Genomic DNA, 56,133 nt, shown 5'->3' on the forward strand with positions numbered 1-56,133 from the left:
TCACCTGAGCTGCCCCATGCGGCCAGTCTATGCACATCCGGCGGACCGGCCAGTCGAGGCGGTCCGCCGCGCCCCGCGGCCGGAAATCGGTGGCCCACGATCGGCCCGCGCGGCATCGTGGCCCGCGTGACGAGCGTACGGGCGCTGACCGCCGCGGACTGGCCGGCCCTCTGGCCGATGCTGCGCGACATGGGGGTCGGCGACGAGCCGGCCGAGGCCCACCGGGAGCGCTTCGCGCGCCTGCTCGCCGACCCCCGCTGGGCGCTGCTCGGGGCAATGCACGCCGACCGGCTCGCCGGGTACGCCGCCGCCCAGGACCTCGGCCCGCACCTGCGCTCCGGCGACACCCATCGCACCGCCCGCCTGCACGACCTCTACGTCGACCCGGAGCGGCGCCGGCACGGGGTGGGTCGGGCCCTGTTCGGGGCCGTGTCCCGCTGGGCGACCGCCCGGTGCCGCCACCTGGAATGGCAGGCCCACCGGGAGCGGGCGGCGCCCTTCTACGAGCGCCTGGGCCACCGTGGCGACCCCTGCCCGCAACCGGACTACCCGACCTTTGTCGTCGATCTCGGGCCGCGCTGACCCGCGCCGGTCGCCGTCCGTGCCGCGGCTCAGGGCAGCGGGCGGGAGATGCCCCGGGCGTGGTCGGTGATCGCCGCGCCGACCACCGTGGCGGTCAGCGGAAGCATCTCCAGGCAGCGCCGCACCGCGGCGGCCATCAGCGCGTTCGGCACCCGCATCGACAGCGTGCAGTGCGGCACCCAGCGCCCGGGCTGGTAGTGCTCCGCCAGCTCGATGCCGGCCCGGGCCAGCCGGTGGTGCACCCGGGCGTGGTGCGCGAGCAGGTCGGTGGTGACCGCCGGACCGAGCCAGAGCACCCGGCCGACGAACTGGCCGGCGTGCTGGAACTCCAGCCGCAGCGGCGCCGCCACCACCGTCCCGGCGAGCGCCTCGGCGACCCGGTCCGGATCGAAGCGGGGCGCCACCGCCAGCGACACGTGCGGGCGGTGCCGCTGCTCCAGCAGCGACCGCATGCTCTGCACGCCCTCGGCCTCCAACGCGTCCCAGAGCACCCGGATCCGCCGGGTGGCGTCGGTGTCCAGATACAGCTCCAGTGCCGCGACCACATGATCAGCCTAGGGTGAGGTTTGGTCAGTTCGGTTGGCGGTACAGCGCCGGGTGACCCCGAGGGTGGAGGAGCGTGGAGCTGTGGACGCGAGCGACCTGCTGACCGAGGCGTACGGCCGGCTGCCCGACCTGGTGGCGGCGGCGGTGGAGGGGCTGAGCCCGGAGCAGCTGCGCCAGGCGCCGGGGGCCGGGTCCAACCCGGTGGGCTGGCTGGTCTGGCACCTGACCCGGATCCAGGACAACCACCTGTCCGACCTGCACGGCGACGAGCAGGTCTGGCTCGGCGGCGACCGGGCGAGCCGGTTCGGCCTGAGCGCCGACCCGGACGACACCGGGTTCGGGCACGGCCCTGCGCAGATCGCCGCGGTCCGGCCGGAGAACGGGCAGGTGCTGATCGACTACCACCGGGCGGTGGTGGACCGCACCCTGGCGTACCTGCGCGGGCTGTCGGCGGCCGACCTCGACCGGGTGGTGGACGAGACCTGGGACCCCCCGGTCACCCTCGGCGTGCGGCTGGTCAGCGTGCTCGACGACGACCTGCAACACGTCGGCCAGGCCGCGTACGTGCGCGGGCTCATCCTGCGGGGCTGACCGCCGCCGCCCGGGCCAGCGCGGCGCGGGCGAGCAGATGGCACGCCTGCGCCTCCGGGGAGGTGCCCGGCCGGGCGAAATCGGGCGCACCGCTCACCCCGGTCACCCGCCCGTACCGGTCGACCCGCCGGGCCGCCGCCGCCAGCAGCCGCGCGCCGGTGTCCCGCCACGACGCCGGCAGCCAGCCGTCGGCCACCCCGGTCAGCGCCGCGTACGCCAGCAACTGCGCGGTGTTCGCCTCGCGGAACGTGCCCGGATCGTCCAGCACGTCGGAGAAGAGCCCGTCCGCGCCCCGGTGTGCCAGGCAGGCCGTGAGCACCGCCGCCGCGTGCCCGGCCAGCTCGTCGCGGAGCCCCGCCGGCCACCCCGGCGCCAGCCGCAGCGCCCGGGCGATCCCGGCGACCACCCAGCCGTTGCCGGTGCCCCAGTGCTCCGGCCGGTCCAGCGCGCCCCGGTCCTCGTCCCAGCGGGCCGCGTACAGGCCGCTGCGCGCGTCGTACAGCCGGCGGCGGTGCCCGGCCACCTGTGCGGCGGCCAGGTCGGTCCGGCCGCACAGGGCCAGCAGCGGCACCACCATGTACACCGTGTCGGCCCAGACCTGACGGCTGTCGAGCAGGTGGAACAGGGTCCCGTCGGCGGCCCGGGGAGCCCGGGCCACCAGCCAGTCGAGCTGCGCGTCGAGGGCGGCGGCGAAGCGCGGGTCCCCGTCGGCCCCGGCCGCGTACCGGACCACCTCGCCGCAGGCGGCGCCGTTGACCGCGCCCGCCTCGCCGGAGACGTCGCCGAGCCGCCCGTCCGGGTGCTGCCGGGTCACCGCGGCGTCGGCGACCAGCACGGCCAGCTCACCGCGGCCGAGGTCCAGCAGGGCCTGCCCGGTCACCCCCTGCTCCCAGGACTGGCGCTGCATGGCGAGCAGGGCGCCGAGCACCCGCTCGGTGGTGGCGTCGGTCGGGATCCGCATGGCTCCGGCATACCCCACCCGGGCACGCTCCGCTCACCCGGAGCGGGTGAGTTGGACTCACCCCGCGCCCGGGGACCCTGCGGGGACGACCGGACGGGGGAGGCACCGATGGGCGACGCGGCGGCGGACTACCTGAACCACCGGGTGGCCGGCCGGCACCCGGACCTGGCGGACTACATCTGCGGCACGCTCCGCCTCGACCTGCGCGACGGCGGCAGCACCGAGCACTGGCACCTCACCATCGACCGGCAGGAGGTGCGGGTGAGCCGCAGCTTCGACGTGGCCGACCTGGTCATCCGGGCCGACCGGGAGGTCTTCGACCGGATCGCGCAGGGCCGCGAGCACGTGGCCGCGGCGCTGCTGCGCAACGACCTCACCGTGGAGGGCGACATGGAGCTGCTGATGACCCTGCGCCGGATCTTTCCCGGGCCGCCCGAGGCCCGGCACCCCCGCGACGTCGCCCGGGGCGGGTCGCGATGAGGCAGCGACTGGTGCACGTCCTGTCCGGCAACTCGTTCGCGCTCAGCGACTCGCAGGGCGACATGGAGGTCGACCCGTACGCCCCGATCGGCCTCTTCTCCTTCGACACCCGGTTCCTGTCCCACTGGGTGCTCAGCGTCGACGGGGAGCGGCTGCACGCCCTGTCCCGCGACGAGCTGGCCTACTTCGAGACCCGGTTCGTGCTGGTCCCCGGCACCGCCAGCCACTACGTCGACTCGGACGTCTCGGTGATCCGGCACCGGTCCCTCGACGAGAGCTTCCACGAGCGGATCACCGTGCTCAACCACTCCGTCCAACCGGCCGAGTACACCGTCCGGCTGGAGATCGGCAGCGACTTCGCCGACACCTCCGAGATCCTGCGCCCGGCCCCGCGCCGGCCGGTGGTCGTCGCCGACTCGAACCGCCGGCAGCTGCGCCTGCGCCACCAGCGGGACGAGTTCATCCGGGAAACCCTGGTCACCAGCACCGAGCCGGTGGCCGTCGACGAGCAGGGGATGACCTTCCGGATCCGGCTCGCGCCGAACGGGGAGTGGCACACCGATCTGGTGGTCGCCACGATCATCCACGGGGCCGGCGGGCGGGACCTGCGGGCCAGCCTCCAGTCCCACCGGGAGCACGTCCACCACACCATGAACAGCGAGCTGAAGCGCTGGCTGGACGCCGCGCCGCGACTGGTCGCCGACCGCCAGTCCCTGGAGTTGGCGTACCGGCAGGCGCTGACCGACCTGGCCGCGCTGCGGTACGTGCCGCTGACCTACCGCGAGCCGGTGCCGGTGGGTGGCATGCCCTGGGCGATGGCCCTCTACGGCCGCGACGCCATGCTCACCTGCCTGCAGACCCTGCCGTTCACCCCCGAGCTGACCCCGGCCACCCTGCACCTGCTCGCCTCGGTGCAGGGCGGGCAGCTCGACGACTACCACGACGAGGAACCCGGCAAGATCCTCGCCGAGCTGCGCTACGGCGAGGCGGCCGCGTTCGGCGAGCAGCCCACCGCGATCTCCTACGCCGCGGCCGACACCACCCCGCTCTTCGTGGTGCTGCTCGACGAGTACGAGCGGTGGACCGGCGACGGCGACCTGGTCCGGCAGCTGCGCCACCCGGCCCGGATGGCGCTGGACTGGCTGGACGAGTACGGCGACCTGTGCGGCGACGGCTACCTGCGCTACCAGACGCGCAACGACCGCAACGGGGTGGTCAACCAGACCTGGCGGAACTCACCCGACGCCGTCAGTGACCGGCACGGCCGCCAGCCGCCCTTTCCCCGGGCCACCTGTGAGCTGCAGGGGTACGCGTACGACGCGAAGATGCGCGGCGCCCGGATGGCCCGCGAGTTCTGGGACGACCCGGCGTACGCCGACCGCCTGGAGGCGGACGCGGCGCGGCTGCGGGACCGGTTCAACCGCGACTTCTGGCTGCCCGGGCGGGAGTACTACGCGCTGGCGCTGACCCCGGACGGCGAGCCGGTCGACGCGCTCACCTCGAACCTGGGCCACCTGCTCTACAGCGGGATCGTCGACCCGGAGCGCTCGGTCGCCCTCGCCACGCACCTGTCCGGCCCGGAACTCTTCACCGGCTGGGGGGTCCGCACGTACGCCACCGGGCAGCGGCCGTACAACCCGGTCGGCCCGCACCTGGGCGCGGTCTGGCCGTCGGACAACGCGCTGATCGCGGCCGGCCTGCGCCGCTACGGTCACGACGCGGAGGCGGCCCGGATCGCCGCCGGCATGTTCGCCGTGGTGGAGACCCTGGGCGGCTCGGTGCCGGAGGTGATCGCCGGCTACCCGCGCGAGGTCACCAAGTACCCGGTCCAGCTCCCGGCCGCCGGCCGACCGCAGTCGTGGGCCTCGGGGGCGCTGCTGATGCTGCTCGCCACCATGCTCGGGCTGCGCCCCTGCGGGGACAACCTGCTGGTGAAGCCGGAGATCCCGGTCGGGTACGGGCGGATCGAACTGACCGACGTGCCGGGGCGCTGGGGTCGCGCGGACTCGTTCGGCCGGGAGCGGCCCCCGGGCCGGGCCGGGCCGCGCCTACGGGGCGGGCGGTCCGGGCCGGGACAGCCGCACCGGGTCACCGCCTGGTAGGCGTTCGACCCGCACCGTCACCCACCGGCTCGCCGGCGCCGTCCGACCCGGCCGGGCCGCCGCCGGCCGGACCGGGCTCGGCCGTTCCGACCGGGGTGGGTCGGGGGCGCCGCGCCAGGACGTGGTCCGCCCCGACGAAGAGGAGCCCGAGCAGCCAGAACGCGAACGCGAAGAAGAGCGCGCTGAACCCCACGCCGGCGTAGCCGAGTTGCCCTGCGTCGAGGAACGGGTACGGGTAGCGGTGCACGAGCAGGCCGCGCACCAGGGCGAACCCGAGGTACGCCACCGGGAACGCCAGCCACCAGGCCGCGTACCGGGGGCGGAGCCGGCCCCGGCGGTCGACCAGGGCCCAGTCGGCGACCGCCAGCAGCGGCACGATCGTGTGCAGGAACTGGTTGCCCCACCACTCGCCCGGGGTCCGGTCCGGCTGGACCATCGCGAACGGGCTGGCCGGATTGGCCAGCACCAGGTGGTACACCGTGCCGGTGATGGTGATGTAGAGGGTGACCGCGCCCTTGAGCGCGGGCGGCGGCTCCGGCCGGTCCCGCCCGGCCCGAACGGCGGCGTAGCCGGCGAAGACGCCGACGGCCAGGTTGCTCTGGATGGTGAAGTAGGGCAGCAGGCCGGTCAGCGTGGCCGGGCCGAGCGCGGTCAGCACGATGCCGGCCAGCACGCCGAGCACGACGGCCAGGCGGAGGAGGATCGCCATCCGGCGACGCCGCACAGTCATCGGGGCAAGCTATCAACCGCCACCCGCCCGGCCGCCGGCCGAGCGGCGGAGCACGGCCGGGTCAGCGTTGGGGCGGACCGACCGTGGCGGGGCGCTTCGCCGTCGGCTCGTCGGGTCGGACGGCGGATCGCGGCCGGGACGGCCGGGTCACCGTTGGGGCGGACCGACCGTGGCGGGGCGCTTCGCCGTCGGCTCGTCCGGCCGGACGGGTGGGGTGGCGGGAACGGCCGGCACGGTCCGGGTGTGCTGCGGGCGGGCGGTCGGCGGCCGCTTCGACGGGTCGCCGGTCGGCGTCGGCGGCCGGTCGACCAGCCGGTCGCAGTAGTCGTCGACCCGGTCCGGCCCACCGGCGGCGGCGACCAGGTCGGCGAAGGGCGGGGTGCCCAGCACCCGCCGCCGGTCCGCGGCCGGCGCGGCAAGGTACGCCGTGCATTGACCGGTCAGCGCGGCGGCCGGGCGGTCGGGGCTGCCGGTCGGGCGGCCGGCCGGGGTGGGGGAGGGGTCCCGGCTCGGCGCCGGCGAGTCAGGGCCGCCGGCTCCGCTGACGCGGGGCGCCACGCTGGGCTCGACGCGGCCGGGCAGGCCCGGCAGGGTGCCCGTGGCGGCAGCCAGCGCCACCCCGCCGCTGCCGGCGGCGAGCAGGCCGGCCAGGGCGAGCCGCGCCCCGAGCAGGCGGGGACGGCGGCGCCCCGGGCGGGCGGTCGGCAGCGCCGCGGTGCCGGCCCGGGCCGCCCGGAACGCCTGGAGAGCGGCCGCCTCGCCGCCGAACTCGTGCGGGTGCGGAGCGGCGCGGACGGCGGCCAGGAGCCGGACCAGCACCTCGGTGCCGTCCTGCGGATCACTGACCGGACCGACGAGCAGTCGCTCGACGGTCTCCTGGTCCATGCGGTGGGCGTTCATCTCGTGTCCCTCAGCGCCGCCGCCGCTGCTGGCGTCACACCGGACCCGTCCCGCGCCCACCGTCAGCCGGTGTGATCGATCACCGGCGACCGGCTCAGCCCATCGTCTTCGCCCCGTCGATCGACTCCCGGATGATGTCGGCGTGCCCGGCGTGCTGCGCCGTCTCGGCGATGAGGTGCAGCAACACCCGGCGCACCGTCCAGCTCGCCCCCGGCTCGAACCAGGGCGCCTGCGGCAGCGGGTGGGCGGCGTCGAGGTCGAGGGTGGCGATCAGCGCGTCGGTCGCCTCGGCCACCCGGTCGAACTCGGCGAGCAGCCCGGCGAGCGTCTCGCCGTCGACCATCCGGAACTGGGCCGCCCAGTCGATCGGCTCGCGCTGCATCGCCTCGGCGCCACCCTCGGCGAAGCGCATCCACCGGTGCTCGGTGCTCGCCACGTGCTTGATCAGGCCGCCGAGGCACAGCTCGCTGGCCGTGCTCCGGGCCGCCGCCTGGTTGTCGGTCAGCCCGCGCACGGTGTGCCGCAGGAAACCGCGGTGCCGCCGCAGGGTGGCCAGCAGATCCGCCCGCTCGCCGGTGAGGACCTGGTCGGAGACGCTCATGCCGCCCGCCTTTCGCTCGAGAACCACGGCCACCGTACGGCCGCCCCCCGACAATCCCGCGCTCCACACCGGACGGCTCCGGTTGCCGATCCCGCCGGATGGCGGTGCACTGAATTACATGGGTGTCATCAAGGTGGGCACGTCCTCCTGGGCCGACCAGACGCTGGTCCGCTCCGGCTGGTATCCGCGCGGCGTCAACAGCCCGGCCGGTCGCCTCGGCTTCTACGCCGAGCGGTTCGGACTGGTGGAGGTGGACACCAGCTACTACGCGATCCCGACGCCGGAGACCGCCGAGGGCTGGGCCGCGGCCACCCCGGACGGCTTCACCTTCGACGTCAAGGCGTTCCGCCTCTTCACCGGCCACCACACCCCGGTCGCGGCGCTGCCCCGCGAGCTGCGACCGGCCGGCGGCCCGAGCCGGATCCGCTGGCGCGACCTGCCCGCCGGGGCGTACGACGAGTTGTGGGACCGGTTCCACGCGGCGCTGGCGCCGCTCGCGGCGGCCGACCGGCTCGGCGCCGTGCTGCTCCAGTTCCCGCCCTGGCTGACCCGCGGGGAGGCCGCCAAGCAGCGGATCCTGGCGGCCGCCCGGCGGTGCCGGCCCTGGCGGGTCGGCGTCGAGCTGCGCCACTCCTCCTGGTTCAGCGACGAGGCGGTGGTCGACACGGTGACCTTCCTGCGCGAGCACGGCCTCGGCTACGTCTGCGTGGACATGCCGCAGGGGCACCCGTCGTCGGTGCCGCCGATCCTCACCGCCACCGCCGACCTCGCGGTGGTCCGGTTCCACGGCCACAGCGCCGCCTGGGAGAGCGGCGACAAGCAGGAGAAGTTCCGCTACGCCTACGGCGCGCGGGAACTGGCCCGCTGGGCGGTGCTGCTGCGCGAACTGGCCGAGCAGTGCGCCGAGCTGCACGTGCTGATGAACAACTGCTGCGACGGCCAGGCCCAGCGCGACGCCGCCCGGCTGGCCGGCCTGCTCGGGGTCGGCACGGCCGCCGCGCCGGCCTGAGGTTTCCGGGGACCGGCGCCGGGTACCGGCGGTGCCGAGGACCGACAGCGAGGGGGACACGTGGACGAGCGGCGGGACGACGGCAGCGCCACGGCGCGGGACGACCGGGACCCCCGGGCGACCCGGGAGGCCGAGGAGGCGCACGGCGGCAGCATGGCCCCCGGCCTGGTGGACGACACCGGACATCCGGTGGCCGAGCCGCCCGTGCCGGAGAACGAGCCGTCGGTGTTGGGCCGGCCGGGAGAGGACGGCACCGGCTCCTGACCGCCGCGGCGGCGCCGGCCGGGCGGGTGGACTGATCACCGGCCCGCCGGGCGGCCGGGCCGGGCTGATCGACGCGGCGGCGCCCGCCGGGGGCGGGCGCTCAGCCGCGTCGGGTGATCCCCTCCGGGTGCATCCCGGTGGTCTCCTCCAGCGAGTTGTCGGCCAGGTCCCCGTCGGCGCTGTCGTCCGGGAAGGACCGTGCCGACGGCGCCGGATCCGGCGGCGCGCCCGGTCCGGCCTCGGTCGTCCGGGTCGGCTCGACCGGGCCGAACCCGTGCCGGCCGGCCTTCGGACCGCCGGGCCCGGCACCGGCCGCCCGGCGTTCACCCCGCCGGCCCTCCGGGACCGCGCTCTCCTCGCTGCCCTCGTCCATCGGGGCGTCCTCGTCGGCGCCCCACGGCGGGTCGGCGTCGAACCCGTTCGTGGTGCCCCACGGCGCGGCCGCCTCGGGCCCGCGCCCCTCACCCCTACCCGATCGGTTCGTGCTGCTCATGGCCACCTCACCTGGCTGGGTTCCGTGCCGCGCTGATTGCCCGCCCCGGCTCCGGTCATGCCCGTCGAGCGCCCGGCCGGGGGACGTGGCGCGGCCGGCACCCAGGCACGCGGGGTGCCCGGCCGCGGGCACGCGGGCGCGGCCGGCACCCACCCGTGGGGTGGCTGCCGGCCGCACGACGGGTCACTTGCCGGCCATGGCCATCGGTCGCTTGGTCGCGGCCATCCCGGCCATCTTGCCCAGCGCCGCCGGCGCGGTCGCCAGATTGCCGGCCCGGCCGAGCAGGCCGCGGAACACCTGTCCCGGCTTCTGCTGCTCGCCCATGTACGACGACACCACCACCAGCGCGCCGGTCAGCGCCGGGACCGCCCACTGGAGCAGCTTCATCTGCCGCTGGCAGGAGGCGACGTTGGACGGTGTCTGGTAGTTGGGCTCGGTGGTCCCCTCGACCGACGGGCTGCCCGCCTTCTCCAGCCGCATGCCGAGCAACCGGCTGTAGCCGGTCACCGCCAGCGCGCCCAGGGTCAGCGCCGTCTTGATCGTGCTCATCTTCGCCACCCCGGCCTGGCTGGCCACCCGTGGGCTCTCGGTCACCAGCTCGCCGACCGCGCCGGCCAGGTGCGCGCCGATCGCCGCCGCGTTGACCGGAGTCCAGCGCGCCCAGCCGGCCGAGGCGACCGGCAGCCGCTGGGTTGAGTCGTTGATTCGTGCCGCTGCGCCGTTGACGCCGAGCGCGCCCATCAGTGAGCCGCCGAACCAGGCCGCCAGACCCAGATCGTGCATCGAGCGCAACGCGGTGTGCCGTTCGGACATCTGATCCCCCTCTGCCGTGTTCGGGCGGTGCCGCATACCCACCTTCCGGCGGAGTACGCGTCCCGCCGGGCCGGCGAGACGGGCCTCAGCGCGGCGGCAGGGCGGCGGCGAACGCGGCGACCCGGGCGGCCAGCGGGGTGCCGGCGCGGACCCAGGTGAAGTGGTCCAGCGGCGCGCCGGCCTCGGCCACCGTGTAGCGGTGCCGGGTCACCGGGGCGGCGGCCAGCTTGCCGCAGAGGTGGTCCAGCGTCTCGTGCGGGGTGTACTGGTCGTCGTCCACGCTGACCGCGAGCACCGGGGTACGGATCGTGCCCACCGCCGCCTCGGCGTCCACGCCGTCCAGCACCGGGAACCGCCCGGTGCGCGCCGTGTGCGCCCAGTCCCGGATCACGCCGCGCGCCTGCCGGCCACCGAACCCCCAGCCGGGCCAGACCCCGAGCAGCCGGGCCACCGCCGCGATCCCCTGGGTGTACGGCAGCACCCCCCAGCCGCGTACCCCCGGGTACCCGCGCCACCAGGGGATGCCGACCGCCACCAGGGCCAGCCCGTCCACCCGGTCGGCGTCGTGCAGGGCCTGGTGCAGCACCGCGACCTGGCCGCCGAGGGAGTGCCCGAGCAGCAGCCGGGTCCGCCCGTCCAGCCGCGGCTTGAGCGCGTCGAGCACCGCGCCCACGTCGGCGGCCAGCTCGGCGTAGCCGTACCGGCAGCTGCGGGCCGGCGCCGGGGTGCTCTCGCCGGTGCCGCGCAGGTCCACCACGACCACGGCGAGGCCGGCGTCGCGCAGCGCCGCGGCGAACGGCCGGTAGTAGCGGGCCCGTACCCCCATGGCCGGCCAGATCACCACCACCGGCGCCCCGGGCGGCCCGGCCGGCTCCGGGTAGACCTGGACGCCGAGCCGCGCCCCGTCGACGTCGACGAACTCCTGCGTGTAGTCCCCGCTCACCGGCTCAGCCTACGACGGCAAGCTACCGGCGGGTAGCAACGGGTCGGTCGCGGCGGGTTGCCGGGTCGGCCGGTCAGCGCAGAGCGGTCGCGGCCGGTTGCCGGGTCGGGCCATCGGCCGCCGGCCGGGAGCGGGGGAGCCGGGCCGGTGCGGGGGCGGCGGCCTCGACCCGGTCCACCGCGGCCAGCACGGCCGGCACGTCCAGCTCGGCCAGCGCCGGGTGCACCGCCGTCGCCCCGGCCGCGGCCGGTCGGGGCCCCACCCAGAGCGCCTGGTGCCACGGGCGGTCCGGCGGCGGCCCCCAGTGCGCCGGCGGCACCGGGCCGAAGAGCAGCACCGACGGCGTCGCGTACGCGGTGGCCAGGTGCCCGATCCCGGTGTCGCCGCTGAGCACCAGGCGGGCGTGGGCCACCAGGGCGGCCAGCTCGCCGAGGTCGGTCTGCCCGGCCAGCACCGCCTCGGCCGGCAGCCCGGCGCGGCGGGCCACCTCCTCGGCGAGCGGCCGCTCGCCCGGGTTGCCGGTCAGCACCACCCGGTGGCCCCGCGCGGTCAGCTCCCGGGCCACCGCGGCGAACCGCTCCGGAGGCCAGCGCCGCTGGGCCGCCTTCGCCCCCGGGTGCACGATGCTCACCCCGGCCGGCAGCCCGCCCGGGTCAGGACGGCGCAGCGCCAGGTCGGTGCGGTCCGCCGGGATGCCGTACCAGGCCAGCAGCCGGCACCAGCGGTCCACCTCGTGCTCGTCGGCCCGCCACGGCGGACCGTCGCGGTGCCCGGCCTCGGCGTTGGCGAACCCGAACAGCCGGCGCGGCCGGACCCCGGCCAGCATCCGGTGCGACTGCGGGCCCCGGCCGTGCAGGTTGACCGCCAGCGCGGGCGGCGGGCCGGGCCAGGCCAGCGGGCCCAGCCCGTCCGCCTCGACCAGCCGGTCCACCCCGCCGACCAGGGCCACCAGCGGGGCCAGCCAGCGCGGCGCGGCCAGCGCCAGCTCCCCACCGGGGTACGCGGCGCGCAGCGCCCGCAGCGCCGGCACCCCGGTGGCGAGGTCGCCGACGCCGAGCGCCCGGAGCACGAGGATCACGGGTACGACGACTCCTGCTCGGCGCAGACCACCAGCTCCCGCACGGCGCAGCCGGGCGGCTGGGTGAGGGCGAACAGGACCGCCTCGGCGGTGTCGGCCGGGTCGTTCAGGACCGCGTCCGGGCCCGGCTTGTACCGGTCGTCCCGGTCGTCGAAGAACGCGGTACGCATCCCGCCGGGGATCAGCAGCGTCACGCCGACCGTGCCGGCCAGCTCGGCGGCGAGCGCCCGGGTGAAGCCGACCACCCCGAACTTCGCCGCGCAGTAGGCGGTGGCGTCGCTGACCGCCTTGACGCCGAGGGTGGAGGCCACGGTCACCACGGTGCCGTGCGAGCGTTCCAGGTGCGGCACGGCCGCCCGGACCACCGCGGCGGTGCCGAGCAGGTTGATCGCCACGATCCGGTCCCAGGTCGCGCCGTCGACGTCGGCGAGTCGGCCCGGCACGTCCATCCCGGCGGCGGTCACCACGCCGTCCAGCCCGCCGGCCTGCTCGGCGAGCTGCCGGGTGGCCGCCTCGGCGGCCCGGGTGTCGGCCAGGTCGCACTCGACCCAGGGCACCCCGTCGGCCGGCGCCCGGCGGTCCAGCACGTACGGCCGGCCACCGGCCTTGGCCACCGCGGTCACCACCGCCGCGCCGAGGCCGCTCGCCCCGCCGGTCACCAGCACCGTGCGTCCGTTCAGGTCCCTGCTCATGCCAGCACTCCGCTTCGCTTCGTGCCGTCCTGCGGCACCATCGCACTGCGTTGACAATTCGCTCGCTGACGCTTGCTCATACCGCTCCCTTGACGAGGTGGAGGCCGCGCGTGCGCGCGGCGGAGATGGTGCCGGTGGTGGACCGGCCGGCCAGGTAGGGCACGGTCACGACCCGCCCGCCCCAGCGGCGCACCAGGTCGGCCTCGGGCAGGTCGGCGCCGTCGCCGTAGTCGCCGCCCTTGACCCAGAGGTCGGGTCGCAGCCGGGCCAGCACCTGGTGCGGGGTGGCCTCGTCGAAGACCACCACCGCGTCGACGCAGTCCAGCGCGGCCAGCAGGCCGGCCCGGTCCTCCTCCGGGTTCACCGGGCGCTCCGGCCCCTTGAGCCCGCGTACGCTGCGGTCGGAGTTGAGGCAGACCACCAGGCAGTCGCCGAGGCGCCGGGCCGCCTGGAGGGTGGCGAGGTGCCCGGCGTGCAGGATGTCGAAGCAGCCGCCGGTGGCGACCACCGTGCCGCCGTCGGCGCGCACCCGGGCCACGAGGTCCTCGGCGGTGCGCGCGGCGGCCGGCGTGGCCGGCTGCTCCGCCTCGCGGCGCAGCCCGGCCGCCCCGCCCGCGGCCACGTACGCCGAGGCGGCGGCCACCGCCTCCTGGGTCGCCTCGGCGACCGACGCGCCGCCGGCCAGCGCGAGCGCGGCCGTGGCGGCGAACCGGTCCCCGGCGCCGCAGGTGTCCTCGACGTGGTCCGGGCCGGCCGGCGGCGGCACCACCAGCGGGGTGGCGCCCGCGTGGCAGAGCACCGCGCCGTCCGCGCCGACGGTCACCGCCACCGCGCCGGCCCGCCAGCGGCGGCGTAGCTCGTGCCCGGCCCGGGTGGCGGTGGAGAGCGCGTTGCCCGCCCCCGCGTCGCCGGTGAGCTGGCGCAGCTCGCCGAGGTTGGGGGTGGCCAGCCGGACCCCGGGCACCGCGGCCGGGCCTCGCGGGTGCGGATCCCAGACCACCGGCGCGGCCGCCCGGGCGAGCGCCGCCCGCAGCGCCGGCTGGCGGACCACGCCACGGCCGTAGTCGCTGACCAGGATGGCTCCGGCCCGGGACAGCAGCTCCAGCACGGCCTCCGGTGGCTCGCCCGGCTGCCGCGGTTCGCCGCCCCGGTCCAGCCGCAGCAGCGTCTGCCCGCCGGCCCGCAGCCGGATCTTCTCGGCTGTCGCGCCGGGCAGGCGCAGCGGGTAGACCTCCACCCCGGCCGCGGCGAGCAGCTCGGCCAGCCGGGCCCCGCCGGCGTCGTCGGCGAGCCCGGTCACCAGCGCGACCTCGCTGTCCGGGGCGGCGGCGAGCAGCGCGGCCAGCCCGGCGCCGCCCGGCCGGTCGGTGCTCGAGCGCTCGTCCAGCACGGGTACGGGCGCGTCCGGCGCGACCCGGCCGACCACGCCGGTGACGTCCCGGTCCAGCAGGGCGTCGCCGACCACCACGAGCGGCCCGTTCACGGCTGCACCCGCCCCGCACCGGCGATCCCGGATCCGCTGGCTCCGTGTCCGTTGGTCCCGTGTCCGTTGCTGCCGTGTCCGTTGGTCCCGTGCCCGTTGCTCCCGTGTCCGTTGTGGTCCGGGGACCGGTGGCCGGTGACGCCCAGGCCGTCGGCGGTTGGGGCGGCGGCCCAGCGGGCGAGCGCGGCCGACCGGGGCGCCGGCAGCGACGCGGTCGGCAGCTGCCGGATCAGCGGCAGCGCCTGGTCGACGTACTCGCAGAGCAGATGGGTGGAGACCAGGTGCAGCTCCTGCACCACCTGGCTGTCCGGCGACGGCACCGCGAGCACATCGTGGCAGGCCTCGGCGAGGGGGTTGGGGGCCGGACCGGTGAAGGCCCAGCAGCGCAGGCCGGTTTCCCGGCCGGCGTGGGCGGCGGTGAGCAGGTTGGCGCTGGTGCCGCTGGTGGACATCAGCAGCAGGATGTCGGCGGGTCGGCCGTGGGCGCGTACCTGGCGGGCGAAGACCTCGTGGTAGCCGTAGTCGTTGCCGATGGCGGTGAGGGCGGAGGTTTCGGCGTGCAGGGCGATGGCGGACAGTGGTTCGCGGTCGTCGCGGAGTTTGCCGACGAGTTCGGCGGTGAGGTGTTGGGCCTCGGCGGCGCTGCCGCCGTTGCCGGCCACCAGCAGCCGCCCGCCCCGCGCCAGCGTCCAGGCCAGCTCGGTGCCCCAGTCGGCCAGCCGGGCCGCCTCCCGCCGGTACGGCAGCAGCGCCGCGGCCAGCCCGGACAGGTGGGCGTCGAGGGTGTCGTGCGGGGTCATCAGGCCACCGCCGGGGCGGGGCGGGCCACCGTGGCCAGCGAGGCGTAGACCGCGCCGAGTTGCTCGGCGCAGCGCTTCCAGGAGTACCGGCTGCGGATCCGGTCCAGCGCCGCCGTGGCGTACGCGAAGCGGCGGACCTGGTCGGCGAGGAGCCGGCGGATCGCGGTGCCCAGCGCGCGCGGGTCGCGCGGCCGGACCAGGTCGCCGGTGAGGCCGTCGACCACCGTGTCGGCGATCCCGCCGACGTTCGTGCCGACCACCGGCACCCCGCAGGCCATGCCCTCCAGCGGGGTCAGGCCGAACGGCTCGTACCAGGGGGCGGCGACCAGCACGTCGGCCGAGCGGTACCAGGCGCCCATCTCCTCGCGGGCCACCCCGCCGACCAGCCGCACCCGGTCGGCGACCCCGCACGACTCGGCCAGCGCGGTGAGCCGCCGGGCGAACGAGTCGGCGGGCAGCAGGCCGGCGGGCGGACCGCCGACCACCACGCACTCGGCGTCCGGCACCGCCGGCAGCGCCCGGACCACGTCCAGGAAGCCCTTGCGCTCCACCATCCGGCCGACGGTGAGGATCCGCGGCCGGGCCGGGTCGCGCGGCGCCACCGGCCCGTCGGGGCGGAACACGGCCTGGTTCACGCCGGACGGGACCAGCGCCATCCGGGACCGGGGTACGCCCATCCGGACCAGCTCGCGGACCTCGTCCTCGCACTGCACGATGACCCGGTCCACGGCCCGGCCGAGCGCCCGCTCGTAGCCGATCCGCCCCGGCGGGCTGGTGTCCCGGCTGCCCTGGTGGCGCCGCTTCACCGTGCCGAGGGCGTGGTACGTCAGCACCGTCGGCACCCCGGTCCGGCGGCCGGCGTGCACGGTGGCCAGCCCGCTCATCCAGAAGTGCGCGTGCGCCACGTCCGGGGTCCAGTCGCCGCGCCGCCAGGTGTCGGCCAGCCAGCTGCCGAACTCGCCCATGTACGGCAGCAGCTCGTCCTTGGGCACCCGCTGCGCCGGCCCGGCGGGCACGTGACAGACCTGATACCCGTCCGGGGTGGACACCGACCCGGGCAGGGCGGTGGAGTCGCGGCGGGTGTAGACCCGTACGTCGTGCCCCGCGCCGACCAGCGCCGCCGCGAGCTCCGCCACGTGGGTGTTCTGGCCGCCGGCGTCCTCCTCGCCGAGGACGGCGAGTGGGCTGGCGTGCTCCGAGATCATCGCGATGCGCATGTTTCCCCCTCCATCAGTCGGTCCCAGTCGGCGAGGAACCGGTCGAGCCCGTACCGTTCCTTCGCCACCTCGCGCGCCCGCGCCCCCAGGCGGTACGCGGCGTCCCGGTCCGCGGCGAGCCAGTGGGCCGCCTCGACCAGCGTGTCCATTCGGGTGGAGAGCACCCCCGCGCCGGGCGGCACGGCCTCCACGGCCTCGGTGGTGGCCAGCGCGATCACCGGCATGCCCATGGTCATCGCCTCGATCAGGCTCAGCCCGAGCGAGGTCCACCGGCACAGGTGCAGGTAGGCGCGGCGCCGGGCCACCTCGGCGTGCATCCGGTCCTGCGGCAGGTCCTCGTGTCCGGTCACCGGTAGGCCGGGCGCGCCGGCCGCGGCGAGCGCCTCGGGCAGCCCGGCCACCCCCATGCCGAAGACGTCCAGCGGCGCCACCGCGGCGAAGCGCGGCATCAGGTCGGTGCCGGTGACCCGCCACCGGCGGACCGGCTCGTTGGTGACCACGGCGAGCCGGTCCAGCTCGCCGGTCCACTCGACGGCCGGGGCGACCACGCCGTGCTCGACGACGGTGGTGCGGGTGCCGCCGTTGTCCCAGAACAGTTCGTTGAACGCGGTGACGTGGGTGAGCAGCAGGTCGTCGCGGTCGGCCATCGGGTGCCGGGTGTTCGGCACGTCGCCCTTGGGGGTGTTGTGCTCGACGTAGATCGCCGGCAGGTCCCGGCCGGGGCGGCGGCCCAGCCACCGCTCCGCCAGCTCCAGCTCCTCCGGCCGTTGCAGGATCACCAGGTCCACCTGCGCCGTCCGCAGCTCCTCGGGCGTCACCTCGACAGCGCTGTCCGGCCAGGCGTACGTCCGCGCCCGGCCCAGCCCGTACGGGCCGCGGTCGGGCGTGACCGGCACCAGGTAGCGGTGTCTCCCGTGCACGAACGACGTCGTCCAGGAGCCGTGCACGTGCCACAGCAGAACGTTCATCTCTCTCCTCGTCGGCGGCGGGTGCGGGGGTGGGCGGGGTGCGGCGGTGTCAGCCGGGGGCGAGGAGCCGGACCGCCGCGACCACCGCGGCCGGGTCCACTCCGCTCAGGCAGGGGTGCCCGGCGACCGGGCAGACGGCCGCCCGGGTGTCCCGGCAGGCGGCCCCGGCGTCGCCGAGCCGGGCGACCGGCACCCGGTACGGCCCCCACTGTCCGAACGGGACGGTCGGCGCGAAGAGGCTCACCACCGGAGTGCCGACGGCGGCGGCGAGATGGGCGGGACCGGTGTTGCCGACCACCAGGCACCGGGCCCCGGCGACGAGCCCGGCCAGCCCGGCCAGGTCGGTCGTCCCGCCCAGGTCGGTGCCGCCGGCGGCGGCCACCCGGGCGGTCAGCGCCCGCTCGTCGGGACCGCCGGTGACCAGGACCCGGTGCCCGTCGGCGGCCAGCGCCGCGACGATCTCCGCGCAGCGGTGCGCGGGGCAGGCCCGGGCCGGCACCGAGGAACCGGGGTGCACCACCACGTACCCGCCCTCGGGCACCCCCGTGGTTGCGGGCGGACGGCGGTCGCCGGAGCGGTCGAGGTCGGCGCGCAGCCGCAGGCCCGGCTCGTCGCCGGCGGGCAGCGCGAAGCCGGCCGCGGCGGCGAGGGAGAGCGCGCGTTCCGGCTCCGGCACCCCGTTCGGCACGCGGTGCCGGACGTGCAGCAGCGAGCCGGGGTAGTCGTCGCTGATCGCGCTGATCCGGGGTACGCGGGCCATCCGCAGCAGCAGGGCCAGGGGTAGTGGGGACTGGTGGAAGGAGGTGAAGATGACGGCTTCGTCGGCGGCGACGGCGGTGAGCCGGTCGATGAGGGCGTGCATGTCGGTGGGGTCGACGGGTGGGGCGGGGGCGTCGATCCAGGGCAGCGGCCACTCGATGATCTCGTCGACGCCGGGGAGCAGGTCGGCGGCGGCCCGGCCGCGTGGCCCGCAGAGCAGCACGACCCGTCGGGCGCCGGCCGCGACGGCCCGGATGCCGGGGCCGGTGACCAGCACGTCCCCGGCGGAGTCGCTGCGTACCACGAGGACCGTGCCGGCCCGACCGGCGCGCGGCGTGACCGGCCGCACCGCCCGCATCCGGCGCAGGATCTCGTCCACCGCGGCCGGCAGGTCCCGGGCGACGGTCGGCGCCGCGGCGACCTCCTCGGGCCGGGTCACCGGGGTGGGCACCAGCACGCCGGTGGCCCCGGCGGCGAGCGCGGCCGTCATGTCCCGCCCGATGTCGCCGACCAGCACGCAGCGCCGGGGCGCGGTGCCGAGCGCCCGGGCGGCCTCGTGCACCAGGCCCGGCGCCGGCTTGCGGCAGGAGCAGCCGTCGGTGTCGTCGTGCGGGCAGATCGCCCAGTGGTCGAAGGGCCCGAGCAGCTCCTCGATCCGGGCGTGCACGGCCCGCATCTGCGCCTCGGTGAAGTAGCCCCGGGCCAGCCCGGACTGGTTGGTCACCACGGCCAGCCGCAACCCGGCCGCGCGGAGCCGGTCCAGCGCCTCCCGGGCGCCGGGCACCGGCCGGACCTTCTCCGGGTCGCCGTTGTAGGGCACGTCCTCGACCAGCGTGCCGTCCCGATCCAGCAGCACCGCGTCGTACAGGCCGGGAGTCGGTTCGGGGCGGGCGCTCCCGGCGGCGGAGGGGACCATCACCGTCCGGCCCCCGGCCGGTCCGCGCCGACCAGCGCCCCGGCGGGCACCGCCCGGGCCCGCCACCAGCCGCGTACCCAGTGGCCGACCGCCAGCGGCGGGATGAGCGCGCTGGTCACCAGCATGGTGGTGACCTCGTCGGTGGTGCGCGGGCCGGGCGCGATGCGGTCCCGGGCGAACTCGGCGGTGCCGGCCGCCCAGCCCAGCGCCGCCAGGCCGGACAGCACGCCGAGGACCCGTCGCCGGTCACCGGCCGGGCCGCGCAGCGCCAGGGCGGCCAGCGCCACCGCACCCGCGGCAGTGACGGCGACGTGCCGGGGCCGGCGGCCGGGCGGCAGCCCGAGGTCGGTACGCCAGCTGCGGCCGTACAGCCGGCGCAGCAGCGCGTCGTCGGCGTTGCCGCGCTGGGTGCGCAGGCTGACCCAGCGGCTTTCCAGGCGTACCGGATGGGTCACCCGCCGCCGGCCGGGGAGCAGCACCCAACCGGCCCGTCGGACCCGGTGGGCCAGCTCGGCGTCCTCCCGGTAGGCGCGCGGGAACCGCTCGTCGAAGCCGCCGACGGCGGCCAGCACCGACCGCCGGTACGCCATGTCGGCGGTGATCCACTTTCCCTCGGCCAGCCCGGCGGTGCCGCGTTCCCAGTCGGTGGGGCGGCGGCCGGCGGGCAGCGGCACCTCGACCACGCCCTGCACGCCGCCGACCCGGCCGGTGGTCGCCAGGTCGGCGCGGAGCCGCCGGGCCCAGTCGGGTGCCGGCACCACGTCGTCGTCGAGGAAGACCACCCACGCGCCGTGCGCGGCCCGCCAGCCGAGGTTGCGGGCCGCCGCCGGGCCCGCGCCGCGCCCGGTCAGCACCTTCGTGTACGCGGCCAGCACCCCCGGCACCGCCAGCTCCCCGGTGTCGTCGCGCCGGTCGTCGACCAGCAGCACCTCCACCTCGGGCAGCTCGCCGAGCTGGTCGGCGAGCGCGCCCAGCAGCACCGCCAGGCTGGACCGGCCGAGCGTCGGCACGACCAGGCTGATCACCGGCCACCGCCCAGCGCGCGGCGGTGCACCGCGAACGGGCCGAGCGCCAGCAGGTCCACCGGGGCCGAGCCGAACAGCTCCATCGCCTCCCGGGGCGTGTCCACCATGGGCCGTCCGGCGGTGTTCAGCGAGGTGTTCACCACCACCGGCAGCCCGGTACGCCGCTCGAACTCGGCCAGCAGCTCGGCCAGCACCGGCTCGGTCTCCGGGTGCACGGTCTGCACCCGGGCGGTGCCGTCGACGTGGGTGACGGCCGGGACGCGGTCCCGCCACGCCGGCTTCACCCGGTGCACGAAGAGCATGTACGGGCTGGGGTAGACGCCCTCGAAGATCTCCGCGAAGCGTTCCGCGCGGACCATCGGGGCGATCGGCCGGAACTGCTCGCGGCCCTTGACGTCGTTCATCCGCCGGGTGGTGTCCGGGTCGCCCGGGTGGGCCAGCAGCGACCGGTGGCCGAGCGCCCGCGGGCCGTACTCGCTGCGCCCCTGGTACCACGCGACGATGCCGTTGTCGGCGAGCACCCGGGCCGCCTCGGCGGCGATCGACGCCGGCCGGGTGTACGGCAGCGCCGCCCGGCGCAGCTCCGCCTCCAGCTCCTCGTCGGACCAGCCCCGACCGAGGTCCACCCCGCTCATCGGCGCGGACCGGTCGCCCAGCTCGCCGGCCACGTGCAGGGCGGCGCCCAGCGCGGTACCCGCGTCGCCGGCCGCCGGCTGCACCCAGACGTCCCGGTAGGGCCCTTCGGCCGCGATCCGGGCGTTGGCCACGCAGTTCAACGCCACCCCGCCGGCCATGGCGAGGGTGGTGGCGCCGCCGGAGGCGTCGTACAGCCAGCGGGACAGGTCGAGGATGACCTCCTCCAGCCGGGTCTGCACGCTGGCGGCCAGGTCGGCGTGGTCGTCGGTCATCTCGCCGTCGGCGGTGCGCGCCTTGGCCATGCTGGCCCAGTCGATCCGCTCGACCTGGAAGCCGCCGTCGTCGGTGACCCGGACCAGCTCGCGGAGCATGCCGAGGTGCCGCGGCCTGCCGTAGGAGGCCAACGCCATCACCTTGTACTCGTCGCTGGAGTGCAGGAAGCCGAGGTGCCGGGTCAGGTCCTCGTAGAGCAGGCCGAGGGAGTGCGGCAGCTGCTGGGACCGCAGCGTCGACAACCGCCCGTCCCGGTATACGCCGGCCAGGTGGCTGGCCACCTCGCCGCGCCCGTCCAGCACCAGCACCGCGGTGTCGTCGCCGGCCGGCGGCGCGGCCAGCCCGGCGGAGGCGGCGTGCGCCACGTGGTGCGGCACGAAGCGCACCTTGTCCGGGTCGAGGCCGGGCAGCGCGGCGGCGAGGAACTGCGGGGCCCGCCGGGCGTAGTCGACGCGCAGCCAGTCCCACGGATCGCTGAGTCCCAGCTCAGCCGTGTCCCGGCACAGGCCGGGGTCGAAGGAGTAGGCGACGGCGTCGAGACTGTCGACGTCGATGCCCGCGCTGGCCAGGCACCAGGCGGCGGACAACTCGGGCAGCTCCCAGGCGGAGAAGGGCACCGGGCGCTTGCCGTGCTTACGGCGGCTGAACCGCTCCTCTTCGGCGGCGGCCACCACCCGGCCGTCGACCACCAGGGCGGCGGCCGGATCGTGGAAGATCGCGTTGATGCCAAGGACGTGCATGAGCAGTCCCTACCCTCGCGTCCGCTTCCTAACCTGTAGATCATCGACTTCCGCGAGACGGCAAACGTCTCGTGTGGAGATTCGAATGAGGGACCAAAGTCCCTGGTTGTCGGGGCGGAAGCTGACCAAGCTAGGCAAAGAGGCAACGTAAACTCCTGTTTATGGTCGCCGGCCCGCGCAGACCTGGAGGTGTTCCGTGTCCCCGTCGTCGCTCTCCGTGCTCGCCGACGAGCAACTCGCCCTGGCCCGCGCCACCGACAGCGGGCGCAGCGCGCGGACCGTCTACGGCGGTCCCGCCACGGCGCTGCGACAGACGCTGATCGCTCTCGTCGCCGGGCGCGCGTTGCAGGAGCACGCCAGCCCGGGCGAGGCGACGCTGCAGGTGCTGCGTGGCCGGGTCCGGCTGGTCGCCCAGGACGAGTCCTGGCCCGGCGCGGCGGGGGACCTGCTGGTGATCCCGGACGCCCGGCACGCGCTGCACGCCGACGAGGACGCGGTGGCGCTGCTCACGGTCGTCCGCCGATGACCGCCGCCACCCCGGCCCGCCCGGCCGCCCCGGCTGCCCGCCCGGCCGCCCCGGCTGCCCGCCCGGCCGCCCCGGCTGCCGGGTCGCGGGCCGGCCGCCCCGCCCGTCCTGCCCGGGCCGGGCGCCCCGCCCGCGGGCGCCGCCACCGCTGGCTGCCGCCCCAGCACGGCGCCTGGGCCATGCTGCTGCTCCCGTATGCCGCGGCGGTCGGCGTGACCGGCCCGCGCTGGCCGCACCTGCCGCTGCTCGGCGCCTGGCTGGCCGGCTACCTCTTCTCCTACTACGCCCTGCTGGCCGTGAAGACGGCGCGCCCCGCCCGCGTCCGCCCCCAACTGCTCCTCTACGGCGCGGCCACCGCGCTGCTGGGCCTGCCGGTGCTGCTCGCCCGGCCGACGGTGCTCGGTTACGCCCCGCTCTTCGCCGCGCTGGTCGCCGTCAACGCCGCGTACGCCCGACGCCGCCACGAACGGGCGCTGCTCAACGACCTCGCCTCGGTGGCGCAGAGCGTGCTGGTGGTCTTCGTGGTGGCGACGGTCGCCGGGGTTTCCGTGGCCGCGGTCGCCGGGGTGGCGGCGGCGGTCGGCGCATACCTGGTCGGCACGGTGCTCTACGTGAAGACGATGATCCGGGAGCGGGAGAGCGTCGAATACCGGTGGGCCTCCGGGGCGTACCACCTGGCGGCGCTGCTGGTGGCGGTGGCCGCCGGCTGGGGGCCGGTGGTGGCGGCGGTCTTCGCGGCGCTGTTCCTCCGCGCGGCGCTGCTGCCCGGCCGGCGGCTGGCCCCGGTCCAGGTCGGGATGATCGAGCTGGTCGGCGCGGTGCTGGTGCTCGCCGCCGTGATCGCCCGCTGGGCCTGACCTTGATCGCCTGCCGCCGCTGACCAACCCCGCCTTCCGGCAGCCCGCCGTTCGACCGGGCCGGCCGTCCCCTGCGCTGCGGGCAACTGGACGTGCCGGCCAGGGGCCCGGTCCAGCGACGGGCGCGGCGGGAGGGCGGGATCGCGGTAGGTAGGTGGGGCGAGGACTGCGGGCCGGTGTAGCGGGCGGGCGTGGCGGGCCCCGCGGGACCGGGGAGAGGTGACGGGGGTCGGATTCTCGAGGAGGGTGACCGGGCCGGCGCCGGGGTCTGTGCCCGGCGCCGGCCCGGTTGCCGGGGTGGTGGCGCGCTCAGTGCAGCATGCCCGGGCCGAACACCTCGTAGGCGATCCGCTCGGTCGGCACGCCGCGGCGCAGCAGTCCGCTGCGGACCAGGGACATGAACGGCACCGGGCCGCACAGGTGCACGTACGCCTCCGGGGTGAGCGGGATCAGCGCCGGGTCCACCAGGCCGTCGGCGACCTCCGCCTTCAGGCCGGCCACCTCGGCGTCGGCGGCGTCCTCGTACCAGAGGCGGACCGACAGGTTGGGCAGCCGCTCCTGGAGCCCGACCAGTTCGCGCCGCCGGGCGTGTGCGGTGCCGGCCCGGTCGGCGTGCACCAGGGCCACCGGGCGTTCGGGCTCGGCGTCGGCCAGGTGCGCCAGCGCCGCCATGGCCGGGGTGAGGCCGATGCCGGCGCTGATCAGCAGCAGCGGTTCGCCGTCGCCGATGGCGCTGACCTCGCCGAACGGCGGGCTGAGCCGGAGGGTGTCCCCGGCGGCCACCCGCTCGTGCAGGTAGGTGGAGACCATGCCGTCGGGCTCGCCGGCCAGGCCGCGTACCCGCTTGACGGTGATCTGCCAGTGGTCGGCGCCGGGGCGGCCGGAGAGGCTGTACTGCCGGATCTGCTGGCCCCGGCCGCCGTCCAGGTCGACCGCGACCGAGACGTACTGGCCCGGAGTGAAGACGGGCAGCGGGCCGCCGTCGGCCGGAACGAGGGTGAACGACGCCACGTCGGGCGTCTCACCGATCTTTTCCCGTACCCGCCACTCCCGCCACACCCTGCCGTCCTCCGGCACCCCGGCGCCGGCGTAGAGGCGCGCCTCCCGCGCGATCAGCTCGCACGCCAGCAGCCAGTAGACCTCGTCCCAGGCGGCCGCGACGGCGGGCGTGACGGCGTCGCCGAGCACCTCGCCGACCGCGGCGAGCAGGTGCCGGCCCACGATCGGGTACTGGGTGGCGGTGATGCCGAGCGAGGCGTGCTTGTGCGCGATCCGGTCCAGGATCGGCCCCCAGGACACGGTGCTGCCGCCGGTCAGGTGCTCGGCGTACGCGACCACGGCGGCGGCGAGCGCGGCCTTCTGCTGCCCGGTCGCCTGGTTGCCTCGGTTGAAGATGTTCAGCAGGTCGGGATGCGCGTCGAACATCCGCTGGTAGAAACGGCCGGTGATCGCCTCACCGTGCGCCTGCACGGCGGGCAGCGTCGCCACCACCACTGCTGCTGAGGATTGCGAGAGCACGACCACTCCTTCGGGTGTCGATCAGTTCGATCACCACGAAATCGGAATCCCAGACTCCTCTTTAGGGTCGAAAGTCCCGGGGCGCGGGTCGCGAGAATCACAGCCCGGATCGGGCCGGCCGGCCCGTTTCGCGGGTTGGCGCCGCTCGTTAGGGTCGGTGGTGTGAAGCTCAACCGCTCGACGGACATGGCATTGCGGATCGCCATGTTCACCGCGGCGTCCCCGAGCCGGGCCACCGTGGACGAGCTTGCCGCGCAGCTCTCCCTGCCGCGCAGCCACGTGGCCAAGGTGGTCCAGCGGTTGCAGCGGCTCGGGGTGCTGGTCACCATCCGCGGCCGCTCCGGCGGAGTGGCCTTCGCCGAGCACGCCGCCGAGCTGACCGTCGGGCACGTTGTCCGCGCCTTCGAGGGCGACGGCGAGGTGGTCTCCTGCGAGGAGCCGGCCTGCCCGCTGGTCGGCGGCTGCCGGCTCCGCGGTCAGCTACGCCGGGCCCAGGCCGCGTTCCTGGCCGTGCTCGACGAGGTACGCCTCGGCGACCTGGTCGCCGGCCCGGCCGGCCCGCTGCTGCTCACCCTCGGCGTGGCCCGGTCCTGATGGGCGTCTCGCACCCGCTCTTCGCCCGGCTCTTCACCCGCGCCAGCGTGGCGATGGACCAGGCCGGCGTGGCGGAGCACCGCCGTCGCCTGGTCGCCGGGCTGCGCGGGCGGGTGGTCGAGGTCGGCGCCGGCAACGGCCGGATGTTCCCGCACTATCCCGCCACCGTGACCGGAGTGCTGGCGGTCGAGCCCGAACCGCGGCTGCGCGCCGCCGCGGTGGCCGGAGCAGCCGCCGCCCGGGTTCCGCTGACCGTGGCCGCCGGCCTCGCCGAGGCGCTCCCGGTCGCCGACGCCGCCGCCGACGCGGTGGTGTTCTCCCTGGTGCTCTGCTCGGTGCCGGACCAGGCGGTGGCCCTGCGCGAGGCGCGCCGGGTGCTGCGCCCGGGCGGGCAACTCCGCTTCTACGAACACGTCGTGGCGGAGACCCCCGGGCTGCGCCGGGTCCAGCGCTGGGCGGACGCCACCCTCTGGCCGGTGGTCTGCGCCGGCTGCCACACCGGCCGGGACACGGTGGCCGCCATCCAGGCGGCCGGGTTCACCGTCGCGGAGCTGGCCCGGTTGCGCTTTCCGCCCACCGGGATCGGCGGGCCGGCCGCGCCGCACGTCCTCGGCACCGCCGTCCGGCCCTGACCCCGTGCGGCCCTGACCCCGTGCGGCCCTGACCCCGTGCGGCCCTGACCCCGTGCGGCCCTGACCCCGTGCGACCCCGATCCCGGCGATCCCGATCTCGTGCGGCCCTGATCCCGCGCGCCGGACTGCCGGCGATGGTGCCGTGCGCCGGACCGGCCCGCCGCGAGGATTCGCCGCGAGCCCTCGTGGGGTCCGCCCCGGGCGGACCCCACGAGGGGGCGGCGGTCAGCTCACCGTGATGGTGCCGTTCGAGGACCGGACACAGGAGACCGTCCGCGCCGCGGTGGTGGCCGCGCCGCTGAGGCAGGTGCCGAGCACCCGGTGGCCGGCCGCGCTCGGGTGCCAGGACTCCTGGCAGGTCTGGAAGTACGTGCCGCAGGCGTTGGCGATCCGCTGGATGTCGAGCTTGTCGTAGCCGGAGAGGCTGGTGACGAAGGTGCCGGTCGGGCCGTCCATCAGCCGGATCGGGGTGGCCAGCGCGTTGCCGGGACTGCCCGACGACTCGCAGAGCCGGGCCCCGTCGAACGCGCGCTGCACGTTCAGGTAGACCAGGTCCGCCTGCGGGAACTCGCCGGCCAGGCTGGTCCGTACCGAGCTGACCATGGTGCCGAGGCCCTGCGAGAAGCGCTGCCCGGGGGCCAGGCTGGCCCGGTGGATCGGGCAGCCGGCCGCGTACCGCTCGGCGCCCAGGGCCCGGAACTTGTCCCGGGTGTCGTCCCGGCTGTCCTCCTCCCAGTAGACCGAGGCCAGGTCGGTGGGGAGCGGGTTGGTGTAGTCCTGGAACACCACCCGGTGCTGGCCGTCGGCGTCGATCTGGTCGAGGGTGGTGAGGATCTGCCGTACCGCCGCGGTGGTCTCCGCGGTCGCGGCGCTGAACTGCGCCGCGGTGGCCAGGTCCGCGTCGCTGCACGGCTCCTGCTCGACCGGTCCGCCCAGGTACGCCCAGAACTCCCACCAGCCGGTCCAGGCGTCGGCGATGAACCGGTTGGCGCACTTCTCCGCCACGCTGCCGAAGGTGAAGGAGCTGTTGTTCGAGCCGAGGCCGATCAGCACCAGGTCGATGTCGTGCGTCCGCCCCACCGCCCGGAGCTGGTCGAGCTGGGCCGCGACCTGCCGGCCCTTGGCCCGGGTGGACGAGGCGCTGGCGATGTCGTACGGCTGCCCGCCGGAGCAGGCCAGGTTGAACCGGGCGCTGATGCCGGGCAGGGTGGCCTGGAACAGCGAGGCGTTCGGCGAGCGGTGGCAGAAGTAGGCGTTGCTGTTCGCCGCCGACCAGCCGGGGAAGCCCTGGCTCACCCCGTTGACGTCGACCACCGGCGCGTACGCCCCGGCGCCCTCACCGCTGATGAAGCTGTCGCCCAGCGCCACCGCGGCGGTGGGCAGGGCGGCCGTGGCCGGGCCGGCGGGCGCCACGGCGGCCGGGAGGGCCACCGAGGCGACGGCCAGCGTCGCGGCGAGCACGGTACGACGGAGCATGGACATCCGCGACCCCCTCATCCATTCATAGAAATATGAAAGATTCTCCGAGGAGGCGATCAGATCACGGGCATGTGACACGCGTCAATGGCCGGACATCCGGTGCGGATGTCCGGCGCGTCGACTGTCGGATGGGCCCGTCGGCTCTCGGGGTGGGTCAGCCGGCGCGGCGGAACTCGGCCCGCCAGCGGAGGCCGCCGTCCGGCACCACGATCTCCTCCACCTGGGCCGGAACGAGCGCGCCGGCGGCGGCGAAGGCGTCGACCTCCGCCCGGGTCAGCGGCCACGGCGGCCCGTCCACCGGCTCGCCGTCGCGCCGGCCGGCCGCGATCACCAGCAACATCCCACCCGGGGCGACCAACCGGCCGACCGCCGGGATCGCCCGCTCCCGCAGCCCTGCCGGCAGCGCCTGCACGTTCATGCTCTCCAGCACCAGGTCGAAGCCGCCCAGCCAGTCGGCCGGCGGGTCGAGCAGGTCCGCCGTCTCGTACCGGACCGGGGAACCGGCGTGGCGGCGGCGCGCACCCCGCACCGCCGTGGGCGAGATGTCGAAGGCGACCGTGGCGAAGCCCAGCGTGGCCAGGTGCTCGGCGTCCCGGCCGAAGCCGCAGCCGACCACCAGCGCGGTGCGGCCGGACCCGTCCGGCCGGACCCGTGCGGTCCACTCGGCGAGCAGGGAATGCGGGGCGTCCCGGTCCCAGGGCACCTCGGCCTCGCCCCGTTCGGCCTCGGCGTAGAGCCGCTCGAACCGGCCGATCGGGTCGTCCGCGGCGGGCGGCCGGGAAGACAACCGGCCGGTCGCATCGTTGTCCTGCACGGACGCCTCCTCACTCCGGCCCACCTCTACGGGGGCAGCGGGCCCGGACCCCGCCGGAGCGTAACCGGACAACGCACCGCACGGGTGCCACGGGTCTGTCAGAGCGCCGGGCTAGGCTCGCTCCGGCGCGCCGCGCCTGGCGATCGACGTGGGGGATCGCACGGTGACCGGCACCACACCGCCGAGACCTGGGAGTACGACCAGTTGACCGCACAGCCTGAGACCCTCTACGGGGCCGACGACCTGACGCACCTGGAGGGCCTGGACGCCGTCCGGAAGCGCCCCGGCATGTACATCGGCTCGACCGACAGCCGTGGCGTGGGCCACCTCGTCAACGAGATCCTCGACAACTCCACCGACGAGGGTGTCGCGGGTCACGCCAAGAAGGTCGACGTGATCCTGCACGCCGACGGCTCGGTGCAGGTCGACGACGACGGTCGCGGCATCCCCACCGACGTGCACGCCAAGTCCGGCATCTCCGGCGTCGAGCTGGTGCTCACCCGGTTGCACGCGGGCGGCAAGTTCGGCGGTTCCGGCTACAAGACCTCCGGCGGCCTGCACGGGGTGGGCGCCTCGGCGGTCAACGCCCTGTCCCGGCGGTTCGACGTCACGGTCCGCCGCGGCGGCAAGGTCCACTCGATGTCCTTCCGGCACGGCGTACCGGGGATCTTCGACGGCGCCGGCCCGGACGCCCGCTTCACCCCCGGCCCCGGCCTGCAGATCGTCGGCGCCATGAAGCGCGGCCAGCGCACCGGCACCTCGATCCGCTGGTGGCACGACCCGCGCTACTTCGAGACCGGCGCGGGGCTGGACACCGAGGCGGTCCGGCTCAAGCTGCGCAACACCGCCTTCCTGGTCCCCGGCGTGGCCTACCGGCTGCGCGACGAGACCGGCGAGCAGGCCGTGGAGGAGAGCTTCCACTTCCCCAACGGCCTCACCGACATGGTGGAATACCTGGCCCCGGCCGGCGACCGGCCGGTCTCCGGCACGCTGCTGGTCAGCGGCGAGGGCACCTACCGGGAGAACGCCGCCGACGCCAACGGCGTCATGCAGTCCAACGTGCAGCGCCGGGCCGAGGTGGAGATCGCGCTGCGCTGGGGCACCGGATACGAGCGCACCGTCGAGTGCTTCACCAACACCATCCGCAATGCCCACGGCGGCACCCACCGCAAGGGCTTCGAGCGGGCCCTGGTGCGTACCCTCGCCGAGGCCGCCCGCAACACCCGCGGCCTGCTCAAGCCCAAGGAGGACGCGCCCACCCTGGACGACGTCCTGGAGGGCATGACCGCGGTGGTGCACGTGCGGATCCCGGAGCCGCAGTTCACCTCGCAGACCAAGGACGAGCTCTCCACCGCCGGCATCACCAAGGTGCTCCAGGGGCTGGTCGAGGCGCACCTGAAAGCCTGGCTGGAGGACCGCAGGACCAAGGCCGAGGCGCGCACGGTGCTGCAGAAGATCGTCGACGCGGCCCGGGTCCGGCTCACCCAGAAGCAGCAGAAGGACGCCGCCCGGCGCAAGACCGCCCTGGAGGGCGCGTCGATGCCGGCGAAGCTGGTCGACTGCCGGGCCACCGGGGTGGAGCGCAGCGAGCTGTTCATCGTGGAAGGGGACAGCGCCCTCGGGACGAGCCGCATGGCCCGCTCCTCGGAATACCAGGCGCTGCTGCCGATCCGCGGCAAGATCCTCAACGTGCAGAAGGCGAACCTCCAGCAGGTGCTGGACAACGCCGAGTGCGCGGCGATCGTGCAGGTGCTCGGCGCCGGCTCCGGGCGCACCTTCGACCTGTCCGCCCTGCGTTACGGCCGGGTGCTCATCATGGCCGACGCGGACGTCGACGGCGCGCACATCCGTACCCTGCTGATCACGCTCTTCGCCCGCTACATGCGGCCGCTGATCGAGGCCGGCCGGCTCTACGCGGCGATGCCGCCCCTGCACAAGATCACCACGAAGGGGCGCAACCCGCAGACCGTCTACACCTACACCCAGGCCGAGATGGAGGCGACGGTCCGCAAGCTGGAGAAGGCCGGCAAGCAGATCGTCACCCCGATCCCGCGGTTCAAGGGCCTCGGTGAGATGGACGCCGACGAGCTGTGGGAGACCACCATGAACCCGGCCACCCGGGCGGTCCGCCGGATCACGCTCGACGACGTCGAGGCCGCCGAGCGGATCCTCGAACTGCTCATGGGGGAGAAGGTCGAGCCCCGCCGCAACTGGCTCATCGAGTCGGCCGACCGGGTCGACCGCGACGCGATCGACGCCTGATGACCGGGTCACGGAAGGAAAGCTGAACCATGGCACGCCGTAGGGACGACCGCGCCCGCGCCGACCTGTCCGCGTTCGACCAGGCCGGCGCCCGGGTCTTCGACAACCCGCTGGTCACCGAGGTCTCCGACTCCTACCTGGAGTACGCGTTCTCGGTCATCCACTCCCGGGCCCTGCCCGACGCCCGCGACGGGCTCAAGCCGGTGCACCGGCGGATCCTCTGGTCCATGTACGAGCAGGGCCACCGCCCGGACCGGGGGCATGTTAAGTCTGCCCGAATTGTCGGGGATGTGATGGGTAAGTACCATCCGCACGGTGACGCGGCGATTTACGACGCGATGGTGCGGCTCGCCCAGGACTTCTCGCTCAACGCCCCGCTCATCGACGGGCACGGCAACTTCGGCAGCCCCGACGACGGCCCGGCTGCGGCGCGCTACACCGAGGCCCGGATGTCCCGCGAGGCGATGCTGCTCGTCGGCGAACTCGGCGAGGACACCGTCGACGTCGAGCCCAACTACGACGGCTCGCTGACCCAGCCCACCGTGCTGCCGGCGGCCTTCCCCAACCTGCTGGTCAACGGCGCGTCCGGGATCGCGGTCGGGATGGCCACCAACATGATCCCGCACAACCTGGCCGAGGTCGTCCAGGCGGCCCGCTGGCTGATCAACCACCCGGACGCCACGCTCGACAAGCTCATGGAGTTCGTCCCCGGCCCCGACCTGCCCACCGGTGGGCTCCTGCTCGGCCTGGACGAGGTGCGCCGGGCGTACGAGACGGGGCGCGGCGTGGTGCGGATGCGGGCCCGGGTGGAGACCGGCCCGCTCGAGGGCAGCCGGGGCCGCCAGGCCATCACGGTCACCGAGCTGCCGTACGGCGTCGGCGCGGAGAAGGTCATCGCGGCCATCACCAACGAGGTCAACAAGACCAAGCGGCTGGCCGGCATCGCCGACGTCAAGGACCTCACCGACCGGGAGAACGGCACCCGGCTGGTGATCGAGTGCAAGGTCGGGGTCAACCCGCAGGCGCTGCTGGCCGACCTCTACCGGCTCACCCCGCTGGAGCAGTCCTTCGGCGTGAACAACCTGGTCCTGGTGGACGGCCAGCCGCAGACCCTGGGGCTCAAGGAGCTGCTGGAGGTGTTCCTGGCCCACCGGTACGAGGTGGTGACCCGGCGCAGCTCGTACCGCCGCCGCAAGCGCCAGGAGCGGCTGCACCTGGTCGACGGCCTGCTGATCGCCCTGCTCGACATCGACAAGGTGGTCCGGCTGATCCGGGCCAGCGAGGACGCCCAGGCCGCCAAGGACGGCCTGATGCAGAAGTTCAAGCTCTCCGAGATCCAGGCCACCTACATCCTGGACACCCCGCTGCGCCGGCTCACCAAGTACGACCGGCTGGAGCTGGAGGCCGAGCAGGAGAAGCTGCGCGGCGAGATCGCCGAGCTGTCGAAGATCCTCGACGACCCCAAGGTGCTGCGGAAGCTGGTCTCCGACGAGCTGGCCGCGGTCATCAAGCAGTTCGGCGCCGAGCGCCGCACCACCCTGGTCGACGGCGACCTCAAGGAGGTCCTGGCGGCGTCCGTGCCGGCCGGGCCGCTGGAGGTCGCCGACGATCCGTGCCAGGTGATCCTCTCGGCCACCGGGCTGGTCGCCCGGACCGCGGCCGAGTCGGAGGAGGCCGCCGAGGGGCGCCGGCGCAGCGGCCGGGTGAAGCACGACGCGGTACGCGCCGTCGTGCACTCCACCGCCCGAGGGCGGGTGCTGCTGGTCACCAGCGCCGGGCGGGCCTTCAAGATCGACGTGCTGCCGCTGCCGGTGCTGCCCGAGCAGTCCGGCACGGTGTCGCTGCGTGGTGGCATGTCCGCCGCCGAGCTGGTGCCGCTGGCCGCCGGGGAGCGGGTGGTCGGGCTGGCCCCGCTCGGCCCGTCCGCCGAGGGCTCACCCGGCCTGGCGTTGGGCACCCGGCACGGCGTGGTGAAGGTCTGCGCGCCCGACTGGCCGGTCCGCTCCGACGAGTTCGAGGTGATCTCGCTGCGGGACGGCGACGAGGTGGTCGGGGCGACCTGGCTCAAGGACGGGGCGGAGACCCTGGCCTTCGTCTCCTCGGAGGCGTCGCTGCTGCGCTTCGCGGCGTCCGTGGTGCGGCCACAGGGCATCAAGGGCGGCGGCATGTCCGGCATCAACCTGCCGGCCGGGGCGCGGGTGGTCTACTTCGGCGCGATCCGCACCGACGACCCGGGGCACGGCGAGCCGATGGTGGTCACCTCGACGGGCGCCACGGTCAAGGTGACGCCCTTCAAGGCGTACCCGGCGAAGGGGCGAGCGACCGGCGGGGTGCGCGCGCAGCGTTTCCTCAAGGGCGAGGTGGACCTGGCGGTGGCCTGGATCGGCGCGCGCCCGGTCGGCGCGACCGCCAACGGCGAGCCGGTCGAGTTGCCCCCGGCGGACCCGCGCCGGGACGGCTCCGGCTTCGCCGTCATGCTCGGCCCCACCGTCGTCGGCCACCAGATCCAACGCGACTGACCCGGCGGGCCGGGCCGGCGGCTGCCCGCCGCCGGCCCGGCCCGCCAGCCGGCGTTCCGTCCGCCCTGCCCGCGCTCCTGGGCCGGTCCGGCTCCCCGACACCCACTCCATGATCAACGCGACCAGGCGGGCGCACGGTGCGCGGGGGAGGGGTCAGAGTTCGGGTTCGGGGCCCCGGCGGGACTCGGGGGTGGTGCCGCGGAGGTGGGCGATGAGGCGCATGCCGTGGTAGATGACCAGGGCGGCACCGGTGCCCAGGGCGATGCCGCTGAAGGAGAGGTCGCCAGCGGTGACCGTGTAGTTCGCCGCGCCGACGATCACCGCCACGGCGGCGGTCATCAGGTTCACCGGGTCGTGGAAGTCGACCCGGTTCTCGATCCAGATCCGGGCGCCGAGGATGGCGATCAGGCCGTACAGGGCGGTGGTCGCGCCGCCCAGCACGCCCGCCGGCACGGTGAGGATCAGCGCGCCGAACTTCGGGCTCAGCCCGAGCAGCACCGCCGCCACGCCGGCCACCCAGTACGCGGCGGTCGAGTAGACCCGGGTCGCCGCCATCACGCCGATGTTCTCCGCGTACGTGGTGGTGCCGGAGCCGCCGCCGGAGCCGGCGAGCACGGTGGCGATGCCGTCGCCGAGGAACGCCCGGCCCATCTCCCGGTCCAGGTTGCGGCCGGTCATCGCGGCGACCGCCTTGACGTGCCCGGCGTTCTCCGCGATGAGCACCAGGATCACCGGGATGACCAGCACGACGGCGCGCAGGCTGAAGGTGGGGGTGTGGAAGTCGGGCAGCCCGAACCAGTCCTCCGACCGGAGCCGGCTCACCGCCGCGTCGTCGAGTTGGCCGAGGACGGCGGCGAGCACCCAGCCGACGACGACCCCGAGCAGGATCGACAGCCGGGCCAGGAAGCCTCGGAAGATCACCGTGGCGGTCAGGATCGCCACCAGGGTGACCACGGCGATCAGCGGCTGCGCCTTCACCCCGGTGCCGCTGCCGCCGCCGTCCCAGGCCACCGGGGCCAGGTTCAGCCCGATCAGCGCGACGATCGCGCCGGTCACCACGGGCGGCATCAGCGCGTCGATCCAACGCGCGCCGGCCAGTTGCACCAGCACGCCGACCAGCGCGAGCGCGGCGCCGGCCACCACGATGCCGCCGAGTGCGGCGCCGATGCCGCCGCCGGTCTTGGCGGCCAGCACCGGGGCGATGAAGGCGAACGACGAGCCCAGGTACGAGGGGAGCCGGTTGCCGGTGATGAGCAGGAACAGCAGCGTGCCCAGCCCGGAGAAGAAGAGCGTGGTGGCGGGCGGGAAGCCGGTGATCAGCGGCACGGTGAAGGTGGCGCCGAACATCGCCACGACGTGCTGCACGCCGACGCCGATGGTGCGCGGCCAGGTGAGCCGCTCGTCGGGGTGGACCACGTCGCCGGGGGTGACGGACCGGCCGTCGCCGTGCCGGGTCCAGGGGGACCAGCGGGAGGTGGGGGTCTGGGTCATGGCCGCCCTTCGCGTCGTCAGGTGACGGGGGCGTGATCGACCCTGAGGGTTGTTTCTAGCACGGCGCCGCCCGGCGGCCTGCCCCGGCTCGGGATCAGGCCACCCCGGCCGGGCGGAACTGCACGCTGACCCGGCGGCCGACCGGGCGGGCGGTCTTGGGCACGGCGTGCTCCCAGGTGCGCTGGCAGGAGCCGCCCATCACCACCAGGTCGCCGTGGCCGAGCGGGAAGCGCAGGCTGGTCCCGCCGCCGCCGCGGGGGCGCAGCAGCAGCGGCCGGGGCGAGCCGAACGACACGATCGCCACCATGGTGTCGACGTGCGCGGACCGGCCGAGGGTGTCACCGTGCCAGGCCACGCTGTCCCGGCCGTCCCGGTAGAGGCACATGCCCGCGGTGACGAACGCCTCACCCAGCTCGGGTGCGTAGTGCCGGGTCAGCGCGTCCCGGGCGGCGGTGAGCAGCGGGTGGGGCAGCGGCCGGCCGGCGCCGTACCAGCAGAGCAGGCGGGGCACGTCGACCTCGCTGTCGTACATGGTGCGGCGCTCGGCCCGCCACGGCACGTCGTGCAGCAGCGTGTCGAGCACGGCGTCGGAGCCGCTCACCCAGCCGGGCAGGTGGTCGACCCAGGCGCCCCGGCTCAGCTCGTGCCGGCGCGGCCCGCCGGCGAGCGGCCCCAGAGCGGGGCCCTGCTCGGCGACGTCGAGCATCGAGGGCTGGTACGCGGTGTCGGACACGCCGCCGATCGTACCCCGTGAATCGAACAGGCGTACGACGGATGGCGGGGTGGTGCCGGCTCGGGCGCCAGCCGGCCGGCGGCACGCGGCCCGGTGGCGGGCCGGCGGAACCGGGTAGGGTGCCCGGCGGCGGCGTCGACCCGCGGGCGCCGTCGGGGTGGCTCCCCGGAGCCGCCCGCCGACGAGCCGTGCGAGGAGGAGACGTGCAGGTGACCGTCCGGACGGCCGGGTACCCGGCATGACCAGTTCCCCGGCCGCCACCCGCGCCCCCCGCCTGCCGTCGCTGACCGGGCTGCGCTGGATCGCCGCGCTGCTGGTGTTCGGCTTCCACGTCGGCACCATGCAGATCATCGCCGAGCCCGACCTCAAGGTCGTGGTGAACAAGGCGTTCAGCCTCGGCCTCTCCGGGGTGGAGTTCTTCTTCATCCTCAGTGGATTCGTGCTGGTCTGGTCCTATCGGGACGGGGAGCGCCGCCGGGTCTTCCTGCGCCGGCGGTTCGCCAAGATCTACCCGAACCACGTGGTGACCTTCGTGGCGGCACTGGCCGTGGCGTTCTGGCTCGCCGACCCGGTCCTGCCGTGGGCCGCGGTGGCGAACCTCTTCCTGGTGCAGGCCTGGCTCCCGTTCGACGGCTACTTCTACAGCGTCAACAACGTGAGCTGGTCGCTCTCCTGCGAACTGGCCTTCTACCTCTGCCTGCCGCTGGTGCTGCCGTGGCTGCGTCGGGCCCGTACCGGGTTGCTGTGGGCGGTGGTGGTCGCGGTGCCGCTGCTCATCCTGGCCCTCTGGCCCGGCCAGCTGCTGGTGCCCGAGGAGAGCCGCTGGTGGTTCACCCAGATCTTCCCGGTGACCCGGTCGTTCGAGTTCTGGATGGGGGTGGCCGCCGCCGAACTGCTGCGCCGGGGGCGCTGGCGCGGGCCGAACCTCACGGTGGCCAGCGGGCTCTTCGTCGCCACCTGGGTGGTCGCCGCGCTGTGGATCCGCGCCGAGTTCTGGGCGGCCCTGCTCGCGGCGGCGTACCTGCTGGTCATCGCCGCCGCCGCCGACGCCGACGTGCGCGGCCGGTGGACGCCGTGGCGGTCCCGCTCGATGGTCTGGCTCGGTGAGGTCTCCTTCGCCTTCTACCTGGTGCACGTGCTGGTGATGCGGACCGTGCTGCGGCTCACCGGCGACTGGGGCACCGGGCTGCCCGGGTGGCGGGGCCCGCTGGTGGTCCTGGGGTTCCTGCTGCTCACCCTGCTGCTCGCCGGGGCCCTGCACCGCTGGGTGGAGCTGCCGATGATGCGCCGTCTCGGCCCGGCGCGGCGCCGCCGCCCGCCGTCCGCCGCCGCGCCGGCGCCGTCCGTGCCCGCCCCGAGATCGGCCGCCGCCGGGTCGGTCGAGGATCCCGCCGCCCCGGGCCGCCCTGTCGAGTACGCCGGGCGGCGCGACCCGGGCTGAGCCGTCCGGCCCGCCTCCGGGGCCGGGTGGCGTGCCGGACCGTGGTCCCGGGTCCACCCTGGCCGGTGGGCTGATCGTGGGCGGGCGACACGCCCGCGGCCCGTGCGACCTGGCCGGATCGACGGTAGCGTGGAGCCGTGCCGGCGATCGCGCTCACCTGTCCCGTGTGGTGGGTGACGCGCTGGACCGCCCGCATGCTGGCCACCCTGGCCGTGGTCGTGGCGTGTGCGCTGGGCGCGGCCACCCTCCCCGTCGGTGCGGCCGCGACCGCCCGGGCGGCCACCGACACCGGCGTCGTCGACGCCCCGGCCGGTCCCGCCGGCCCGGCCGAGGACTCCGACCGGATCGGCTCGCCCGCCCGGCTCGGGCAGCTCGGGGCCGGCCCGGTTCTCCGGCCCGCGCCCGCCGACCTCGCCCTGATCCGCCCGGCTGCCGCCGGCGGCACGTCCGCCGCCCTGGTCCCGGCCCGCCCGGCTGCCGCCGGCGGTACGTCCGCCACTCTCGCCCTGGCCCGCCCGGGTGCCGCCAGCGGCACGCCCGCCGACGGCGCTGCCGTCGCCGACCTGCCGACCGGTGGTCCGGCGGCCGCGCCGGCCGGGCGGGCGGTGCCCCGGCCGGCCGAGCGGCAGCTGGCTCCGGCCGGGCCGGCCCCGGCGACCGTCGGCCCCCGCGCCCCGCCCGCCGGCTGACCGCTGTGCGGGCCGTCGGCCCGCGCCCGCCGTACCCCTGCGAACCTCGCCCCGCACCCGCCCGACGGCCGGCCGGTGGCGCCCTCCGGTGGCGCCCGCCCCGTCGGCGGTGCGGCCCTCTCCACCACGACCCGTCCGTGAGGTGCCGACCATGGAGCAGACCGTCCTCTACCACTTCCTGACCGAGGTCCCGGAGGCCGCCGCCATCTGGACCGCCCTGCTCGTGCTCGCGCTCGGGGTGCTCGCCGCGCTGGTGGCCCGCCCCGAGCGGGACGGCCCGGACGAGCCGGTCCCCGACCCGGCCGCCGAGGCGGCGACCCGCCTCGCCGACCTGCGCCGGTACGCCGACGAGGTGGCGGTGGCCGCCGGCGGGGCGGCCCGGACCAGCCGCCGGCGGCGCGCCCGGTGGCTGGCCGCCCACGACGAGGCCGACCGGGCCTGGCGGGCGTACGACGAGGCCGAGGCGGCCGCCCGGCGGCTCGCCGGCGCCGCGGTGCTGGCCGAGCCCTGCACGCCCCGCACGCCGGCCGAGTACGCGGCCCGGGAGCGCTGGCTGCACCGCGCCGCGATGGCGGCGCACTGGCGGGGTGACCTGAGCGCCCGGCAGCTCGCCGACGCGCTGGCCGGCCGCAACGGCTGGGATCCGCGCCGGCACCCGGCCGAGCAGGAGATCGTCCTGGCCCGGGTGGTCCGCGACGGCCGGCTGGCCCGCTGGCGGGCGGCCGGCGAGCGGGAGCGGCAGGCGTGGCGGGACGCCGAGCTGGCCGCCGACGCGGCGCGGGCCCTGGCCGGGGAGGCGTACGCGGCCGCCGAGGCGTTGCGGCCCGCCCCGGTACGCTCCGCCGCGCGCGGGACGCCGAGTCCGGCCGTGGTGCCGGCCGCCGCCGGCCGGGCCGCCCGCTGGCGCCCGGCGCGGGTGGGCTGAATGCGCGGGTGGGTTGAATGCGCGGGTGGGCCGAATTGTTACCGGATTTTGGTGAGGCCGGTCACCGCGGCGCGGAATCGGTCATCGGGCCCAGTGCACGCGTTCGGTCGCCGTGAATGCGGGCCGGCCGGCACCGGATGTCCGGTTGCCGCCCGTCGGTTCCGGCCGGGCCTCTCGTCCCATTGAGTGACGTCAGTGCCGACCTGTTCCGCTCAGCGTCATGATGTTCGACGTTTACGCAGGTGGGGGCGCTTGGCATGCGGCGTACCTGTCGGTAATGTCGGCGCGTCCGGTGCGGTTTTCGATCGCGAGTGGCGACGCCGTGCCGACCCGCCTAATCGTGCTCGCACGAACCGGGGACCCAAAGGCAACACCGGGGTGAATCCGCGCGCCACGGCCGCGGTAGGGCGTACTTCCCGCCCGAATCCGTCAGCTAACCCGGTAGGCGGCCACGGAAGGAGTTCCATCCTCGTGCCCATCACCCCCCGATCCTCCCCGCGCCTCCACGGCGTCGCGGTGCCGCCGCTCGCCTGACCCGCGAGACAGTCCGGCCCGCCCCCCGAAGCCCGGCTCACCGGGCGTCCCCCGTCCCGCGGCATCCCGCCCCGCAACGCGCGTGAGTTCCTCCGCGCGTCGGGCCGGCGTGTGCCGCTCCGGTCCCGTGGAGGAAACAGTGAAGCACCATGTGAAGCGTCAGCTGCGCAGGCTGGCGACCGAACGCCCGTACCAGATCATCGCCGGCTCGGCCGCCGCGCTGGTGCTGGCCGGCGGCACCGCCGCCGTCGCCACCACCGAAGACGCCCCGGCCCGCCAGGAGCACCGCGCCGCGGTCGCCGAACTCGAGTCCCGGCTCGGTGACGTCGCCACCCGCGGCGAGGCCCGGGTCGCCATCCCGTCCCCGTCCACCTCGCCGAGCACGTCGCCGTCGCCCTCGGCCCGGGCGAAGACCGCGGCCTCGGCCGACCCGGACCTCACCACCCGCGCGGCGAAGCCGAAGCCCCCGTCGACCAAGGTCCTGAAGTACCGCTACCAGGCGCAGAACACGTACTGGAACTGCGGCCCGGCCGCGGTGCGCAACGCGCTCAGCGCGAGCGGCGTCGAGACCACCCAGGAGGCCATGGCCGGTCCGCTGGGCACCACCGAGGGCGGCACCAACTCCGCCGAGGACACCACCCGCGGCTTGAACCAGATGGTCAAGGGCAACCCGTACCGGACCCACATGTTCGGCGGCTCGGCGAGCCCCGCCGAGATGGACCAGCTCCAGGCGGACGTGGTCAAGGCCGTCACCGCCGGCCGGGGTGTGGTGGTCAACGTGGCCGGCGACGCCGTCGACACCGACGGCGGCTGGCACTCGTTCCCCGGCGGCCACTACATCGCGGTGATCGGCTACCGGAACGACGGCCGGACCGTGCGGATCGCCGACTCGGCGAACCCGGCGCTGCCCGAGTACTGGCTGAGCACCATCGACCTGGCGAACTGGGCGGCCAGCCGGGGCTACTCCGCCTGACCGCTCCCGTGCCCGACGGCGGGCCCCGGCGCTTCGCCGGGGCCCGCCGCCGTTGCGCCGGCCACGCCGGGCCCGGGCGCCGGCCTCTCGCGCGTCGCGTCGGTCCGGTGGCACACTGCGCGCTATGGGCGACGCGACGGGTACCCGCCACCTGCTGTTGCTGCACGGCATGGGCGCCACCGGGGCGGTCTGGCTGCCCTGGGCGCCGCTGCTGGAGGGCCGCTGGGCGGGTCGCTGGCTCGCCCCCGACCTGGCCGGGCACGGCTGGTCCCCGCCGCTGCCGGCGTACTCCTTCGGCGCCCTCGCCCAGCGGCTGATGGAAGGGCTGGGTCCGGTCGCCGAGCGGCTCGGCCCCCGGGACCGGCTGGTCGTGCTGGGCCACTCGCTGGGCGGGGTGGTGGCGCTGGCCCTCGCCGCCCGGGCCCGCCGGCTGCCGGTGGACGCCGTGGTCGGGCTGGGCATCAAGGCGGTCTGGTCCCCGGCCGAGCTGGACAAGGCCCGCGAGCTGGCCGAACGGCCGGTGACCTGGTTCAGCAGCCGGGACGAGGCGGCCCGCCGCTACCTGCGGGTGGCCGGCCTGACCGGGCTCTTCGCCCCGGACCACCCGGTCGTCGACGCCGGGCTGCGGCAGGACGACGGCCGCTGGCGGCTGGCCATGGATCCGGCCGCCTTCGCGGTGGGGGAGCCCCGACTGCCGGCGCTGCTCGCGGCGACCGACGTGCCGGTCCTGCTGGCCCGCGGCGAGCGGGACCCGATGGTCTCCGACGCCCAGCTCAAGGAGTTGGGCGTGCCGGTGGCCACCCTGCCCGGGCTCGGTCACAACGCGCACGTCGAGGACCCGGAAGCGGTGCTCGCCCTGCTCGACCCGTACCGCTGAGACGCGGGCGGGCCGGTCAGCCCGCCGGGTGCGGCGCGCCGTCCGGGGCCACCGGGTCGGCGGCGCGCGGCGCGGGCGGCTGCCAGCGGTGGTCGAGCTCCCGGCGGGCCGCCTCGAGGAACGCCTCGGCGTACGACTCGGCGGGGAAGTCCCCCAGGTAGCGGCTCCGGGTCGCCCAGCGGGCCGCCGCCTTCGGGTCGGTCTCCAGCAGGTCGGTGAGCACCTCGTCCACGTTGGACATGTCCCGGCGCAGCACGTAGCCCGACCCGGCCAGCGGGAACCGCTCGACGAACCGGTCCCCGTCCGCGCCCATGTCGGTGACCGCGTACGGCTTGCCCGAGTAGAGCCAGTCGGAGATGACCCCGGAGACGTCCGAGATCAGCACGTCGGCGCGGTTCACGCACTCGGTGAGGCTCAGCTCCCGGCTCGCGGCGGCGCCCCACCGGTGCGCCCGGCCGGTCTTCGCCCGGTCGGCGGCGAGCAGTTCGGTGAGCCGGGCCAGCTGTCGCGCCGAGGCCGGGTCCTGGTTGGTGTACGGGTGGGCGCGCAGGATCACCGTGGCGCCCCGGTCCAGCAGCCGGCGGAGCACCGTCTCGGCCACCGGCAGCGAGCAGTAGTTGGCGTCGGCGTGGTGCCCGGTCCAGGTGGGGGTGTAGAGCACCGTCGGGTCGGCCGGCACCGGCTCCCGGCGTACCTCGATGGCCTCGACCTGGGGGCGGCCCACCACGACGAACTTCTCGGCGGGGATCTCCACGCCGGCCCGGGCGTACCGGTCGATCGCGGCCTGGCCGGCCACGAAGATCTTGTCGAAGATCGCCGAGACCGGGTTGGCGCTGGGCGCCTTGTCGCTGTCGCCGTGGTGCAGCTGCACGTGGGTGAGCTGGTGGAACCGGATGCAGTGGCTGTTCTTCGCGCCGTGGTTGACGTAGAAGGCCACCCGCAGGCTCGGCACCAGCGCCTCGTCCAGGGTCTTGTGGCTGGGGCAGTAGACCACCGGCGCCCGGGTGGCCGCGGCGACGGTCCGCAGGAACTCCGGCTCCCGCACCACCACCAGGAACGGCCGGCCGATCCGCTCCAGGTACGGCAGCCACATGGTGACCTGGTACTCGGAGCCGGGCGGGGCGGAGAAGTGCAGCAGGAACTCGGGCTGGTGCCGGCGCAGCGCCCGGCCCACCGGGCCACCCCCGGCCGGCGGGCGGAACCGGCGCCGGGCCAGGTCCAGCCCGACCGCGCCGCAGCCCACCGCGACCAGCAGCGCGGCCACCAGCGCCAGCCAGGCCGGCAGCGCCAGGGCGGCGGCCAGCGCCACCGCCGCGAGCAGCCCGAGCAGCGCGTCGCCGAGCCGGGCGGCGACCAGCGGGGTCCACGACCGGACCGGCAGGTTGGCCGCCCGGATCTCCAGCGCGCCGGCGTCCCGCAGCGGCCCCACCAGCAGCACCAGGCCGAGCAGGGCCAGGGCGGTCAGCGCCAGCGCCGGGTCGAAGCCGCTGTCCAGGCGGCGGGCGTAGCCGACCAGGATCCCGGCGGCGACCAGCGCCGACTCGGCGACGGCGTCGGCGTTCGGCCGGACCCGCCGCTCCACGGCGGCGGCGAGCAGCGCGGCCGCCGCGACCGCCAGGCCCCAACCGGTCGCGCCGGTGAGCGCCACGACTACGAAGGCCAGCACCGCCAGCCCGGTGGTCAGCACCCGGGCGAGCAGCTTCCGGACCAGGTCACCACGCATGTCGATCGTCCCGTCCGCTCGTCGGCTCAGGCCTGCGGGCCGGCCGGCAGCCGCTGCGACAGCGCCAGGTCGGCGGCGTCGGACCGGTGCGGGCCGGGCTGGGTGGGCACCGCCGCGACCTGCTCGCCGGGCGCCCGGCGTACGTCGATCACCTGGCCGGTCAGGTCGGAGAGCAGCACGTCCAGCGAGGCCTGGGCGACCGCCTCGGCGGAGAGCAGGGTGTGCTCGGGCTCCTCGCCGAAGGCGCGGGTGCGCATCGGCGTCGCGGTGCGCTCCGGGTTGACGCAGTTGACCCGGACGCCGAACTCGGCCCACTCGTCGGCGAGCGCCTGGGTCAGGTTGACCAGCGCCGCCTTGGTGGCCGAGTAGAGCGCGTACCGGGCCCGCCCCCGGGTGTACGAGCTGGAGGTGTAGAGCAGCAGCTGACCCTTGGTCTGCTGGAGGTGGGGCAGGGCCTGCCGGGCGATGGTGACCGGCCCGACGAAGTTGACCTGGAGGAGCCGGTCCATGGTCTCCTCGTCCATCTCGGCGAGCGCGCCCCGCTCCAGGATGCCGGCGGTGACCACCACGTGGTCGATCCGGCCGGTCGCCTCGAAGGCGGTACGCAGCGCGGCGGCCACGTCCTCGGCCCGCTCCACGTGGGTGCCGGTGGTGGTGCGGCTGAACGGGAAGACCTGGGCGCCGTAACGGCGGGCCAGCTCGGTCAGCTCGTGGCCGATGCCGTAGCTGCCGCCGAAGACCACGACGGTCCGGCCGGCCAGCTCCTCGGTGTAGCTGCGGTGGTCGCTGACCCGGGGCGCCTGCGCGGCGGCGAGCTGAAAGAGCTTGTCCGCCAGGTGCACGTCGACCGGGTGGGTGACCTTGATGTTCTCGTCCGACCCGTCGATCACCTTGATCGGCGTGCCGGGCAGGTAGCGCAGCACCACCCCGCAGTCGTCGGTGGCGGCGAAGTCGGGATCGCCCTCGGCCCGCCGGTACGCCTCCCGGATGGTGCCGGAGCGGAACGCCTGCGGGGTCTGGCCGCGGCGCAGGGTCGCCCGGACCGGGATGTCGACGATGCAGTCGTCCTCGTCGACCTGGATGATCGTGTCGGCGGACGGGATGGCCACGTCGACCGCGGCGTAGGTCCAGAGGGCGTTCACGCACTCCCGGACGATCCGGGCGCTGACCAGGGGCCGGACCGCGTCGTGGAAGAGCACGTTGACGTCGCCCTCGCCGAGCGCGTCGAGCGCGATCCGGGTGGTGTCGTTGCGGGTCTCGCCACCCTCGATGATCCTGCTGACCTTGCGGAAGCCGGCGCCCGCGACGATCCGCTCCGCGTCGGGCACGTGCCCGGCGGCCATCAGCACGATGATCTCGTCGATCTCCGGCGCGGCCTCGAAGACGGCCAGCGTGTGCTCGATGATCGGCTTGCCGGCGATCTTCAGCAGCTGCTTCGGGATACCCAGCCCGAGCCGGGCGCCGGTCCCGCCGGCCAGCACGACGGCCACCGTACGGGTCGGCCGCCACGGGCTCGGCCCGGCCGGTCCTGCGGCGGTCTGGTCGTGGGTCATCGCCGATCCTCACTCGTCCACGCGGTGCACGGCGCCGCGTCGTCCTGCGACGGGCCGTGCGGTCACCCCATCGTCCCGTACCGGGTGGGAGCCGACGCGTCGGCTCCCACCCGGGGACGTCACTGGCGGGCCATGTATTCCTCGTACGCGGCCGTCACCTCGTCGGTCGGGCCGTCCATCCGGATCTGCCCGGACTCCAGCCAGATCGACCGCTCGCAGGTGTCCCGGATCGAACCGATCGAGTGGCTCACCAGGAACACCGTACCCGCGTTGGCGCGCAGCTCCCGGATCCGCTTCTCGCTGCGCCGGCGGAACCGGGAGTCGCCGGTGGCCAGCGCCTCGTCGATGAGCATGATCTCGTGGTTGCGGGCGGCGGAGATGGCGAAGCGCAACCGCGCCGCCATGCCGGAGGAGTAGGTCCGCATCGGCAGCGAGCTGAAGTCGCCCCGCTCGTTGATGCCGGAGAACGTGATGATCTGGGGCACCTTGCTCTTCGCCCGCTCCGGGCTCATCCCCATCGCCAGGCAGCCGAGCATCGCGTTGCGCTCCCCGGAGAGGTCGCCGAGCAGCGTGGCGTTGACGCCCAGCAGTGAGGGCTGGCCCTGGGTGTAGATCGCGCCCCGGTTGACCGGCATCAGGCCGGCCATGGCCCGCAGCAGGGTGGACTTGCCGGAGCCGTTGCTGCCGATCAGCCCGACCGCCTCGCCGCGGTACGCGGTGAAGCTGACCCCCTTGACCGCGTGCACCTGCCGCAGCGTCGGCCGCGCCGGCTCCCGGGAGACGAGGCGCTTGAGCGCCGCCACCGGGGAGCCCGGGGTCGGGGCGCCCGCGCCGTACACCCGGTAGATCAGGTGCACGTCGTCCACGATCACCGTGGGGACCCGCTCGTCGAGCGCGGTGGTCGCCGCGCCCGCCGCGACGTTCTGGTTGTCAGCCACGTCCGTACTCCTGTTCGCCGCGCCAGAAGTAGATGAATCCGCCCACCCCGACCAGAAGCGCCCAGCCGATGCCCATCAGCCACAACTGGGGCGCCGGGTTGGTGAGGATGGTGTCCTCCAGCAACGCGTGCCGGAACAGCTCGATGTAGATCAGCAGCGGGTTGGCGTGCACGACCGCGGTCAGCGTGTCGGGCAGGTTCTGCGCGAACTTGTCCACGCTGTAGAGCACGCCCGAGCCGTACATCCAGGTCCGCATGATGAACGGCATCAGCTGCTTGAGGTCGGTGGCCTTCGCGCCGAGCCGGGCCAGGATCATCGCCAGGCCGGCGTTGAACACCGCCTGGACCAGCATGGCGGGCGCCACCAGCAGCCACTCCCAGGTGATCGGCTCGCCGGTGGCCAGCACGATCACCACGAGGACCACCACGGCCGAGACGAAGTTCTGCAGCTGGGTGAGGGTCACCGCGACGGGCAGGCAGGCGCGCGGGAAGTGCAGCCCGCGGATCATGTTGACGTTGCCGCTGATCGCCTGCGTGCCGCCGTTGGCCACCGACTGGGTGAAGTTGAAGACGAACAGGCCGACGCAGAGGTACGCGATGAAGTTCGGCACCCCCTGCCGGGTGCTCAGGATCCAGCCGAAGATCAGGTAGTAGACCGCCGCGTTGGTCAGCGGGGTCAGCACCTGCCAGAGCCGGCCCAGCCGGGCCTGGCCGAACGAGGAGACCAGTTTGGCGTTGGCGTAGGCCATGGTGAAGTGCCGGTAGACCCAGAGCAGCCGGGTGTAGGCGGCCAGGCTGGGTCGGGCACCGGCGATCTTCAGGCCGTGCCGGGCGGCGAGCTGGGCTCCGGTGAGCCCTGAGTCGGCGTCGGCCACTGCCGGGTGGGCCATGGGCTGGTGGCTCCGATCTTGTGCGCTACGAGGATGTCCGACGGGCCGCGATCCCTGACGTACCAAGGATTGCCGCGCTCCGTCGCCGCGTGCACGGTAGTGCACGGAGACGTCGGGACGCAACCGTACCGTCGCTGCGGTACATTGTTCCACGTGACCACGGAAAAGAGACGTGTCCCGGCCGGGGCGGCGGTGCTGCGGGACGACATCACGACCGCCATCCGCGGCGCCGTCCTGGAGGAACTCGCCGCGGTCGGATACGGGCGGCTGTCGATCGAGGCGGTCGCCCGGCGGGCCGGCGTCAGCAAGACGGCGATCTACCGGCGCTGGCGGTCGAAGCTGGAGCTGGTCCTGGAGATCGTGTCCACCGTGGCGGTGCAGCGCCTGCCGCTGCCGGACACCGGGGCGCTCCGGAGCGACCTGGAGCTGCTCTTCATGATCATGCACCGCGCGCTGCGGCACCCGCTCGCCGCGCAGATCATCCCCGATCTGCTCGCCGAGGCGGCGCGCAACCCGCAGATCGCCCAGACGCTGGAGGAGGCGCTGCGGGTCAACCAGCGGGACCTGGGCCGCCAGCTCATCGACCGGGCGGTCCGCCGCGGTGAGCTGGGCTCCGACGTCGATCTCGACCTGGCGGTCGACCTGATCGTCGGGCCGCTGTACTGGCGGCTCGCCGTGTCCCGGACCCCGCTGGCCCTGCAGGACCTGCCCCGGCTCGCGGCGGTGGTCGCCACCGCCCTGGAGGTAGCATGCGAATCTGTCGTCGAAACGGACGTTCCGCTGTCCGCGATGACTCCCCCCATCGATGCGGTCGGGCGATGACCGCACACGTACCCCCCATTCCGGTCCCAACCGGACCGGTTAGCATCGCGTCCCGAATCAACATCCTGTCGACAGGAGGAAGCCCATGCCTGGGCTGAACGCAGAATTCATCCCCCCAGCAAAGCCGGTGATCGGCGAGGCCGAGATCGACGCGGCCGTCCGGGTGCTGCGTAGCGGCCTGGTGGTCCAGGGGCCCGAGGTCAAGGCGTTCGAGGAGGAGTTCGGCGACCTGGTCGCCGGCCGGCACTGCGTCGCCGTCAACTCCGGCACCTCGGCCCTGCAGCTGACCCTGATGGCGCTGGGCTTCGGTCCGGGCGACGAGATCATCGTCCCGTCGTTCTCCTTCGCGGCGAGCGCGAACGCGGTCCGGCTGGTCGGCGCGAAGCCGGTCTTCGTCGACATCGAGCCGGGCAGCTTCTGCATCGACCCGGCGGCGGTGGCCGCCGCGGTGACCCCGCGCACCGTCGCGATCATGCCGGTGCACCTCTACGGTCACCCGGCCGCGATGGACAAGATCATGGAGATCGCCGAGCGGCACTCCCTCGCCGTCGTCGAGGACGCCGCCCAGGCGCACGCGGCCGCCCTGAACGGCCAGCCGGTCGGCTCCTTCGGCACCGCCGGGTGCTTCAGCTTCTACCCGACCAAGAACATGCACTCGCTCGAGGGCGGCATGGTGACCACCGCCGACGCCCAGCTGGCCCGTACCCTGCGCCTGCTGCGCAACCAGGGCATGGAGCAGCGCTACGCCAACGAGATCGTCGGCGCGAACATGCGGATGACCGACGTCGCCGCCGCGATCGGCCGGGTGCAGCTGCGCCAGCTGCCGGACTGGACCGAGCGGCGCCGGGCGAACGCCAAGTACCTCGACTCGAAGATCACCGGCATGGTGACCCCGCCGGTGGCCGACAACGCGCGGCACGTCTACCACCAGTACACGGTCCGGGTGCAGGGCGACCGGGACGCCGCCCAGCGCCGCCTCACCGAGCTGGGCATCGGCAACGCCGTCTACTACCCGACGCCGATCCACCGGCTCAAGCCGTACCTGAACGAGGACGGCCAGCCCGGCCCGTGGGACCTGCCGGAGACCGAGCGGGCCGCCGCCGAGGTGATCTCGCTGCCGGTCCACCCGGCCCTCTCCTCGGCCGACCTGGACCGGATCGCCGAGGCCGCCAACCTCGCCGGGGCTGCCCGATGAGCGCGGCGCAGGGGCGGAAGCTGCGCGCCGGCCTGATCGGGCTCGGCGCGATGGGGCGCAACCACGCCCGGATCCTGGCCAACCTCGACGGCGTCGAGCTGGTCGGCATCGTCGACCCCGCCGGCGACACCACCGGGACCCTGCGGGCACCGGTGGTGCCCGACCTGTCCGCGCTGCTCGCCATGGGCGTCGACTACGCCGTGGTGGCCTGCCCGACCGCGCTGCACGAGCAGATCGGCCTGGAGCTGGCGGCCAACGGGGTCTGCGCGCTGATCGAGAAGCCGCTGGCCCAGTCCGTCGAGGCGGCGAGCCGGCTCGTCGAGGCGTTCGAGGGCGCGGGCCTGGTGGCCGGCGTGGGCCACATCGAGCGGTACAACCCCGCCCTGCAGAGCCTGCGGACCCGGCTCGAGGCGGGCGAGCTGGGCGAGGTCTTCCAGGTCGTCACCCGGCGGCAGGGCCCGTTCCCGCACCGGATCGCCGACGTCGGCGTGGTGATGGACCTGGCGACCCACGACATCGACCTGACCAGCTGGGTGACCGGCAGGGAATACACCTCGGTGTCGGCCCGGACCGTCTCGCGCAGCGGCCGGCTGCACGAGGACATGGTCGCCGCCGTCGGCCAGCTCAGCGACGGGACGATGGTCAACCACCTGGTCAACTGGCTGAGCCCGCTCAAGGAGCGGTCGACGGTGGTCACCGGCGACAAGGGTTGCTTCGTCGCCGACACGCTCACCGCCGACCTCACCTTCTACGCCAACGGGGCGATCGACACCGAGTGGGAGGCGCTGCGCGCCTTCCGGGGCGTGGCCGAGGGCGACATGGTCCGGTTCGCCATCCCCAAGCGCGAGCCGCTGCTGGTGGAGCACGAGCGGTTCCGTGACGCGGTCGAGGGCAAGGAGAGCGACATCGTGACGCTGCGCCAGGGCCTGCGCACCGTCCAGGTCGCCGCCGCGCTGCTCACCTCCGCCTCGGACGGCAGCACGGTCAACGTGACCAACCTGCCGGTCACGGACGCCGCCGCGACCGCCTGACCGGCCGTTCGGCCCGGCCCCGGCCATCACCGCGGTGATGGCCGGGGCCGACGCCACGGCCACCGGAGACGCCCGCCAGACCTCGTTCGAGGAGGACGCGCCGGGATGGCGACGACGAGCCCGCCGCCCACCGGGTGGCGGCCGCTGGGCGACACCCCGGTCCGGCTCGGCCTCGGGCCGGCCAACTACGCCGGGCAGGCCGCCGCCTTCGCCGCGGCCATCTGCCGGCAGCGTCCGGACGTCTCCGCCGAGGTGCTGATGCGCCGGACCGCGCACGGCTTCGCCTTCCCGGCCGACGTCCGGCTCGACCCGGACCGGCTCACCGAACTGGACGGCCAGATCGCCCAGCTGCGCCGGGTGATCGGCCGCTACACGCACCTGATCGCGGACGCGTTCCTGCCCGTCTTCGGCTCGCTCAACGGCGGGCACATCGGCGCCGACCTGCCCGCGCTGCGCCAGGCCGGCATCCGGGTCGCGCTGCTGGCGCACGGCAGCGAGGTACGCCACCCGGTGCGGCACCGGGAACGCAGCCCGTTCTCGCCCTTCCACGACCTGCCCGAGGAGCGGCTGGAGAAGCTGGCCGGCCGGGCCGAGCGCAACCACCGGGTCGCCGGGACCAGCGGGCGCCCGGTCTTCGTCACCACGCCGGACCTCCTGCTCGACCTGCCCGAGGCGACCTGGGCGCCGGTGGTGGTGGACGTGGACGCCTGGCGCAGCAGGGCGCCGGTGCTGCGCCGGAAACGGCCGGTGGTGCTGCACGCCCCCTCGGCGCGCTGGCTCAAGGGCACCGACCGGATCCTGCCGGCCCTGTCCGCGCTGCACGACGCGGGCGCGATCGACCTCCGGCTGGCCGAGGAGCTGCCCTGGACCGAGGTGCGGGAGCTGATCCGCCGCGCCGACGTGGTGCTCGACCAGTTCGCGCTCGGCTGCTACGGCACCTTCGCGGTCGAGGCGATGGCTGCCGGCCGGCCGGTGCTGGCCTACCTGCACGACGAGGTGCTGGACCGGCTCGACGAGCGGCCGCCGATCGTCAACGCCACCCCGGACACCCTGGGCGCCGCCCTGGAAGAGCTCATCGCCGACCCGCGTCGCGCCGCCCGCCTCGGCGCCGAGTCGGTGGAGTACGTCCGGCAGTACCACGACGGCCGCCGGACGGCGGACGTGTTCGCCGAGTTCCTGGACAGCTGAGGCGTCGGGGCCGGCAGCCCGCCCCGGCGGCGGTCAGTCCAGCTTGAGCGAGGTCGTCGCGGTGGCCGACGGGAAACGCTTCGCCAGCCGGCTGGCCAGCGGGACGCCGAGGGTGTCGCAGGCGATGATCCGGTCCACCCGGTCGACGGCCAGCCCGCGCAGCTGCGGCGCGAACATCCATGCCATGGCCAGCGGCCGGAACAGCACCGCGTAGCGCGGGTAGAAGAGCTTGTGGTGGATGCCGCCGGAGACCCAGCGCCGCCGCTCCGAGGCCGCCGCCCCCAGCCGCCCGATCCACCGGCCCGGCCAGCGTTCGGCGAGCCGGTCACCGACCCGCGACACCACTCCGGGGATCTTGTAGACCAGCACCCGTTCGACCCGGCGGACCGGGTAGTGCACCTCGCGCCGGGGCGCCTCCCGGATCACCGGCAGCGGCTCGATCCCCGACTCCAGCCACGCCTGGGCGCCCCGGGTGAACAGGTGCACCTCGTCGCCGCGCGCCACCAGGGTCCGGACCAGCTCGACCACCCGGTCCGGCGGGTGCTGCGCCATCGACACGACCAGCACCACCGACCTGGTGGCCCCGGCTGCGGCTGCCTGCGTCGTCACGGGCCTCACCTCTGCCGATCAGGGGTAGCGGCGAACCGGGTCAGCGACCGCAGCTTCGCCTCGAGCGGGACCAGCACCCGCTCGCGGGTGTACGCCTGCGCGTGGCGGCGGGCCGCCGCCCGCAGCTCGGGATCGAGGTCCCGGGCCGCCTTCCCGGCCGCCATCATGGACTGGGCGATCTGCTCCGGGTCCAGGCTGTCCGCGTTGAACCACAGTGGATAGCCCTGGAGCACCTCGGTGGCGGCGATGCCGGGGGCGTGCACCGAGACGATCGGGCGGCCGCTGGCCATGTACTCGAACACCTTGCCGGAGGTCACGTACTTCGCCCCGCCGGCGAGGAAGACCAGCACGTCGCTGTCGGCGTACGCCTGGGAGATCTCGGTCTTGGCCACCGGGCCCCGGTAGTGGACGCCGCCGGGCTCGTCGGTCAGCCCGAGCCGCTCCCGCATCAGCGCCTGGCTGCTGGCGAAGAAGCCGAGGTGGCCGTAGATGTTCAGCTCGGCGTCGGCGAGTTCGGGATGCCGGCGGGCGAGCTGGAACGCCGTGGTCATCTGCTCCACCGGCTGGGCGGCGGTGAGCGTGCCGACGTACGAGAAGCGCAGTGGCGCGGCCGGGCCGGCGTGGCCGTCGCCCGGCCCGTCCCCGACGTCGGTGAGCAGATCCGGGTCCCAGCCGTTGGGCACCACCATCATCCGGTCCGCCACGGCCGGGTACCGCTCGGCGTGCCAGCCGCGCAGCGCCTCGTTGACGAAGCTCGCCGCCGAGGCGCGCTCGAGTACCCGCCGCTCCCAGCCCCAGACCGGGTGACCCTCGGGAAAGCCCGGCTTGTCGGCGAAGAGGTCCAGCGTCCACGAGTCGCGGTAGTCCACCACGTACGGCAGGCCGGTGATCCGGTTGATCATCCAGGCGGCGGCGAACGAGGCGAACGGGTTGCCGGTGGCGAGGACGACGTCGAAGCGCCGCCGGGCGTGCAGCCGCAGCGCCTTGGCCACCGCGCTGCGGCCCCAGGAGAGGTAGTGCTCGGGGAAGATCCGCTGCCCGGCCTCGTAGAGCTTGCGGGAGACCAGCGGCATGGTGCGGCGCAGCCGGCTGAACCGGCGCAGGTCGTGCTCCCACTTGAAGTAGTTCAGCTCGGGCCGCTCCACCCGGATCCGCGGATCCACGGTGGCCGCCAGGCCCTCGTCCACCGAACCGGCCACGTCGTGCAGGAACCGCATCGGGGCGGCGAAGACGGTGACGTCCCAGTCGTGCGCGGCCAGGTGGTTGGCGGTGGCCCGGGCCCGGTAGACCCCGCTGGCCCGGGACGGGGGGAAGTAGAACGAGAGATACAGAACCCGAGGCCGACGCCGGGGCTGGGTCGTCATCTGCTGCTCCTGAAGCGGCTCGGCACGGGGCACGGTCCAATCGCCGGGATCCGCCGGCGTCGCTCGCCGGGGTCCCGCGCCTGACGGCACGGACCGCACCGGCGGCGCCGCAGGGGCGCCGGGGTGCGGTCGTCGAGCACCGGGATCAGGCCTGCCGGTCCAGCGTAGCCCGCTCCGCGAGGATCTCCACCACGCGCTGCGCCGCCCGCCCGTCGCCGAACGGCTCACCCTGGGCGGTGGCCGGCGCGGGCCGGGTGGCGGTGCGGACCCACTCGTCGGCGGTGAGCCGGCGCGGGTCCGGGACGAGCCGGTTCCAGTCGCCGGAGAGGGTCTCCAGCCACTCGGTCTCCGAGCGCAGCGTGGTGCAGGGGCGGCCCAGCAGGTAGGCCTCCTTCTGCAGGCCGCCGGAGTCGGTCACCACGCCGACCGAGCCGAGGACCGCAGCGATCATGCCCGCGTAGCCGACCGGGTTACCCACGTGCAGGGCGCCCTGGGCGAGCTTCAGGCCCTGCTCCTGCGCCTTGGCGAGCAACCGCGGGTGGGCCAGCAGCGCCACCGGGACCGGCAGCGAGGCCAGCGCCTCGACCAGCGCCGCCAGCCGGGCCGGGTCGTCGGTGTTCTCCGCCCGGTGCAGGGTGGCCAGCAGGTACGGCGCGTCCGGTTCGATGCCGTCCGGCAGCACCGGCCGGGGGTGCTGGCCGGCGAGGACGCTGTCCCGGACCTGGAGGCAGACGTCGACCATGACGTCGCCGCTGAGCACCGAGCGCTCGGCCAGCCCCTCGGTGGCCAGGTGGCGCAGCGCCTCCTCGGTGGGGGCCAGCAGCAGGTCGGCGGCGTGGTCGGTGAGGACCCGGTTGTGCTCCTCCGGCATCCGCCGGTTGAACGAGCGCAGGCCGGCCTCCAGGTGGGCCACCTTGATGTGCTGCTTCACGGCCGAGACGGCGCCGGCCAGGGTGGAGTTGGTGTCGCCGTAGACCAGCACCCAGTCCGGGGCCTCCCGGGCCAGCACCGGGTCGATGGCCTCCAGGATCCGGCCGGTCTGCATGCCGTGGCTGCCCGAGCCGATGCCCAGGTGCACGTCCGGGGCGGGGATGCCCAGCCCGGAGAAGAAGACGTCGGACAGGTTGACGTCGTAGTGCTGGCCGGTGTGCACGATCACGTGCTGGTGCTCGGTGCGGGCGAACGCCGCCGCGATGGGTGCGAGCTTCACCAGCTGCGGACGGGCACCGACGACACTGACTACCTTCACGGCTCTGTCTCCCGGAATGTTGTGAACCACGACGACGGTCCCGCCAGGGGCACCGGTCTCGACGAGAGGTTCGGGCACTCCGGCGGCCTCACCTGGCGCCGAACACGATACGTGACGCCGGCCGCGGGTACCCGGTGGGTGTGCGCCACCGGGCGCGGTTCGGCGTGGCGGCGACCCGGCCGGATGTCCGGTACGCCGCCTCGCTGACCCGTTTCGGGTGGTATCCGCCCTGGTCAGGCCGGATCGGCCCGGGTGACCCGATCGGATCGGGGCCGGGGCGCCGCGCGGGTGGGGCGATCGGGTCGGCGTTGCCGTACACTCGCCGACGTTCTCGCAGAGGCCGGTGCGGTGGGAGAGGCAGAGACAGGGATCATGGACGTGGACGGCGCCGTCGCGGCGCGAGGCACTCGGGGTCGGGTCGTCATGCTGGTCGACAACGGCGTGAACGGTGACTCCCGGGTGCAGAAGTCCGCCCGGTCCGCCGCCGAGGCGGGCTGGGACGTCATCCTGATCGGCAAGAGGGGCGACTCGGCCGTCGACACCTGGCGGCTCGGCCAGGCCGAGGTGCGCCTCGTTCCGGTCCGCACCGACCTGGTGGAGCCGCGCTTCCGCCGGGGTCGCTCGCTGCGCCGGCCGCTCGCCTACCCGGACAGCCGGCAGGCCGCCGTGCGGCTGGAGCTGATGCACGCCTGGCGGGCCGACGTCGTGGCCCGGATCGCCGAGCTGCGCGCCGGCCGCGGCGGGACCGGCGGCCAGGGCGGCCCGCTCGGCGAGCCCCGGCTGCTGTTCCCGCGCCTCGGGCTCGCGGCGGCCAGCCGTTGGGTGCGGCTGCGCGCCCGGGAGACCCGCAAGCTGCGCGAGGCCCGGGCCAACCCGCGTCTGCCGCTCAACCGGCTGGTCGTCAAGTACTGGACCACGATGCGGGGCGCGCGCGCCTGGCGCCGGCTCGACCCGTCGCTGTGGGAGTGGGAGCTGGCGTTCGGCAAGGTGATCGACGAGCTCAAGCCCGACCTGATCCACGCGCACGACTTCAAGATGGTGGGCGTCGGCGCCCGGGCGGCGGCCCGGGCCCGGGCCAAGGGCCGCGACGTGCGGTTCGTCTTCGACGCCCACGAGTACGTGCCGGGCCTGCTGCCCCGCACGCCGGGCTGGTTGCCGGCCCAGGTCGCCTACGAGCGGGAGTACATCGGCGCCGCCGACGCCGTGGTGACCGTCTCCGACGCCCTGGCCGACCTGCTGCGCCGCGACCACCGGCTGGCCGAGCAGCCCACCGTGGTGATGAACGCGCCGGTGCTGGCCGCCACCGAGGGCACCGACGACGCCCTGGTGCCCGACCTGCGGACGCTCTGCGGCCTCGGCCCGGAGACCCCGCTGCTGGCCTACTCCGGCGGCATCACCCCGGTGCGCGGCGTCGACCTGGTGGTCGAGGCCCTGCCCAGCCTGCCGGGCGTGCACCTGGCGATGCTGTCGCAGCACCCGACCGGCATCAACCGGGCCGCCGAGAAGCTGCTGGCCCGCGCCACCAAGCTCGGCGTGGCCGACCGGGTCCACCTGCTGCCGTACGTGCCGCACTGGCAGGTCTCCCGGGTGCTGTCGACCGCGGACGCCGCGGTCAGCCCGCTGCACCACCTGCCCAACCACGAGATCGCGCTGAGCAACAAGTTCTTCGAGTACTCCCACGCCCGGCTGCCGCTGGTCACCAGCGACGTGAAGACGATGGGGGACATGGTCCGCTCGACCGGCCAGGGCGAGGTGTTCCGGGCCAAGGACCTGACGGACTTCCTCCGCGCGGTCAAGCTGGTGCTGGCCGACCCCGCGAAGTACCGCGCGGCGTACGACCAGCCGGGCCTGCTGGAGCAGTGGAGCTGGGAGGCGCAGGCGGCGATCCTCGACCAGCTCTACACCCGGCTGCTGCCGGCCGCGCCCGGCTCGCCGGCCCGCGCCGACCTCGACGCCGTCGCCGGCCCGACCGCCGCCCCGGCCGACGCCGGCCCGGCCCTGCCCGTCGCCCAGTCCTGACCCGGCACGGCCGGCCGCGAACAGCGTGCCGGCCGGGCCGGTGACCCGAGGAGGAGAGTCCGGTGGGTGTTCCCGCTGACCGGGACGTGGCCATCGTCACGCCGTGGTACCCGACCAGGCAGGTGCCGTTCGGTGGCGCCTTCGTGCAGGCGATGGTCGAGGCGACCGCGTCGGCGTGGCACCGGGCCACCGTCTACCACGTCGACGGCTGGGGCGCCCGCGTCCCGGAGCCGCAGGACCAGGCGATCATGCAGGCCCACCACGCGCTGCTCACCCGGGCCGTACGCGAGACCGGGACCGTCTCCGGCGCCCGGCTCTGGTACGTCCCCGTGCCGGTGCGGGTCGGGGTGTCCTTCGCCCAGTCCGCCCGGCGGCACGCGACCGCGCTGCGGACCGCGCTGCGCGGGGCGCCGATCGACGCGCCGGTGGTGCACGCCCACGTCGGCCTGCGGGGTGGCTGGACGGCGCTGGAGAACGCCCGCCCCGACGCCCGGGTCTTCGTGACCGAGCACGCGACCTTCCTGCCCTCGGTGCTCGCCGAGTCGGACTCCCGGGCCCTCTACGACGAGGTGATCCAGCGGGCGGCCGGGGTCTTCGCGGTCGGCGAGGAGGTGCGCAAGGTCCTCGTCGAGGCGTTCCCGCACCACGCCGACCGGATCACCTTCATGCCGAACCCGATCTCCTTCGGCGCGCCCCGCGAGCAGCCGGTCACCGCGCTGCGGCGCTGGCTCTACGTCGGCACGCTCAGCGAGCGCAAGGGCGTGGCGCTGCTGCTGGAGGCGTTCGCCCGGTGCCGGGCCGAGGACCCGTCGCTGAGCCTGACCTTCGTGGGGGAGGGGCGGCTGCGCGCCGCGCTGACCCGGCGGGTGGCCGAGCTGGGGCTCGCCGACGCGGTGAGCTTCGTCGGTTCGGTCCTGCCCGACCGGGCGTTGCAGCTGATGCGCGAGCACGACCTGCTGATCCACCCGAGCCGGCTGGAGACCTTCGGCATGACGGTGATCGAGGCGATCGCCGCCGGCACCCCGGTGCTGGTGACCCGCTGCGGCGGGCCGGAGGAGACCCTCGCCGGGATCGAGGACGCCGCCGG

The 56,133-nt window shown here is 75.2% G+C and carries 53 protein-coding genes and 1 riboswitch (2 of these 54 running past the window's edge); of the genes, 23 read left to right on the forward strand and 30 right to left on the reverse strand.

All coding sequences use genetic code 11. The features are described 5' to 3' along the window. Positions 1-4: the 5' portion of an MEDS domain-containing protein gene (locus ACIBPB_RS17675; RefSeq protein ID WP_396840650.1), read on the reverse strand. Its footprint begins 836 nt before the window's first position; 4 of the gene's 840 nt are visible here — the first part of the coding sequence; the start codon lies at positions 2-4; the stop codon falls past the left edge of the window. Between the two features lie 122 nt (positions 5-126). On the opposite strand from ACIBPB_RS17675, the gene ACIBPB_RS17680 reads away from it, so the two are divergent. Further along, the gene (locus tag ACIBPB_RS17680) at positions 127-582 is read left to right on the forward strand and encodes a GNAT family N-acetyltransferase (protein WP_396840651.1); all 456 of its coding nucleotides are present in this window, start codon (positions 127-129) and stop codon (positions 580-582) included. A 29-nt stretch (positions 583-611) separates the two neighbouring features. Here the strand turns inward: ACIBPB_RS17680 and ACIBPB_RS17685 are convergent, their stop codons facing one another. Further along, entirely contained in the window at positions 612-1,127 is a 516-nt protein-coding gene (locus ACIBPB_RS17685) for a 2'-5' RNA ligase family protein (protein WP_396840652.1), read from the reverse strand. Between the two features lie 82 nt (positions 1,128-1,209). On the opposite strand from ACIBPB_RS17685, the gene ACIBPB_RS17690 reads away from it, so the two are divergent. Continuing rightward, positions 1,210-1,719 (forward strand): DinB family protein, encoded by a 510-nt coding sequence (locus ACIBPB_RS17690; protein WP_396840653.1) that lies wholly within the window; start codon positions 1,210-1,212, stop codon positions 1,717-1,719. Here the strand turns inward: ACIBPB_RS17690 and ACIBPB_RS17695 are convergent. Next, positions 1,703-2,680: a glycoside hydrolase family 88 protein gene (locus ACIBPB_RS17695; protein WP_396840654.1), complete on the reverse strand. Its 978-nt coding sequence runs from the start codon at positions 2,678-2,680 to the stop codon at positions 1,703-1,705. The genes ACIBPB_RS17690 and ACIBPB_RS17695 overlap by 17 nt on opposite strands. 108 nt (positions 2,681-2,788) lie before the next feature. Here ACIBPB_RS17695 and ACIBPB_RS17700 point away from each other — a divergent pair, with 108 nt between their 5' ends. Both ACIBPB_RS17700 and ACIBPB_RS17705 read left to right on the forward strand, forming a co-directional pair. Beyond that, positions 2,789-3,160: an SCP2 sterol-binding domain-containing protein gene (locus tag ACIBPB_RS17700; protein ID WP_396840655.1), complete on the forward strand. Its 372-nt coding sequence runs from the start codon at positions 2,789-2,791 to the stop codon at positions 3,158-3,160. Further along, positions 3,157-5,262, forward strand: coding sequence for a glycogen debranching N-terminal domain-containing protein (locus ACIBPB_RS17705; RefSeq protein WP_396840656.1), 2,106 nt, complete (start codon positions 3,157-3,159; stop codon positions 5,260-5,262). Before ACIBPB_RS17700 ends, ACIBPB_RS17705 begins: the two co-directional genes overlap by 4 nt. Here the strand turns inward: ACIBPB_RS17705 and ACIBPB_RS17710 are convergent. The 3 genes from ACIBPB_RS17710 to ACIBPB_RS17720 all read right to left on the reverse strand — a co-directional run bounded on the left by ACIBPB_RS17710 (position 5,249) and on the right by ACIBPB_RS17720 (position 7,493). Next, positions 5,249-5,992, reverse strand: a complete 744-nt coding sequence (locus ACIBPB_RS17710) for a Pr6Pr family membrane protein (protein WP_396840657.1) — start codon at positions 5,990-5,992, stop codon at positions 5,249-5,251. The genes ACIBPB_RS17705 and ACIBPB_RS17710 overlap by 14 nt on opposite strands. A 147-nt stretch (positions 5,993-6,139) precedes the next feature. Beyond that, positions 6,140-6,892 carry a hypothetical protein gene (locus tag ACIBPB_RS17715; protein ID WP_396840658.1) on the reverse strand — a complete coding sequence of 251 codons (753 nt, stop codon included), beginning with the start codon at positions 6,890-6,892 and terminating at the stop codon, positions 6,140-6,142. 94 nt (positions 6,893-6,986) lie between these two features. Further along, on the reverse strand, positions 6,987-7,493 hold the full coding sequence (locus ACIBPB_RS17720; RefSeq protein ID WP_396840659.1) for a DinB family protein: 507 nt from the start codon (positions 7,491-7,493) through the stop codon (positions 6,987-6,989). Positions 7,494-7,611: 118 nt separating this feature from the next. Between ACIBPB_RS17720 and ACIBPB_RS17725 the strand changes: the two genes are divergently transcribed. Next, positions 7,612-8,502, forward strand: a complete 891-nt coding sequence (locus ACIBPB_RS17725) for a DUF72 domain-containing protein (RefSeq protein ID WP_396840660.1) — start codon at positions 7,612-7,614, stop codon at positions 8,500-8,502. Between the two features lie 60 nt (positions 8,503-8,562). Beyond that, positions 8,563-8,766, forward strand: coding sequence for a GTPase activator (locus ACIBPB_RS17730; protein WP_396840661.1), 204 nt, complete (start codon positions 8,563-8,565; stop codon positions 8,764-8,766). A 100-nt stretch (positions 8,767-8,866) separates the two neighbouring features. On the opposite strand, the gene ACIBPB_RS17735 is transcribed toward ACIBPB_RS17730, so the two are convergent. The 12 genes from ACIBPB_RS17735 to ACIBPB_RS17790 all read right to left on the reverse strand — a co-directional run bounded on the left by ACIBPB_RS17735 (position 8,867) and on the right by ACIBPB_RS17790 (position 21,602). Beyond that, on the reverse strand, positions 8,867-9,259 hold the full coding sequence (locus tag ACIBPB_RS17735; protein ID WP_357317969.1) for a hypothetical protein: 393 nt from the start codon (positions 9,257-9,259) through the stop codon (positions 8,867-8,869). Positions 9,260-9,442: 183 nt separating this feature from the next. Further along, complete coding sequence (locus ACIBPB_RS17740) at positions 9,443-10,072, reverse strand: hypothetical protein (protein ID WP_046563585.1); 630 nt, start codon at positions 10,070-10,072, stop codon at positions 9,443-9,445. Between the two features lie 85 nt (positions 10,073-10,157). Continuing rightward, positions 10,158-11,015 carry an alpha/beta fold hydrolase gene (locus tag ACIBPB_RS17745; protein WP_396840662.1) on the reverse strand — a complete coding sequence of 286 codons (858 nt, stop codon included), beginning with the start codon at positions 11,013-11,015 and terminating at the stop codon, positions 10,158-10,160. A 73-nt stretch (positions 11,016-11,088) separates the two neighbouring features. Then, positions 11,089-12,093 (reverse strand): glycosyltransferase family 9 protein, encoded by a 1,005-nt coding sequence (locus ACIBPB_RS17750; protein WP_396840663.1) that lies wholly within the window; start codon positions 12,091-12,093, stop codon positions 11,089-11,091. Beyond that, entirely contained in the window at positions 12,090-12,785 is a 696-nt protein-coding gene (locus ACIBPB_RS17755; protein WP_396840664.1) for an SDR family oxidoreductase, read from the reverse strand. The genes ACIBPB_RS17750 and ACIBPB_RS17755 overlap by 4 nt, the downstream gene beginning before the upstream one ends. Positions 12,786-12,861: 76 nt before the next feature. Beyond that, entirely contained in the window at positions 12,862-14,268 is a 1,407-nt protein-coding gene (locus ACIBPB_RS17760) for a PfkB family carbohydrate kinase (RefSeq protein ID WP_396840665.1), read from the reverse strand. Continuing rightward, positions 14,265-15,068 carry an SIS domain-containing protein gene (locus tag ACIBPB_RS17765; RefSeq protein WP_396840666.1) on the reverse strand — a complete coding sequence of 268 codons (804 nt, stop codon included), beginning with the start codon at positions 15,066-15,068 and terminating at the stop codon, positions 14,265-14,267. The genes ACIBPB_RS17760 and ACIBPB_RS17765 overlap by 4 nt, the downstream gene beginning before the upstream one ends. Then, complete coding sequence (locus ACIBPB_RS17770; protein WP_396840667.1) at positions 15,068-16,285, reverse strand: glycosyltransferase; 1,218 nt, start codon at positions 16,283-16,285, stop codon at positions 15,068-15,070. The genes ACIBPB_RS17765 and ACIBPB_RS17770 overlap by 1 nt, the downstream gene beginning before the upstream one ends. Next, a complete protein-coding gene (locus ACIBPB_RS17775; RefSeq protein ID WP_396840668.1) occupies positions 16,270-17,253 on the reverse strand; it encodes a glycosyltransferase in 984 nt (327 codons plus the stop codon). The genes ACIBPB_RS17770 and ACIBPB_RS17775 overlap by 16 nt, the downstream gene beginning before the upstream one ends. Before the next feature lie 49 nt (positions 17,254-17,302). Further along, on the reverse strand, positions 17,303-18,928 hold the full coding sequence (locus ACIBPB_RS17780) for an HAD-IIIA family hydrolase (RefSeq protein ID WP_396840963.1): 1,626 nt from the start codon (positions 18,926-18,928) through the stop codon (positions 17,303-17,305). Further along, positions 18,928-19,953, reverse strand: a complete 1,026-nt coding sequence (locus ACIBPB_RS17785) for a glycosyltransferase family 2 protein (RefSeq protein ID WP_396840669.1) — start codon at positions 19,951-19,953, stop codon at positions 18,928-18,930. Before ACIBPB_RS17785 ends, ACIBPB_RS17780 begins: the two co-directional genes overlap by 1 nt. Then, positions 19,950-21,602: a carbamoyltransferase gene (locus tag ACIBPB_RS17790; RefSeq protein ID WP_396840670.1), complete on the reverse strand. Its 1,653-nt coding sequence runs from the start codon at positions 21,600-21,602 to the stop codon at positions 19,950-19,952. The genes ACIBPB_RS17785 and ACIBPB_RS17790 overlap by 4 nt, the downstream gene beginning before the upstream one ends. Positions 21,603-21,798: 196 nt before the next feature. Here ACIBPB_RS17790 and ACIBPB_RS17795 point away from each other — a divergent pair, with 196 nt between their 5' ends. Then, positions 21,799-22,128, forward strand: a complete 330-nt coding sequence (locus ACIBPB_RS17795; RefSeq protein WP_046563593.1) for a cupin domain-containing protein — start codon at positions 21,799-21,801, stop codon at positions 22,126-22,128. Further along, the gene (locus ACIBPB_RS17800) at positions 22,125-22,985 is read left to right on the forward strand and encodes a YwiC-like family protein (protein WP_396840671.1); all 861 of its coding nucleotides are present in this window, start codon (positions 22,125-22,127) and stop codon (positions 22,983-22,985) included. Before ACIBPB_RS17795 ends, ACIBPB_RS17800 begins: the two co-directional genes overlap by 4 nt. Positions 22,986-23,294: 309 nt before the next feature. On the opposite strand, the gene ACIBPB_RS17805 is transcribed toward ACIBPB_RS17800, so the two are convergent. After that, positions 23,295-24,509 carry a globin domain-containing protein gene (locus tag ACIBPB_RS17805; RefSeq protein ID WP_396840672.1) on the reverse strand — a complete coding sequence of 405 codons (1,215 nt, stop codon included), beginning with the start codon at positions 24,507-24,509 and terminating at the stop codon, positions 23,295-23,297. 156 nt (positions 24,510-24,665) lie between these two features. Here ACIBPB_RS17805 and ACIBPB_RS17810 point away from each other — a divergent pair, with 156 nt between their 5' ends. Further along, complete coding sequence (locus tag ACIBPB_RS17810; RefSeq protein ID WP_357318005.1) at positions 24,666-25,097, forward strand: Rrf2 family transcriptional regulator; 432 nt, start codon at positions 24,666-24,668, stop codon at positions 25,095-25,097. Continuing rightward, positions 25,097-25,729: a methyltransferase domain-containing protein gene (locus tag ACIBPB_RS17815; protein WP_396840673.1), complete on the forward strand. Its 633-nt coding sequence runs from the start codon at positions 25,097-25,099 to the stop codon at positions 25,727-25,729. Before ACIBPB_RS17810 ends, ACIBPB_RS17815 begins: the two co-directional genes overlap by 1 nt. A 225-nt stretch (positions 25,730-25,954) precedes the next feature. Here the strand turns inward: ACIBPB_RS17815 and ACIBPB_RS17820 are convergent, their stop codons facing one another. After that, positions 25,955-27,211: a hypothetical protein gene (locus tag ACIBPB_RS17820; RefSeq protein ID WP_396840674.1), complete on the reverse strand. Its 1,257-nt coding sequence runs from the start codon at positions 27,209-27,211 to the stop codon at positions 25,955-25,957. 151 nt (positions 27,212-27,362) lie between these two features. After that, the gene (locus ACIBPB_RS17825; protein WP_396840675.1) at positions 27,363-28,022 is read right to left on the reverse strand and encodes a class I SAM-dependent methyltransferase; all 660 of its coding nucleotides are present in this window, start codon (positions 28,020-28,022) and stop codon (positions 27,363-27,365) included. A gap of 204 nt (positions 28,023-28,226) precedes the next feature. Between ACIBPB_RS17825 and ACIBPB_RS17830 the strand changes: the two genes are divergently transcribed. Together ACIBPB_RS17830 and ACIBPB_RS17835 are read left to right on the forward strand one after the other, a co-directional pair. Then, on the forward strand, positions 28,227-30,284 hold the full coding sequence (locus ACIBPB_RS17830) for a type IIA DNA topoisomerase subunit B (RefSeq protein ID WP_396840676.1): 2,058 nt from the start codon (positions 28,227-28,229) through the stop codon (positions 30,282-30,284). 29 nt (positions 30,285-30,313) lie between these two features. Next, positions 30,314-32,803, forward strand: a complete 2,490-nt coding sequence (locus ACIBPB_RS17835; RefSeq protein ID WP_396840677.1) for a DNA topoisomerase (ATP-hydrolyzing) subunit A — start codon at positions 30,314-30,316, stop codon at positions 32,801-32,803. A 153-nt stretch (positions 32,804-32,956) separates the two neighbouring features. Here ACIBPB_RS17835 and ACIBPB_RS17840 read toward each other — a convergent pair whose 3' ends face one another. Then, positions 32,957-34,294 (reverse strand): uracil-xanthine permease family protein, encoded by a 1,338-nt coding sequence (locus tag ACIBPB_RS17840; RefSeq protein ID WP_396840678.1) that lies wholly within the window; start codon positions 34,292-34,294, stop codon positions 32,957-32,959. Positions 34,295-34,388: 94 nt separating this feature from the next. Next, on the reverse strand, positions 34,389-35,000 hold the full coding sequence (locus ACIBPB_RS17845) for an alpha-ketoglutarate-dependent dioxygenase AlkB (protein ID WP_396840964.1): 612 nt from the start codon (positions 34,998-35,000) through the stop codon (positions 34,389-34,391). A gap of 265 nt (positions 35,001-35,265) precedes the next feature. Here ACIBPB_RS17845 and ACIBPB_RS17850 point away from each other — a divergent pair, with 265 nt between their 5' ends. The 5 genes from ACIBPB_RS17850 to ACIBPB_RS17870 all read left to right on the forward strand — a co-directional run bounded on the left by ACIBPB_RS17850 (position 35,266) and on the right by ACIBPB_RS17870 (position 40,466). Continuing rightward, a complete protein-coding gene (locus ACIBPB_RS17850) occupies positions 35,266-36,468 on the forward strand; it encodes an acyltransferase family protein (RefSeq protein ID WP_396840679.1) in 1,203 nt (400 codons plus the stop codon). Between the two features lie 137 nt (positions 36,469-36,605). After that, the gene (locus ACIBPB_RS17855; protein ID WP_396840680.1) at positions 36,606-37,157 is read left to right on the forward strand and encodes a hypothetical protein; all 552 of its coding nucleotides are present in this window, start codon (positions 36,606-36,608) and stop codon (positions 37,155-37,157) included. Positions 37,158-37,308: 151 nt separating this feature from the next. Beyond that, positions 37,309-38,082, forward strand: coding sequence for a hypothetical protein (locus tag ACIBPB_RS17860; RefSeq protein WP_396840681.1), 774 nt, complete (start codon positions 37,309-37,311; stop codon positions 38,080-38,082). Positions 38,083-38,403: 321 nt separating this feature from the next. Then, positions 38,404-38,545, forward strand: a riboswitch (cyclic di-AMP (ydaO/yuaA leader). A gap of 198 nt (positions 38,546-38,743) precedes the next feature. Further along, on the forward strand, positions 38,744-39,589 hold the full coding sequence (locus ACIBPB_RS17865) for a C39 family peptidase (RefSeq protein WP_396840682.1): 846 nt from the start codon (positions 38,744-38,746) through the stop codon (positions 39,587-39,589). 124 nt (positions 39,590-39,713) lie between these two features. After that, complete coding sequence (locus ACIBPB_RS17870; RefSeq protein ID WP_396840683.1) at positions 39,714-40,466, forward strand: alpha/beta fold hydrolase; 753 nt, start codon at positions 39,714-39,716, stop codon at positions 40,464-40,466. Between the two features lie 16 nt (positions 40,467-40,482). Here ACIBPB_RS17870 and ACIBPB_RS17875 read toward each other — a convergent pair whose 3' ends face one another. The 4 genes from ACIBPB_RS17875 to ACIBPB_RS17890 all read right to left on the reverse strand — a co-directional run bounded on the left by ACIBPB_RS17875 (position 40,483) and on the right by ACIBPB_RS17890 (position 45,569). Next, positions 40,483-42,189: a CDP-glycerol glycerophosphotransferase family protein gene (locus ACIBPB_RS17875; RefSeq protein WP_396840684.1), complete on the reverse strand. Its 1,707-nt coding sequence runs from the start codon at positions 42,187-42,189 to the stop codon at positions 40,483-40,485. 26 nt (positions 42,190-42,215) lie between these two features. Beyond that, on the reverse strand, positions 42,216-43,742 hold the full coding sequence (locus ACIBPB_RS17880) for an SDR family NAD(P)-dependent oxidoreductase (protein ID WP_396840685.1): 1,527 nt from the start codon (positions 43,740-43,742) through the stop codon (positions 42,216-42,218). Between the two features lie 119 nt (positions 43,743-43,861). Next, entirely contained in the window at positions 43,862-44,680 is an 819-nt protein-coding gene (locus tag ACIBPB_RS17885) for an ABC transporter ATP-binding protein (RefSeq protein WP_396840686.1), read from the reverse strand. After that, the gene (locus tag ACIBPB_RS17890) at positions 44,673-45,569 is read right to left on the reverse strand and encodes an ABC transporter permease (protein ID WP_396840687.1); all 897 of its coding nucleotides are present in this window, start codon (positions 45,567-45,569) and stop codon (positions 44,673-44,675) included. The genes ACIBPB_RS17885 and ACIBPB_RS17890 overlap by 8 nt, the downstream gene beginning before the upstream one ends. Positions 45,570-45,761: 192 nt before the next feature. Between ACIBPB_RS17890 and ACIBPB_RS17895 the strand changes: the two genes are divergently transcribed. From ACIBPB_RS17895 to ACIBPB_RS17910, 4 genes are all read left to right on the forward strand, one after another. Then, positions 45,762-46,391 carry a TetR/AcrR family transcriptional regulator gene (locus ACIBPB_RS17895; RefSeq protein ID WP_357318249.1) on the forward strand — a complete coding sequence of 210 codons (630 nt, stop codon included), beginning with the start codon at positions 45,762-45,764 and terminating at the stop codon, positions 46,389-46,391. Between the two features lie 85 nt (positions 46,392-46,476). Next, a complete protein-coding gene (locus ACIBPB_RS17900; RefSeq protein WP_396840688.1) occupies positions 46,477-47,586 on the forward strand; it encodes a DegT/DnrJ/EryC1/StrS family aminotransferase in 1,110 nt (369 codons plus the stop codon). Beyond that, on the forward strand, positions 47,583-48,617 hold the full coding sequence (locus ACIBPB_RS17905) for a Gfo/Idh/MocA family protein (protein WP_396840689.1): 1,035 nt from the start codon (positions 47,583-47,585) through the stop codon (positions 48,615-48,617). Before ACIBPB_RS17900 ends, ACIBPB_RS17905 begins: the two co-directional genes overlap by 4 nt. Before the next feature lie 105 nt (positions 48,618-48,722). After that, positions 48,723-49,805 carry a hypothetical protein gene (locus tag ACIBPB_RS17910; RefSeq protein ID WP_396840690.1) on the forward strand — a complete coding sequence of 361 codons (1,083 nt, stop codon included), beginning with the start codon at positions 48,723-48,725 and terminating at the stop codon, positions 49,803-49,805. Between the two features lie 33 nt (positions 49,806-49,838). Here ACIBPB_RS17910 and ACIBPB_RS17915 read toward each other — a convergent pair whose 3' ends face one another. The 3 genes from ACIBPB_RS17915 to wecB form a co-directional block, all read right to left on the reverse strand. Beyond that, positions 49,839-50,414, reverse strand: a complete 576-nt coding sequence (locus tag ACIBPB_RS17915; protein WP_396840691.1) for a hypothetical protein — start codon at positions 50,412-50,414, stop codon at positions 49,839-49,841. Between the two features lie 5 nt (positions 50,415-50,419). Beyond that, a complete protein-coding gene (locus tag ACIBPB_RS17920; protein WP_396840692.1) occupies positions 50,420-51,778 on the reverse strand; it encodes a glycosyltransferase in 1,359 nt (452 codons plus the stop codon). A gap of 145 nt (positions 51,779-51,923) precedes the next feature. Then, positions 51,924-53,027, reverse strand: a complete 1,104-nt coding sequence (gene wecB / locus ACIBPB_RS17925; protein WP_396840693.1) for a non-hydrolyzing UDP-N-acetylglucosamine 2-epimerase — start codon at positions 53,025-53,027, stop codon at positions 51,924-51,926. Positions 53,028-53,399: 372 nt separating this feature from the next. On the opposite strand from wecB, the gene ACIBPB_RS17930 reads away from it, so the two are divergent. Next, positions 53,400-55,046: a glycosyltransferase family 4 protein gene (locus ACIBPB_RS17930; protein WP_396840694.1), complete on the forward strand. Its 1,647-nt coding sequence runs from the start codon at positions 53,400-53,402 to the stop codon at positions 55,044-55,046. A 62-nt stretch (positions 55,047-55,108) separates the two neighbouring features. After that, on the forward strand, positions 55,109-56,133 hold the 5' portion of the coding sequence (locus ACIBPB_RS17935; RefSeq protein WP_396840695.1) for a glycosyltransferase family 4 protein. It continues 229 nt past the right edge of the window; only the first 1,025 of its 1,254 coding nucleotides appear in the window; it begins with the start codon at positions 55,109-55,111; its stop codon lies off the right edge, out of view.

The organism is Micromonospora sp. NPDC049836, assembly GCF_044465125.1.
Taxonomy (GTDB): domain Bacteria; phylum Actinomycetota; class Actinomycetes; order Mycobacteriales; family Micromonosporaceae; genus Micromonospora.

Coding starts and splice junctions, on each gene's coding strand:
- ACIBPB_RS17695 (WP_396840654.1), bottom strand. CDS start 2,680: ATGCGGATCCCGACCGACGCCACCACCGAGCGGGTGCTCGGCGCCCTG.
- ACIBPB_RS17700 (WP_396840655.1), top strand. CDS start 2,789: ATGGGCGACGCGGCGGCGGACTACCTGAACCACCGGGTGGCCGGCCGG.
- ACIBPB_RS17705 (WP_396840656.1), top strand. CDS start 3,157: ATGAGGCAGCGACTGGTGCACGTCCTGTCCGGCAACTCGTTCGCGCTC.
- ACIBPB_RS17710 (WP_396840657.1), bottom strand. CDS start 5,992: ATGACTGTGCGGCGTCGCCGGATGGCGATCCTCCTCCGCCTGGCCGTC.
- ACIBPB_RS17715 (WP_396840658.1), bottom strand. CDS start 6,892: ATGAACGCCCACCGCATGGACCAGGAGACCGTCGAGCGACTGCTCGTC.
- ACIBPB_RS17720 (WP_396840659.1), bottom strand. CDS start 7,493: ATGAGCGTCTCCGACCAGGTCCTCACCGGCGAGCGGGCGGATCTGCTG.
- ACIBPB_RS17725 (WP_396840660.1), top strand. CDS start 7,612: ATGGGTGTCATCAAGGTGGGCACGTCCTCCTGGGCCGACCAGACGCTG.
- ACIBPB_RS17735 (WP_357317969.1), bottom strand. CDS start 9,259: ATGAGCAGCACGAACCGATCGGGTAGGGGTGAGGGGCGCGGGCCCGAG.
- ACIBPB_RS17740 (WP_046563585.1), bottom strand. CDS start 10,072: ATGTCCGAACGGCACACCGCGTTGCGCTCGATGCACGATCTGGGTCTG.
- ACIBPB_RS17755 (WP_396840664.1), bottom strand. CDS start 12,785: ATGAGCAGGGACCTGAACGGACGCACGGTGCTGGTGACCGGCGGGGCG.
- ACIBPB_RS17765 (WP_396840666.1), bottom strand. CDS start 15,068: ATGACCCCGCACGACACCCTCGACGCCCACCTGTCCGGGCTGGCCGCG.
- ACIBPB_RS17770 (WP_396840667.1), bottom strand. CDS start 16,285: ATGCGCATCGCGATGATCTCGGAGCACGCCAGCCCACTCGCCGTCCTC.
- ACIBPB_RS17775 (WP_396840668.1), bottom strand. CDS start 17,253: ATGAACGTTCTGCTGTGGCACGTGCACGGCTCCTGGACGACGTCGTTC.
- ACIBPB_RS17780 (WP_396840963.1), bottom strand. CDS start 18,928: ATGGTCCCCTCCGCCGCCGGGAGCGCCCGCCCCGAACCGACTCCCGGC.
- ACIBPB_RS17790 (WP_396840670.1), bottom strand. CDS start 21,602: ATGCACGTCCTTGGCATCAACGCGATCTTCCACGATCCGGCCGCCGCC.
- ACIBPB_RS17800 (WP_396840671.1), top strand. CDS start 22,125: ATGACCGCCGCCACCCCGGCCCGCCCGGCCGCCCCGGCTGCCCGCCCG.
- ACIBPB_RS17815 (WP_396840673.1), top strand. CDS start 25,097: ATGGGCGTCTCGCACCCGCTCTTCGCCCGGCTCTTCACCCGCGCCAGC.
- ACIBPB_RS17820 (WP_396840674.1), bottom strand. CDS start 27,211: ATGTCCATGCTCCGTCGTACCGTGCTCGCCGCGACGCTGGCCGTCGCC.
- ACIBPB_RS17835 (WP_396840677.1), top strand. CDS start 30,314: ATGGCACGCCGTAGGGACGACCGCGCCCGCGCCGACCTGTCCGCGTTC.
- ACIBPB_RS17840 (WP_396840678.1), bottom strand. CDS start 34,294: ATGACCCAGACCCCCACCTCCCGCTGGTCCCCCTGGACCCGGCACGGC.
- ACIBPB_RS17845 (WP_396840964.1), bottom strand. CDS start 35,000: ATGCTCGACGTCGCCGAGCAGGGCCCCGCTCTGGGGCCGCTCGCCGGC.
- ACIBPB_RS17850 (WP_396840679.1), top strand. CDS start 35,266: ATGACCAGTTCCCCGGCCGCCACCCGCGCCCCCCGCCTGCCGTCGCTG.
- ACIBPB_RS17860 (WP_396840681.1), top strand. CDS start 37,309: ATGGAGCAGACCGTCCTCTACCACTTCCTGACCGAGGTCCCGGAGGCC.
- ACIBPB_RS17870 (WP_396840683.1), top strand. CDS start 39,714: ATGGGCGACGCGACGGGTACCCGCCACCTGCTGTTGCTGCACGGCATG.
- ACIBPB_RS17875 (WP_396840684.1), bottom strand. CDS start 42,189: ATGCGTGGTGACCTGGTCCGGAAGCTGCTCGCCCGGGTGCTGACCACC.
- ACIBPB_RS17880 (WP_396840685.1), bottom strand. CDS start 43,742: ATGACCCACGACCAGACCGCCGCAGGACCGGCCGGGCCGAGCCCGTGG.
- ACIBPB_RS17890 (WP_396840687.1), bottom strand. CDS start 45,569: ATGGCCCACCCGGCAGTGGCCGACGCCGACTCAGGGCTCACCGGAGCC.
- ACIBPB_RS17900 (WP_396840688.1), top strand. CDS start 46,477: ATGCCTGGGCTGAACGCAGAATTCATCCCCCCAGCAAAGCCGGTGATC.
- ACIBPB_RS17905 (WP_396840689.1), top strand. CDS start 47,583: ATGAGCGCGGCGCAGGGGCGGAAGCTGCGCGCCGGCCTGATCGGGCTC.
- ACIBPB_RS17910 (WP_396840690.1), top strand. CDS start 48,723: ATGGCGACGACGAGCCCGCCGCCCACCGGGTGGCGGCCGCTGGGCGAC.
- ACIBPB_RS17920 (WP_396840692.1), bottom strand. CDS start 51,778: ATGACGACCCAGCCCCGGCGTCGGCCTCGGGTTCTGTATCTCTCGTTC.
- ACIBPB_RS17930 (WP_396840694.1), top strand. CDS start 53,400: ATGGACGTGGACGGCGCCGTCGCGGCGCGAGGCACTCGGGGTCGGGTC.